The sequence below is a fragment of the Clostridium lundense DSM 17049 genome (assembly GCF_000619945.1).
In the GTDB taxonomy this organism is placed as follows: Bacteria; Bacillota; Clostridia; order Clostridiales; family Clostridiaceae; genus Clostridium_AO; species Clostridium_AO lundense.
This window is the reverse complement of record NZ_JHVC01000001.1, coordinates 230,686-288,356: the sequence shown is the minus strand read 5'-3', so window position 1 is coordinate 288,356 and position 57,671 is coordinate 230,686. Positions and strand designations below refer to the sequence as shown.

Genomic DNA, 57,671 nt, shown 5'->3' with positions numbered 1-57,671 from the left:
TTCAGATACATATGATAAATTTTTTGAGTCTTTTTTTATATTATTAGAATTATCTTTTATATTTTTTACTAGATCCTTAATTTTATTTATTGTTGCATTTAATTCATTCCCTATATCCTTAATTTCATCTGTTGAATTAATTAAACATAAACTTGTTAAATCTCCAGTAGAAAGTATATTTAAACTATATAGAACTTCTTTAATATTAAGCACAAGCTTATTTGTTCTTATATTAGCTAAAAGTATGCATATAAAAAGCAGCACTAAAGATATAAAAATAATTACCATTAAAATATTATTTATACTTTTATCTATAATACTTTTTTCTACACCAATAAAGAGAGCTCCTATTACTCTATTATCCTTATCCTTTATAGGTATATATTTTGTTTCATATTTGCTATTCAATACATTTGCTTGACCTGAAAAAATGTTGCCATTTTTTATTACGCTTTCATATACTTCCTTAGACATCTTTGTTCCAACAGCTCTTTTTCCCTGATCTATTACATTTGTAGCTATTCTTGTATCATTTAAAAATATAGTAGCTGCTACCTCAGTTTCTTTTTTAATTTCATCCACAAATTCCGTATCATTATTAATTAATTTATCACCTTTGTACAGTTTATCCCCATTAACTATCCATTCACCTGGATATGTTTTATTCAAGTATTTAATAATTAAATTTACATTTGAATTAAGCTTAGTTTTTATATTTTCTGTTGCCAACTTTCTTGTTTGAATATTAGTTATAATTAAAATACTACCTACCAATAATGCCAATATTGAAATAATAAAAATCATTAGCTCTGTCTTTAAACTTTTCTTTAAATTAAACTTTTTCATGCTAGTCCTCCTTTTGCTATCCAAAATATTATTTTGATTATCAAAGTAAATTTAGGTATTAAATTCTACATTTTTTTTCAAAATCCTCTTTTAAAACTAAAATAATGATTTCAGTAATTTAATATGTTATACTATTTTAAAACGTAGGCATATTATCAATATTTTTTAAGGAGGATAAGATGAAAATTGTTTGTTTAGGGGATAGTATTACATATGGTTATGGAGTTTATCCTGGGGAAAATTGGTGTGACATTATTAGAAAAAATCTAAATGTAGACATAATAAACAAAGGTTTAAATGGCGACACTAGCTCTGGTATGCTTTTTAGATGCTTTGATGATGTTATAAATTTAAAACCTTCTTCTGTTATAATTATGGGTGGAACCAATGATTTCTTAATGGGTTATAATATAACTAGAGTAATAGACAATATATGTACTATTATCACTGAAATGGAACAAAAAAGTATCTGCCCATATTTAGGTATTCAAATTCCTGTTCACAGTACTTTAGCTAAAAAATTTTGGGATTCAAATATAGATTATTCTCTAGTGAATGCTAATATTGAAGATTATAGAAGCAAAATGCTTAATTTTTGTATCAGGTACAATATAAAGTTTTTTGACTTCTATAAAGCATTTAAATGTAGTACTGAAAATTTTAATTCCTTATTTATTGATGGTATTCATCCTACAAAAAAAGGTCATGAAATAATGGCTAGAACTATCAGTTTCTAGCCATTATTTTTTATTATTTTCTATTTGATTAAATTTGCTATCCATTATTACTATGTCTACTCTTCTATTTCTAATTCTACCTCTTTCATCTTTATTACTATCAACTGGTCTCCATTCACCGTATCCCACAGCTGAAAGTTTTTGAGGAGGAATCCCTGCCTTATCTATTAAAAGCATAGTAACATTTGCAGCCCTTTCACAAGAAAGCTGCCAATTAGACTGAAATCTATCATTTTTAATAGGTATGTTGTCTGTATGACCTTCTATTCTTATATAATTATTTATTTTGTTTAATATGTTTCCTATTTCTATAAGCTTCTTCTGAGAATCGGGCTTAATTTCTGCTTTCCCAATATCAAAAAATAGAGTATTATTCAAACTTATTACTAATCCTCTTTCATCAATATTAGTACTAACAGTACCTTTCATTCCATTATTTTTTAAATATGTATCTACTTGATTTTTAATCTCTTCAATTTTTGATTTTTCAGTAGTTTCTTGATTTATTGTTGGTTTTGTCTCAGAAATACTTGGAGAGTTATCATCCCCAACTATAGTTTTACCTGTACCATTAAAAACCACACTAAAGGAGTCACTTACAGCTTTATATTTAGTAGTATCTATATTACTAGAAGCATACATAATAACAAAAAATATCATTAAAAGTGTTATTAGATCTGAATAAGTAAGAAGCCATCTCTCATGGTTAGGTTCTTTTTCATGACCTTTTTTCTTCATTATCCCGCCACCCTATCTAATTTTTCAAATTCAATTAATTGCTGTTTATCTAAAAATCCTTTTAATTTTTCCGATATAGTATTAGGGTTAACACCTTCTTGTATAGCAAGTACAGCTTCCATAATTAAAACTTTTTCTTTAAATTCTTCATTATCTAAAGCTTTTAATTTAGCAGCAATTGGAAGCCACGCTAAATTAGCAAAACCAACTCCATATAAAGTCGCAATAAAAGCTACCGCTATCTTAGGTCCTAAACTACTTGGATCCTCCAAACTACCTAAAACATGTACAAGTCCCATAACTGTACCTATTATTCCCATAGTAGGAGAGAATCCTCCTGCTGCTTCAAACATGGACGCTGCCTCTTTATGTCTTTCTGACGCTGCTTCTACATCTAATTCAAGCACTCCCTTTACAACCTGTGGATCTGTTCCATCAACAATAAGCTGTAATGCTTTTTTGATAAATGGATCCATGTTATTATCACTTAAGTCATTTTCCAAACTTAAAAGACCATCTTTTCTTGTTTTATAAGCTACTTCCTTAAAATAAATTATAAGTTTTACTAAATTTCCGTCATGTTTTTTAAATAATACTCCAAATATCTTAGGAAGTTTCTTTAATGTACTTGCAGGGAAAGAAACTCCAACAGTTGCAACAGTACCACCAAAAACTATCATAGCTGCTGTAGGTGCTAGAAGTGCTGTTATATGTCCTCCTTCTAATATAAAGGAAATAATCATTATTAAAAAACCAAATACTAAAAAGCCAACTGTTACAATGTCCATATTTTTCTCCTTTCTTGACAATTATAAATTAAGTATTTTTTGTATTTTAATATCATTTTTATCCTTTAAAATTGTATTATTTACGTTACATTATCAACAAAAATCTTTGCAAAATTATAAAATATTATATTCCTATGTATATAAAGAGCGACTCTTTCCTACATAATATTTTCCATATGTGATTATCGTTCGAATATTTTGGAAATTAAGTATATATTAAAAATATTGTTGATAAACTTTTAACAAAAGTATTTGATTTTATGCAAAAACATGATAAAATGTTTTCGTCGGTATTCTTATGAAACTGAACGCTTATAAGTTTAATAAGAAAAATTCGAATTATATCCTAAAAAGGAATAAGAACGGAGGTAACTATTATGGAAAAAAAATTAAAGAGCTCACCAATGTTTAACACAAGACAATTAGCTGTCATCGGAATGCTGTCTGGAATCTCTATCTTACTTGGTATATCTGGATTAGGGTTTATACCAATTCCACCAGTTAAAGCTACAATTATGCATATTCCTGTTATTATAGGTGCCATACTAGAAGGTCCTGTAGTAGGTGGTATGATTGGATTAATTTTTGGTATATTTAGTGTTATACAAGCTATCACAAATCCTACACCATTATTTTTTGTTTTTGTAAATCCAATAGTATCAGTTTTACCTAGAATTCTTATAGGTATAGTGTCATATTATTTTTATAATATGATTAAAACAAATCATAACTCTATAAAGATTGGCATAGGAGCTTTTATTGGTTCTATCACAAATACTTTTGGTGTTTTAGGATTAATGTACTTATTATATGTTGAAAGATATGCAAAAGTTTTTAATATAAGTGTTTCTGCTGCTAAAAAAGGTATAATTGCCATTGGACTAACTAATGGATTACCTGAAGCCGCTATTTCTGTTTTAATTACAATTCCTGTAGTTATGGCAGTGAAAAAATTCAAAAAGTAAATTTCAACTCCTGGCTTTAGGTCAGGAGTTTTTTATAGTACAATATAAAAAAGTATAGCGTATCTTTTTAAAAGGAGAATTAGTTATGAAAGAAATAAATTTTATAGATATAGAAGGAATTAAAGTAGGCCACGCACAAAGTATTGAGGATGGTACAGGTTGTTCAGTAGTAATATGTGAAGGAGGAGCTTCTGCCGGGGTAGATGTAAGAGGTGGGGCTCCTGGCACTAGAGAAACTGATCTTTTAAACCCAGTTAATCTTATTGAAAAAATTCATGCAGTAGTATTAGCTGGAGGAAGTGCTTTTGGTCTTGATGCTGCTAGTGGAGTAATGCAATATTTAGAAGAAAGAAATGTAGGTTTTGATGTAGGAGTTACTAAGGTTCCCATTGTTTCCTCTGCTGTTCTTTTCGATTTAACTGTAGGAAATAGTAAGATACGGCCTGATAAAGATATGGGCTATAAAGCTTGTATACATTCAGAAAATAACATTAAAGATCTACAAGGTAATGTGGGTGCTGGTACTGGTGCTACTGTTGGAAAATTCCTAGGCCCTGAGTATTCAATGAAGGGAGGGCTGGGTAGTTATTGCGTTCAAGTAGGAGATTTACAGGTTGGAGCTTTGATTGCTGTAAACTGCCTAGGTGATGTAATAGAGCCTGAGAATGGTAGAATACTTGCAGGAGCCTTAAAGAAAGATGGAACTTTTCTTAATACAGAAGAAATTATGATAAAGAATTATAATGAAAAAAAGAATTTGTTTGCAGGGAATACTACTATAGGTATAGTAGCCACAAATGCTATACTTACAAAATCACAAGCTAATAAAGTAGCTTCTATGGCTCATAATGGATATGGTAGAACTATGAGACCTGCCCATTCCATGTTTGACGGCGATACCTTATTTACTATGGCTACAGGAAAAGTAGAGTCTGATATAAATGTAATTGGATTGCTAGCCGCTAGAGTTGTAGAAAGAGCTGTAGTTAATGCAATTTTAAATGCTTCAACTATGTATGGACACGTTGCTTATAAAGACTTATTGTAATTATTAAAAAATAAAGGTGGATAAAAAAACTCCACCTTTATTTTTATGCGTTTGTTATTACAGCTAAAATTGTGTCTGGATCTTTTAATAATTTGATAGAAGAATCTAATTTTAAATCTTTTATCTTTATTTCCTCACCAAATTGCATATTATTTACTGCTATTTCAACATTATCAGGAATTTTTGAGGAGTCTCCTTCTACATCTACTTCATTACTATACACCTGAAGGTAAAGATCTCTATTGTTTAATAAATCTTTTTCAGCGAATATAACAGGTACAGTCCATTTAACTGATTCCTTACCTTCAACAGCCTGAACATCTATATGCACTATTTCACCTGTAGCTAAATCTCTTGATACTTCCTTTATTATACCCTGCTTTTTCTTATCATCTAGGTAAAAATTTATTTTTGCTTTCTCACCTTTTTCTTTTAATAAATTTATAAGTTTTGTTTTTTCAAATTTTACGGATGAATTCTCTACATCCTTACCATAAACCACTCCTGGTATAAATCCCTCTCTTCTTGCTATTCTAGCTTTCTCATTTCTTGCAAAAGCTTTAATAATTCCTTCCATTTTAAACCCTCCTTAGTTTGTCGTTAGTCGGTACATAATTGATTATAACATACTATGGAAATATTATGCACTTTTATAATATAATTTACAATAACTTTACATTATCTTTTTCTTGTTAAAGTTTTTAAAAGATTTTTCGAATAAATATATATAATATTGATTTCCATTGTAAAATTTATGATATAATAGTAAAATATACTGAATATCATTCTAAATGTTGAATTTAAGTATAAAATAGAATAAAGAGAATACATTATGTATATAATGATGTAAAAAAGACTTTTTATTGTCTTTGGAAATTACTATAAAAACAAAAGGAGGAATAAAATATTATGAAAAAGAATAATAATACTTTGGGTAAAATTGCTATTATGACTGCTGCAGTAGGATTAGGCACTTATGTATATAAAAAACTTATGGATAAAAATTCAAAAAAAGATGAAAATCTAAATAATCGAGTAGTGGAAATTGAAGATTTAGAGGATTTATCCTGCGATGGTACTAAAACAAATGAACCTGAAACCAATAGTTGTTGTGGGTGTTCTTCTGAAGAAGCAAATTCTAGTTTTGAAATAAAATTAGATAATTTGAACAATGAAGAATCAAATTCCGAAGAAAAAAATAAGGAAGATAATCCTATTGGATAACACAAAGAGGAGGCTTAACCTCCTCTTATTTTATAATATTATTTAATTGTTACTGTTTTTTGGATACCTGTTGAATTTTCATCCAACTTTTTCAAATGATTTATGTTAAGAATAGCTTCAGCTATATTTAAAGAGTGGTCTCCTACTCTTTCAAAATTGCTAATTATATCTAAATATATAGCACTTACTCTTGCCTCACAAGCAGATGAATTTAATCTCTTTATATCATTATCCCTTAATTCTTCCTCTAAATCATCTATTTTTTGTTCAACTTCATATACAGATTTAGCTATATTAACATCATTACGTTCAAAAGAAGTAATAGATTTATCTAAAGCATCTAAAGTATATTTATATATGCCTTTTAATTCTCCCATTGCTTCCTCAGAGAAAATTAGTCTCTTGGAAACCTTCTCCACAGATAAATCCGCAATATTTTTTGCGTGATCTCCTATACGTTCCACATCTTTTACCACACGGAACATAGAAGTTACTATATCTACTTGCTCTTTTGAAATCTCAGTATTGGAAAGCTTAACAAGGAACTTAGTTATTTCTTCTTCTAATAAATCTATTAGATCTTCTTCCTCTCCAACTCTTTTTATAAGAGCTTCATCCCCAGTTTCTAGTGATTCTACAGCAAATTTAAAACTTTCTTTAGCTTTATTAGCCATAGCAACTATTTCCTTTGAGCACTGACCAACTGCAATTACTGGAGTTTCCAATAATCTATCATCTATGTACTGTATTCCAACGTGTTCCTCTTCTGCATCTCCTGGAATAACTTTATTAACAAAAGCTACTAGATACTTGATAAATGGTGCCTGTATTATAACATTTGCTATATTGAAGAATGTATGTGCATTAGCAATCTGTTTTCCAATATTATCAGGAGTTATTGAAACTATTAAAGAAGATACTGGCTTTAATATTATTACAAATATAATTGTTCCAATAACATTAAATGTTAGATGTATAAGAGCAGCTTTTCTAGCATTTTTATTTGTTCCTATGCTAGATAAAAGCGCTGTAGCACAAGTTCCTATATTATCTCCAAACAAAACCGGTAAAGCTACTTGTATAGGAATCAATCCATTAGTTCCTAGTGCTATAAGTATACCAATAGTAGCTGATGAACTTTGTACTGTAGCAGTCAATCCTAATCCTACAAGCACTCCTAATATTGGATTATATGATAATGTAGCTACAATACTTTTAAATCCTTCTGAATGTGAAAGTGGTTCCATAGAAGATGACATAGTCTTCATTCCTATAAAAAGAATACCAAATCCTAATATAATACTTCCAATTTCTTTTATCTTGTTACCTTTTGAAAATAGAACCATTAAGGCTCCTACTCCAACAAATATAGGTGCTGCTGTAGTTAAATTAAGAGCAACCAACTGCCCAGTAACGGTTGTACCAATATTAGCTCCCATTATTACCCCTGCAGCTTGATATAAATTCATAAGTCCTGCATTAACAAATCCTACTACCATTACAGTAGTAGCACTACTACTTTGAATAATTGCTGTAACTATAGTTCCTGTGAATATAGCTTTAATTGGATTAGAAACTATTTTTTCAAAAAATATTTTCAATCTATCCCCTGCTGCATTTTCAAGCCCATCTCCCATAAGCTTCATACCATACAGGAATAGACCTAGTCCTCCGAAAAGACCTATTACCATTGTGAAAATGTCCATTTTCTTACTCCTTCCGTTACATTTGTTATGTTTACAACTTTATATTACATTATTTTTAACAGAAATAAATGATTTTTAACCCAATTTAACATAGATTTAACATAAAAACCAATTAGTCAACAAACTAAAAAGGAGAAGCTTTTTTATAGTCTCTCCTTTTTGTTTCTATATCTTATTTAATTAACCAACATTAAATTTTTGCATAAGTGTTTTTAAATTATCTGCAGTTTTAGAGTTATTATTATTTTCATCTAAAATCATGCCATTTTTCTCATTTACTTCCCCAACATTTTCAGCTATTTCCTCAGAAGATCTCGCTACCTCTGTTACTGAGGTTGCTACATCTTCCATACTTCTAGCTATCTGATCTATAGATGAAGCTATATTTTCTGAAAGCTGTGTGAAATTTTCTATTATATCTTTTACTGTATCTCCATCATTTTTATATTGACAACTTACATTAATAAGTTTTTCATAATCTTTTAATACCTCTTTTTCAAGCACATCTAACACATATTCAGAAGAATTTGCAAGTTCCTTTACAGCTTGGAATACTTGTTTTACATTTTGTTGTATATTAGATACTGCCTGAGAAGACTGTTCTGCTAGCTTTCTTACTTCCTCTGCTACGACTACAAAACCCTTTCCATGCTCTCCTGCACGTGCTGCTTCTATAGCTGCATTTAATGCAAGTAAATTAGTTTGTTCTGCTATACCTAATATGCTATCAGCCATTTGAGATATATTCTCTACCACTATTACATCCTTTATAGCTTTCTCTAATTTATATTTTGATTCTCTATAAATATTTTCTACGTTTTCTTTAGATTTGGAAGTATCACTATTTACGCTATCCGCATTTTGCTGTATATTTAAAGCTAATTGTAATCCTTCCTGAGCTTTTTTCGCTGTGTTTTCCACATCTTCTTTAACAGTAGCTGCCATAGAAGCTACTTCTTCCACAGATGCCGAGCACTCTTCCATACTTGCGGATATTTCTTCTGTAGCAGCAGATACCTGTTCTACTTGTGAATTTACTATAGAAAACATATCTCCACTTTTATTTACACTATCAATTAAGTTATCGCTTTCATTTTTAACTTGAGTTACTAGATTTCTTATAGTAATTACAGCGTTATTTAATGCTTCAATAGTTTCCCCAATCTCATCTTTTGTATAAACCTCTAAATTAAAATTAAAATCTCCTTCTGCCATTTTACCAGCAGCCTTTGATAGCTCTTCCATTTGTTCTGTAATACTTCTTTTTATTAATATTGCAAAAATAAATCCTAATGCTATAACAACAAAAGTTATAATTAATACTAATTTTTTAGACTTTTGAGCTGCAATTTCAGAATTATTTACTTCTTCATCGCAATGCTGATTTTGAAAATCTATTATAGCTTGAATACTATTAATCCATTCCTCTTCTGGTTTACTTAAATCAAGTAACATTTTTTCCATTTCCTTATTTGAAATGTTTGCATTCATCCCTTTTTTCAAGGTTTCCTCAAAAATAGGTTTAGCTGTTACTTCTTTTTCTTTTATTGCTTTAAATAGTTCTCTTCCCTTCTCTGTATTTAAGATCTTCTCCAGTTCCCTCTCATCTTCATTATAACTTTCAACACTTTCATTATAAATTTTTTGTTGTTGAGCCATATAATTAACATCATTACTAACCAATATATTTCTAAGGCTTGTCCTTGCTTTATTTATATCTCCTCTCATTGCATTAGCTAATTCAACTTTTTTATTACTTACATTCCCTATTTCAGCAAAGTTCATATTCAATTCATTTAGTCTCAAAACTGATACCAACGATATAATGATAATAAGCACTATCATTGTTCCAAAACCTAAAATAAGTCTATTTCCTAGTTTGATTTTTTTTAAATTCACTTCCTCCACCTCTCCCTTGTTAATAACTGAAATAACTGGTTTTATTAATAGATTCTACTATATTTATTTAAATTTATCACAATATCTTTACTGTAATTTTTAGTGTTTTTCAAGTGATTTTCATATATTTAATACGTTTTTCATGCATTTACCACATTTTTAATATAAATTTATCTAATTTTATATTAAATGCTTAATTTTAATATAAATATCTCAAAAATTATATAAAATAAAAAATAAGCCCATAGTTTTTATCTATAGACTTATTTTTTATTACTAAATATAATTTTTAATATCAATTCCTCCAAAGGCAGCTATACATTTAATTTTTAAAATAGGCCTTCCTGAAAATAATTCTTGTTCTTCTGGCATTTGTTCCATTCTCGTTTTATTGCTCCATCCTCCAAATATAGGTATACCTGTTACTACTACTTTCCAATGTTCTGGTACTATTAAATCAATACCACCAAATGCAGTAGTTAAATCCACCATTGCTCCTTCTGGTGCAATTTCAGCTCCTCTTAAATCTATAGTTGCACCTCCAAATAAAGTTAGAACATTTCCACCTCTAAAATTTTTTGATAAATTTCTATTTTCTAATGCAGAAAATACACAAAAATAGTCAATTGTATCATCTTGTACTTCTCTCATTCCTTTATCATATAATTTTTTTTTTCCTTTAGAGAAAAGCATATTAACTCCGATGATTATAAACAATATAGGCCAGAAAAATTTGGTTATACTTACATCTAATATATCCAGTTTCCTTAATTGCATTAAAAATCCTACTGCTATCCATACCATAGGCCACGTATAATTTCCCTGACTATCTAATAATTTACTTACACCAATTGCAATAATTATTAATGGCCACCAAGTGGACATAATATTATGCACATCCATAATGTTTAATTGCTGCAACAATATTGCTACTCCAAATAATATAAATATAATTCCAAGAGTATACTTTCCCTTCATTAAATATCACCCCTAAGTAATTAATCTTGTAATTAAATTATATAAATAACTTTGTCATTAAAATAGTAAAAAAAGTCATTAAAGTAGTATGACTAAAGTCATGTTATTTTGCCATAATGTTTATAGCATTTAAAAACTCTTAGTGGGCATGATAAAAATGTACGTAAATTAAAAATTTTATTATCTTAAATTAGTTAGGAGGAGCTTTAAGATGGATGATAGAGAAAAAAAATCTTGTAATGCAATTGAAAAAGAAAATAGGATAGATGAATTAATAAACCTAGTAGAAAAAAATACAAGAACAGAAAGACATCTAGAACAGCATTCAGATATTTCTTCTCCTTCTAGATTAGAAAGTGCAAAAGAATTACTAAATACTAGACAAGAAAATATAGAAACTCTAAAAGATAAAATAATATATGACGATGGCGGCCCTACAGATGAACGAGAAAATTTAGTTAAAAATATGGCATTTACTGAAGGGTATATAGAACACAATTCAGATCATATGAGTAACGAACAACTACAAAATATGAAAGAGAAACAGCAAAATAGAAAAGATAAATTAAATGAATTAAGTTAAAAATAGGAAGCAAAAGCTTCCTATTTTTATTAATTAAACATCAATAGTTATCTATTATTATTGTTATTTTTATCATCATATATAACTTGATCTAAAACAATAACTAAAGCTAATATAAAAGCTGGATTTTCAAAAGATTCTATATCTACTTCATAGCAATCAGCTAAAGATAGCCATGCTTTTTTAATCCTAGCTACCTGATGACCATTTTTAATTATAGAAAAATCATGAGCTAATACATTTCCTTCTATTTCATAATCTCCTATAACACTTTCAATTACAAATTTATGATTGAAAAATGTTAACTTCTTTTTCACCCCTGCTATTAAATTATCCCCCTGAAATATATTATACTGTGGTAAAAACTTTAAAAGTTTTTGTTCTATATAAATATGTTCCCTTCCCTGCATATCTAAAATTCTAAGTTTATCTCCAATAGTCAACACTTTACTTGTTACTTGAAACACATCTTCTCCATTAGAATTTTTAATAGTAAACTTATCCCCTATAGAAAATATTTTCTCCCTTACTATATATATCATATAAATTCCCCCTTTAAAAATTCATTTTTTCCCCTAATATTAATCTTTTAAATAATTATCTATTAGTTTTTCAGCCATCCTTTTATAAATATTTGCTCTATTACTTAATATTAAAACAGTAGTAAGTAACTTTATTGTGTCTTTTTTTTCTTCTTGAAAATTTTTAAATTCATCTTCAATATTCTCAACAATATGATTAAAATCATTTTTTAACTCTTCATTTTCCTTAGTTTTAATATTTAAAAAAGATTTATATATTTCATCTATATGTATGTCTTCCTTTATAGACTCAACTTTTTCATTAAAAATTGGACTTAGAAGAGCATTTATATCGTTTATGGATAGTACTTGTTTTAAATTATATATTAATATTAAAAGTATCATATGTTCTATAGTATACTTTTTCTTTTTAGCAGGCATAAGTATTTTTCCCTTAGTATAGTTATTAATCATTGTTTTAGTAAGTATTTTATCCTCTGAATTTCTTTTACAATCTAAAAGCTTATCCTCAAAAAATGTGGTAACTTGATCCATATATAAATCTATACATGGAATTTCCTCTAAAGATATTTCTTTACTACTAATTATTTCATTAAACAACTTACTTATGTCTTGTTTATTATATTCCATTAAATTCACCTCAAATACATTCTATAGTAAAAAAAACCTTAATTCAATAAAAATGTAATACAGATATTGATTTTTTTATTCAATAAGCGTATTATAATATCATGACATGTAGTTTTCAAAACCACATAAAGTTACATAGATATATTTATAAATTTCTATTATTGTGTAAATACTATAATGGTAAAATAATAATACAAGGGGGCTTTTTGAATTGTTAAAAAAATTTAGAGATCCGATAAGCGGTTTTACTCATCTCATAGGTGCTTTCTTATCTTTCATTGGACTAGTTTTATTATTGAAGTTGTCAATATACAAAGACAGCTCTTGGGCAATAATAGCTTTTTCAATCTTTGGTATTAGTCTTATACTTCTATACTCTGCCAGCTCTACTTATCATATAGCTAGGGTATCCCAAAAGGTAATAAACATATTAAGAAGAATTGATCACTCTATGATATATATATTGATTGCTGGCACATATACTCCTATATGCCTGCTAGCATTAAAAGGAACCTTAGGAATTACTCTTTTCACTATAGTATGGATTTTAGCTTTTACTGGAGTTATGTTTAAAATGTTTTGGTTTAACTGTCCAAGAGTATTATCAACTTTATTTTATATTATTATGGGCTGGCTAGTTGTATTTTTTATTGTTCCAATAATTAAAGCCATATCCATAAAAGGATTTGTATGGCTTTTAATAGGAGGGATCTTTTATACTGTAGGAGGTATAATATATGCACTAAAATGGCCAAAAATTAACTCAAAGCTTTTTGGTTTTCATGAAATTTTTCACATATTTGTAATGTTAGGGAGCTTATGTCACTACTATCTTATGGTGAAATTTGTAATGTTTCTTTAAAAAAAGGTTGCTTTGCAACCTTTTTAATTACTCACAAGCATCCCCAGCATATCCTATTTTCAAAACACTACTTAATTCCTTATCTACACAAACTAAATCTTCTTTAGCTAATTGATCTACACTTGTTTTTCCCATAGCGGAAAGAGCTAGCTTCATTTCCTCCTTACAGGAATTTAAAAAGTTTGATAAAGTTTGAGCACCTTTATCTACATCCAATTCTTTTGTTAGTTTTCCTCCATATAAAACTAACTGTGGGGTACTTTCATAGGTAAGAGTTTTAATAATCTGACTTTGAATGGTAGCTATAACAGCTATAGATCCTATATAAACTGCCTTTGCACCAAGAGCTGCTGCTTTTAAAAATTCTCCTGGTGTCTTTAGCCCTCCTGCTACTATTAAATCATACTTATCCTTTATTTCCTTTCCTTCTAAATAATTAACAGCTCTAGATAAAGCAAATAAAGTCGGCAACCCCATATCATCCTCTAGGGTAGGCGGAGCACTTGCAGTTCCTCCTTCCGCACCATCTATTACAATGAAATCTGCTTCTGTACTTGTTATTACATCTAATTCCTTTTCAATAAAATGAGTAGCTGCAATTTTTATTCCAACAGGTACTCCATATTCACTTTTCAAATTGTTAACTAAATTTATTAGGTCTTCTAAAGAATCGATTCCTTCCATCCTAGATCCTTTTTTTGCATCTTCATTGGAATTTAAATGCCATGTATTTCTTAAATGTTCCCCTATTTCATTAGCTGGTATATTAGTAGGCACAGCACCTCCCCAAGCTCCTTGCCCCATTTGTATTTCTATAGCATCTAGTTTACCTAAATCTTCTTTGCTTCTAAGCCATCCTCCCCTATTATATTGTCCTATTAAAAGTTTCGCTGCTTCTCTTTCTTCTGCACAAACACCAGATTCTCCTGTATTTGTAGCTGTGCCGGCTATAGAAGCTCCCCTCGCTAAAGCAGTCTTTGTCTCTAAACTTAAAGATCCACCATAAGACATTCCCGTTATCATTACAGGCATAGATATTACTAATGGTTTTATACACTTCTTTCCAATAATCACTTCTGTACTTATACTATCTAACTTTTCTACAGGCAAGTTAAATAATTGCCTTCCATTTAAAAATAATTTATTCCACTGAGATTGTACATTGGGACTTCCATAAGTTCTTTGAAGGACTTTCCCACTCTCTCCTCTAATGCAAGCCTCCACAATAGCATTAACACCTATTTTTTCCGCTGCTGTAGCCATTACAAAAAAATTTTCTGGATAATCCTTAGTAAGTATATTAATCATCATTTCATCAGAAAGATTATTTAGAACACTATTCACCATCTTTTCTAACACAAATCTTACCTCCTTTAGATATTTTTATTTATTTTCTGTTAAAGGAGTATTTATTATTCAAAAATAAGAGCCTCACTAAGAAGTGAGGCTCTTATTTTATGATATTAAGTCTTTACTATTTCTTGTAATATATAATCCATATGCCAATGTAAGAAGCGCCATTGCATAAGGGAAAGCTATTAAAAAGCTGTGTGGTATTTTATGTATTATTAATCTATCTTCTAATAACATTTTAAATGCAGTGTGAGCGAGTATTCCTCCTCCTATATAAATAGCTATAGGATATTTATTCATAATTTTTGCAACATATCGACTTCCAAAGAAAATAATAGGAATATTTAAAGCTAATCCAAAAATTATTAAAGGTATGTTCCCTTCGGCAGTACCTGCTATAGCTAATACATTATCTAAACTCATAGTAATATCTGCTATAATAATACTCCATACCGCTCCCCAAAATTTACTTTCTACCTTTACATCTTCTTCTTCGTCTTCTCCTTTTATAAAATCCCAAGTAATCTTTATAAGCAGTAATCCTCCTATTAGTTTTATAGGTAACCACTGTATATTTAAAATCAAAGTAACACAAGATGCAAAAATTATTCTCAAAATTATGGCTGCACTAACCCCAATTACTGCTGCTCTTTTTGCAAATTTCTCTGGAAGATCCTTTGTAGCCAAAGCTATAACCCCTATGTTATCTCCACTTAATACAATATCTAGCAATGTTATTTTTAAAGCTCCAATAACTAAAAATAAAATTCCTTCCATACATTATGCCCCCTAATATTACTAAAAGTAATCATTTTATATTAACTCAATAAATTATATACGTTAATATAACATTTTTCAACTAAATTCTACGTTTTTTTACCTCGTAAATATGTAATTTTGCCTTCATAATATCTTTATAAATTTCAAATATAATCTTCTTAATAAACATAATAAGGAGGTTATTTCATGGAAATAAAAAAGGTTAGACTTAAAGTTTATAATATGACCTGCAATTCTTGTGAAAAAAGAATAGAAAAAGATATAAATACTCTACCAGGAATTATATGGGTTAAAGCAAATTTTAAAGATGGTATAGTGGAAATTCATTATGATGATCGTGTTTGCAATATAAATAAAATAAAATCTGCCATAGAAAAAGCAGGCTATCATTTAACAGAGCCTGGTAATAAAAATATTATAGGAATTTTAATTATAGGTTTTATAATATGGAACTTATCTAAATCTACCAATGGTTTTAATATGGAAACTAGTTTAAATAATGCTTCCTACTTTGCACTATTTGTAATAGGGCTGCTTACATCCATTCATTGTGTTGGTATGTGTGGAGGAATAATGCTTTCTCAAAGTATAGTTAAAGAAAAAAGTACTAAGCTTGAAGCTATAAAACCTGCTATATTATATAATCTAGGAAGGGTACTATCTTATACCGTACTAGGTGGAGCTATAGGTGCTTTAGGTTCTCTTTTTTCTCTTTCACTATTTTCTAAGGCAATTATTCAAATTATTGCAGCAATATTTATGATAATAATGGGATTTAATCTAGCAGGATTTAATTTATTTAAAAAGTTCTATATTAAGCTTCCCTGGAATAGTTGTTCTTTAAAAAGAAAGTTTTCTTCTCCTTTTTTAGTGGGTATATTAAATGGTTTTATGCCTTGTGGACCACTACAAACACTGCAAATTTATGCTCTTAGTACTGGAAGTGCCTTTAAAGGCGCCTTATCCATGTTTATTTTTTCTTTAGGTACAGTACCTCTTATGTTTAGTTTTGGAACTTTATCTGGTTTATTGAGCAAAAAATATACAAAAAATTTGCTAAGATATAGTGGAATTTTGATCATATTTCTAGGTTTAATTATGGGTAATAGAGGACTTGCTCTTATGGGATTTAATAATCCTTTAGAATTGGTATCATCTTCAAAACTACTATCAAATAATAAAGATAAAAATTTAAATATAACTAAGCCAATAATTAAAGATGGTGTACAAATTATAAATATTACTGCTGATTCTAGAGGATATACTCCTAATGTGCTTTATGTTCAAAAAAATACTCCAGTAAAATTGATAATAGACGGAAAGAGCCTAAATTATTGCAATAATGAAATTATATTTTCTTCACTTGATATCCAAAAGAAATTAGAAAGTGGAGAAAATGTTATAGAATTTACTCCTAATAATAAGGACATTAATTTTAGTTGCTGGATGGGTATGATAAGAGGATATATAAAAGTAGTAGATGATATCAATTCTACAGAAAACTTAAAACCTGGGGATATAGTAGTTCCTAATAGTTCTACCCCTAGTTGTTGCAGTCCTACCCCTTAAGCCATTAATAAAAAAATTTAGTCTTAGTTTATTTACAAGTTAAGCTAAGACTAAATTTATAACTTAATTACAATTTAAATTTATTTACACCATCCATCATTTCTTTTGCAGTTTCGCTTAATGTATTAGCCTCTGAAGACACCTTATTTGAAAAGCTACTCATCTGCTCTGTAGAAGAAGTTATTTCTTCTGTAGAAGCACAAACTTCTTCTGAAACTGAAGATATATTTTCTAACTTATTAAGTATACTAGTTTTACTATTATCTATATCTTCTATAGATTCTGTTATTTTTTCTATCTTAGGTAATATATCCTCTATAGCCTGAATTATATCATTAAATGAATTGGTTGATATATTAATAACAGCTTTTTCATTTTCCAGTTCCTTATACATATGATCTTTATTATTATCAATAATGCTGGCATCCTGGAATATATCACCTACAAGTTTATCAATATCTTTTGATGAAATCTTTGTTTGTTCTGCAAGGTCTCTTATTTCATCAGCAACTACAGCAAATCCTTTTCCAGCCTCTCCTGCTCTAGCTGCTTCAATAGCTGCATTTAAAGCTAATAAATTTGTTTGTTCTGCTATATCATTTATTAGATTAGTAATATTGCTTATTTGTTCCATACTAGAAATAAGTTTCTCAAATCCATGAATAAATTCTTTAAAAGATTCATTAGTAATATCTACGGAATTAATTAATGAATTCATATTACTACTACCACTTTTAACTAAACCATCTATACTCTGAGAATTATTGTAAACGTGGGATACATCACCTAAAACATTTTCTATATCTCCACTAAATTCATGTAATATCTGAACTATATCTACTAATTCTTGTGATTGGGAACTCGCTCCTTTTGCAATTTGTGCAATAGCCATTGATATTTCCTTAGAAGAACTTGACATTTCCTCTACAAATTTAGATAACGTGCTAGAGTATTCATCTATATATGTGGACTTGTCTTTTACATTACTAATAATATCCCTAATAGAATGTTGCATGCTTTTTGCCGACTGCATAGCTTTTCCTATTTCATCATTATGCTGTAAATGTCCTTCATCTATTTCCCGAGAAAAATCACCCTGACCTAAAATCTGAACATGATTAGATATATAACTAATAGGTTCAGAGATTTTTCTAGCCATATACATAGATACCATTATACTTAATGCTATAAATATAATCGTTAACACTATGTTTATTATTAATATGCTTTTTGCAAGAACATATATTTCACTTTTATCTATAAAAATTATACAATTCCAGCCTATATCCTCATTTGTAAACCTTTGCACCTTAACTATATAATTTTTCCCATCAGAATGTTTAATTTCAAATGTTTTTCCTATTGATTTATTTATATCTCCGAAATTTTCCGAATTTTCTTCTTTTATATTCTTACTTAATAAAGTCTTATCTTTTGGATGAGCTAATATATTTCCATTTTTATCAGTTATAATCATATATCCATTCTTACCAATCTTCATAGACTTAACCATATCTGAAAGTTTAGTTAAATTCATATCATAACCAATTACACCTTTTATTCTTCCATTATCTTTCATGGCCTTTATAAAGCTTATAACTGTATCCCCGTTGGTCATTTGATACATGTCAGTAACATTTACTTTATCAGAATTACTCTTACCAGTTTTATACCATTCTCTTGTTCTTGGATCATACCCTTTTTTTATGTTTACCCTAGGATACTGTACATACCCTCCATTACTTTCCACACCTATAAATATAGATTGTGTAGAACTATGACTTTTCGTAAAGTTTTCTAAATAATTAAAAACCTCATTCTCATAGTTTTTATTTTTAACTGCATTTTTACTATCTTCTTTTGAATCAAAATACGTTGGTAAACTATTATCAAAATCTTTACTGATAATTACAGGCATTTTACTTAGCATATTTATATTTTCTTCTATAGAACTTATATATGTGTTAATTTCTTCTTCTCCTTGGGAAATACTTAAATCTATGGAATTCATATAAGTATCCTTTATATTATTTACCGTCACTATTGATATTATAATTGTTAAGGTTAGTATACAAACTAATATTAGCGAGGTAAATGCTACTATTAATTTGTTTTTGATGCTGCCGTTGTTACTTTTTTTAACTTTTACTGTTTTTGAATCCATTTATTACACCCCATCCCTTCTAAGTAATATATATATAATATTACAACATTTATTACTATATTTCAACATTTTTCCAAAACAATTTTAATAAAATTATTTTATTCATTAAATATTACATTTTTCTACTAAAGTGTTAAAGTGTTTGTAGATTTTCTGCCACAATTTAGTTTTTGCATATAAAAAAACATGTAGCACCAAATAAATATGTTGGACTACATGCTCTTTTATTATTATAAATTATAACCTATTATTTTCTTATCAGTATTTTGTATTCTTTTTTTATTATTTATATCTTTAATGATATTATTTTTAGCTCCTATAACATACTGGGAATATGGAAAACAATTTAAGAAGCTCATTATTATTGGTGTTGTTATTGATGTTAAAATCCATACTAAAACACCTAATATGAGGTGATTTTTTATTCCAAAATAAAATTGTAAGTTATTAGCAAACCAATTTAAAACTATAATATGTGCCATATAACCTGCAAAAGAATAATCCCCTATAAACTTAAATTTATTATATAGGCTTTTAAAGTTTGCCAAATAAATAGCTATAATATATACAACTAAAATAGTAACTATAGTAAACAATATGTACACGCTTCTTATAAATTTTACAGCCTCAATTTCATTCATATAAGTATACACTAACAAAGGCAAATAAGCTGCTATAACTACCCATTTAAATTTCATAATAATATTTTTAAAAGTTTTATAGTTTAATGCAATATAAATTCCCAATATAAAATATAATATCCAAAATATCGAAGATACATTGACAAACTTTTGCTGCAATTCTGTAGGATTATTAAATATAAATTTTCCTGCATTCTGAGATATAACATATTGATATTTGCTTAACATATAATAAGCTGGAAAAGTGCTTATAAATACTATAATTCTTAAAACCTTATTACTATTATATATTCTCTTTCCTATATATAAAATTATAGGAAAACAAATATATAATCTCAATATCATTCCCATATACCAAAGATGAAATCCTCCGTTCCCAGATAAAACCTGCCATATAAAATCATTAAAGCCATCCCTATTTCCCAACTTATACATATTTATAGCAGACCAAATAATATATGGTATTAATATGTATTTTGCTCTTTTTATATAATACTTTTTGGCATTAAAGTTATCATAATAAACATAAAATAATGATATAGCGCTTATAGTAAGAAATATAGGTACAGCAGGCTTGGCTACTATATAAAACATCTTTAAAATTAAATATTGATCCTTAGGTAATTCCTTAATATAGGAATATCCCCCTAGAATGTGTTGATCAACTACAAATATAAAAGCTATTGCTCTTATTATGTCTAATTCCTTTAATCGCTCTTTTGCCATGAATTTCTCTCCAATCAGTTCAAAAATTACCACATTACATATTTTATCACACCCTAAAAATATTTCAATTTAATTATTGCAAATAATAAAAAAGCTAATCCCTAAGGACTAGCTTTTTATTATTACTCTTCTATATTCATTACTTTGTATCCATAATCTTTAATTACATCTTTTATTTTATTATCAGTTACATTTTCATCAAATTCAGCTACTGCTACTTTTGAACTTAAATTAACATCTATATTCTTTCCTCCTATTTCTTCTAAAGCCTCCTTTACATGCTTTACACAATGCATACAACTCATTCCTTCAATAGATATTTTCTTTTTCATAATTTATTCCTCCAATTTTTATTATTTCTTACTTATTATTTGATCTTTATTATTTATTATTTATTTTTTTAGTTTGGTCTAAAGGTCTTTAACCTTAATGCATTTAAAAGCACTGAAACAGAACTAAAGCTCATAGCTGCTGCTCCAATCATAGGATTTAAAAGCGGTCCTCCAAAAATGTGTAAAAATCCCATAGCTACTGGTATTCCTATAGTATTGTATCCAAAAGCCCAAAATAAATTTTCTTTTATATTCCTTATAGTTTTTTTACTTAACTGTATTGCAGTGCCTACATCCATTAAGTCACTTTTCATTAAAACTATATCTGCAGATTCCATAGCTACATCTGTTCCAGATCCTATAGCAATTCCAACATCTGCTTGAGCAAGAGCTGGTGCATCATTTATACCATCTCCTACCATAGCAACTTTTTTCCCTTCACTTTGAAGTTTTTTAACTTCCTTTGCCTTGTCTTCTGGTAAAACCTCAGCAAGTACTCTATCTATTCCTACTTGTCTTCCTATAGCTTCAGCAGTTCTTTTATTATCTCCAGTAATCATAACTACTTCTATACCCATTTTATGAAGCTTTTCTATGGCATTTTTACTATTTTCTTTTACTGTATCTGCCACAGCTATTATTCCAGCTAATTTATCTTCAAGTGCTACATACATAGGAGTTTTTCCTTCTTCTGCTAATCTATTTGATATTTCACCAAACTCCTTTAAATCTATATTGTTTTCACTCATAAGTTTTTTATTTCCTAATAAAACTTTTTTTTCTTCTATGAAGGCTTTTATACCCTGTCCTGGTATAGCCTCAAACTTTTCTACCATCTTAAATTCTAATTCTTTTTCTTCTCCCTGCTTTACAATAGCCTCCCCTAATGGATGTTCTGAACCCTTTTCTCCACTGGCAGCTATTTGTAATAAATATTCCTCACTAATACCTTCACTAGTTATTATATCCGTAACTTTTGGTTTTCCTTCAGTTATAGTACCAGTTTTATCAAAGACTACTGTTTCTATTCTATGAGCAGTTTCTAATGCTTCACCACTCTTTATAAGAACTCCATATTCTGCTCCTTTTCCTGTACCTACCATTATTGCTGTAGGTGTTGCTAGACCTAAAGCACATGGACAAGCTATTACTAATACAGATATAAATATAGTTAAAGCAAATACATTACTTTCTCCATAAATTTTCCAACCTATAGCTGCTAATAAAGCTAAAGTTATTACTACAGGAACAAAATACCCCGCTATTATATCCGCCATTTTGGCAATAGGTGCTTTACTTCCCTGAGCTTCTTCTACTAATTTAATTATTTGGGCAAGAGCTGTATCTTTCCCTACTCTAGTAGCCTTGTACTTTATAAATCCATTTTTATTTATACTTCCACCAATGACTTTATCTCCTATATTCTTTTCTACAGGGATACTTTCTCCCGTAAGCATAGATTCATCTATAGAAGTAATTCCTTCCATAACAATTCCATCTACAGGAAGCCTTTCTCCTGGCTTTACAATAATTATGTCCTGAACTTCTACTTCATCTATAGGAATTTCTACTTCATTATCTTCTTTTAATATTCTAGCAGTCTTAGGTGCTAAGCCCATTAGCTTTTTTATTGCTTCTGAAGTCTTTCCTTTAGTAACAGTTTCTAAATATTTTCCTAAAGTAATAAGAGTTAAAATAACTCCGGCCGATTCAAAATATAAATTATTAGCATATTGCACTTCTCCTGCAAATATTTTATATATGGCAAACATCCCATATAAAAATGCTGCTAAGGTACCAATAGCTATTAAAGAATCCATATTGGGCTCTTTCCTTAATAGCGCCTTAAATCCTATCTTGTAAAACTTATTTCCGATTATCACAACAGGTAAAACCAATAAAAATTGAATTACAGCAAAATTTTTAGGATGCATTGTTGGGTGAAGTATACTAGGTATTGGGAACCCCAACATATGTCCCATAGATATATAAAGTAGTGGAACAGTAAATATAGCTGAAACCACGAACTTTTTCCACAAGAGTTTTCTCTCTTCTTCCTTCTTTTCTTTGTGTAAATCTACAGTACTTTCTTCCACTAATTTATATCCTGACTTTTCTACTGCATTTTTTATTTCTATTAGTCTAATTTTCGCAGGTTCAAAAGTTATGTTTAATTTTTCAGATGCAAAATTTACGTTAGCCTCAATAACTCCATCTAATCTTTTGCAAACTCTTTCAACAGCCTTAGCACAAGCTGCACAAGTCATTCCTTCTATACTTAAAGTTTTAGTTGTGGATTCTACTAAAGCCTTATAACCAGCTTTTTCTATAGATTTTTGAACATCTTCTAATTTAACTTTTGTCTCATCATAAGTTAAACTTAACTTCTCTGAGGCAAAATTTACATTAGCTTCAATAACTCCATCAACCCTTTTTGAAGTTCTTTCTACTGCCTTAGCACAAGCAGCACAGGTCATTCCCTCTATATTTAAAATTTGATTTTTCATTCTATCCCTCCTTAGTATTATAATACCTTAAGTAGTACTCTATTTTTTTGAGTCTTTGTTCTTTTTGGGATTACTATCCCTATTTAAACTACAACAATCTAATTTTCCGTTTCCAGAAAAAGTTTTACTATTTTCATCCGCTAATTTTTTTATAAATTTCTTAAATATATTCTTCATGCTATATATCTCTCCTATTTATCTATAAGTTTTTGTAATACACTCATTACTTCGTCTACCTTTTCTTCCCCAGAATCATGAAGAAAAGCATCTTTTACGCAATGATTTAAATGCTGTTTAAGTATTAGCATGTTAGATTTCTTTAATAAAGCTTGTGCTGATATTATTTGATTAGATATATCTATACAATACCTTCCGTCTTCTATCATTTTTATTATGCCCTCAATTTGACCTTTAGATGTTTTTAAAAGTTGTAATGCTTTTTTCTTCTCTTCATTCATAAGTTGCCCTCCTATATACCCCCCAGGTGTAGGGGGCTATATTTTTATTATATTCCTATTGATAATAAATTTCAACTAAAATTTAAAACTTTTTTCTATTTTTTATTTTGTACTATAATAATATAGCTATATTAATTTAACTTTTTAAATATAATAATAATTTTGGTTCCTCTTTCCCACTGACTTTCCACATTAATAGATGCTGAGTGCAAAGTTATTATTTTCTTTACTATAGTTAACCCTATACCGCTACCTTCTCTTTCGTGTCTACTTTTATCTCCTCTATAAAGCCTCTCAAATATAAAAGGTAAATCTTCTTTTTTTATTCCTATACCATTATCAATAACCTCTACTATTATATGTTTTTTATTTTCCTTAATATTAACCCAGATACTTCCTCCGTCTTTTGCAAATTTCATAGAATTAGAAATCAAATTTATAAATACTTGTTTTAATTTATTCTCATCACCTAAAATATAATAGTTTTTTCCATTACCTTCATTAAAATATATTTTTAGCCCTTTATCTTCTACAGTAACTGTAAAATCATTAATAACAGAAGCAATTACGCCATTTAGTGAAATCTTTTCCATATTTAAGGCTAATCCTTCTTCTTCAAATCCCTTTAGCACATTTAAATTATCTAATAATTTTCCAAATCTTATAACTTCATCATTGAGAGAATTTAAATTTTCATTGTTTATAGGAAAAATTCCGTCTACCATAGCCTCCAAATTGTTTTGTAGTACATTTAATGGTGTCCTTATTTCATGCGAAATATCTGAAACTAATCTTTTTCTTAAAACTTCTTGTTTTTTTAGTTTTTCTCTTAAATCATTTATACTATCTTCTAAATTTCTTATTTCCACTATATTGCTATGCCCATTATAATTTACATTATAGTTTCCTTTGGACAATTCCACTGATACATCTGAAACCTTTTTTATGGGTCTAGAAAATTCCTTAGATAAATATACACTTATGATAATTGTAATTAAGATGGTAAATATTATGCTAAGTAAAATACTTTTATTAATTTCTGATTTAAATTTTACATCTTCTTCTGATAGAAGCAGCGAAGAATATTGTCCTAGAGATACATAACCTACTATTTTATCTTCATTCTTTATTTCATAAGTCTTTGTAGTGTATATTCCCTTATTGCTTCCCATCATATTCTCCATATGCATTGTTGCTTGAATTTTATATGGATTCATACTCCAAATTACATCTTTGTTTTTATCCATTAAGGTTATACAATAGTTACTCATATAAGCTTCATGCATCAATTCTTCTCCTGAATTGCTTTTCCACTTTCCATCCCTTTTATAAACTTGCTGAAAATATTGCACTATTCTAGTATCTCTTTTTTGTTGAACCCCTTCCATATACCTTTTAAATGTATTATTAATTGTTATATTTACAAATAATGCTGATAGAATCAACGAGGACAGCGCTGAAAAAAGTATAAACATTAATATCTTTTTTCTTATGCTTTGCATTAAATATCACCACCAAATTTATACCCTACTCTAGTTACAGTTAATATATACTTTGGATTTTTACTATCTTCTTCAATCTTTTTTCTAATATTTTTTATATGCACATCAATAGTTCTATCAAAGCCTTCAAAGTCCATATCAAAAGCCCCTTCTATAAGCATTTCTCTAGTAAAAACCTTTCCCTTATTTAAGGCTAAGGTATACAGAATTGCAAATTCATTTGGAGTTAAATATACCTCTTCACCTTTAACTTTTACTATTCTTTCCTCTTTAAATATTTGTAAATTATCATTATCAAAAGATAGCATGGAAGAACTTTCTCCTTTAATCCTCCTAAATAGTGCATTAACACGAACCGTAAGTTCTCTAGGACTAAAAGGTTTTACTAAATATTCATCTGCACCTATTTCTAGTCCTTCAATTCTATTACTTAAATCACCTTTTGCGGTAAACATAAATATATATACATCTGAAATATTTCGAATTCTTTTGCATACTTCTTCGCCATCAATATCAGGTAACATTAAATCTAATATAACTAAATTAAAATCTTCTTTTTTAAAAAGTTCTAATCCTTGTAATCCTTTTGTAGTACACCAAACTTTATATCCTTCCTTTTCTAAATAAGCCTTTAAAACAGCAGCTACTTTTTCTTCATCCTCTATAATCAATATATTTCCCATAATATCACCTCACATAATATAATTATTCCCTATTACATATTATCTAAATATTATAAAGAAAATATGAAGGTTTTACTTAATACAATAAAACTTTTATATTTTAATTTTTATTTTAAAAATTAATTAGACAGGGCAAAAATCCCTGTCTAATTAATAATAACCTTATTTAACTCTTCTAGCAGTTAAATAGTCATCTCTATTTAACTGTGATATTTTTATAACATCTCCTGTATGTGGTGCATGAATGTAAGCTCCATTTCCTATGTACATTCCAACATGATGAGGATTTTCAAATGTTCCAAAGAATACTAAATCTCCTGGTTGTAAAGCATCCCTTGAAACTTGAATACCGTCATTTATCTGATCATAAGTAGTCCTTCCAATTGATATTCCAAAATGAGCATAAACATATTGTGTAAAACCTGAACAATCAAATCCTGGTACTGGGGTTGTTCCTCCCCAAACATAAGGAGTTCCTAAAAAGTTAGAAGCATAAGCTATAATGTTATCATTTGTAACATTTGCCGCTCCTTTATCTGGATCATATTTAGGTGCTTCTTGTTTAATATTGTTAACTTGTTCCATAGCCTTAGCCAATAATTTTTCATTCTCCCCAATTTTTCCTTTTATTGATCTTTCCTTATCTTTCAACTGGGTTATTAGCTTGTCCTGTTCTTTTTTAGTGTCATTTAATTGGCTAAGCTTTTTGTCATTTGCTTCTTTTAATGATAATAAATCTTCTTTTTCCTTTTGAAGAATTTTCTTTTTATTTTTTAAAGCATCCTTTTTAGAATTAAAATCTTCAATTAATTGTTTATCATATTTAATTATAGATTTAACAGCTTCTACTTTATCTATCAACTCTCCTAAACCATCTGCTTCAAAAATTATATCTAAATAACCACCTATTCCACTTATGTACGTAGCTCTCATTCTACCCTTAAATAATTCTTCTTCCTTTTTTATATCCTCTTCACTTTTTTTAATCTCTCCCTCTGTAGCATTTATTTTTTTTTCTGTGTTTACGATTTTGTCCTTATTATTCTTAATCTCTATCATAATACTCTCTATTTGATGATCTAAACCTTCCACTTTTCTTTCACCTTTTTCAATGTCCTGTTGTACGCTCTTTAAAGACTCTTTACTTTGCTGAAGATTACTTTTAATAGTATCAGATGGTGTTGCTAACACTTGAGCATTAGTCGAAAATACTATTAACATGGATGTTACAATACATTTGATTTTTTTATTCACTACTATCTCTCCTATCAAAATAATTTTCCTATGGGATTATAGCAATGTTTTATGAAGAAAATATAAAGAAGGTCAAATTTTCTCAAATTAATGAGACAAAATGACCTTCTTTATATTTAATTAGCTTAAACCTAGTGCTTTTCTCTTTGAATTAATGTGAGCTTCTATATTTTTGGCTACCTCTACTGGATCATCTCCAAGGGCAATTTTACCACCAGTTAATCCTTCAACTTCTTCGGTTAATAACTTAACTAGCTTAGGAGCCCCAGTTATAAATGGTGTAGGTGATAAATGAGTATATGCACCATAAGCAACGGCAAATACTCCATCAATTGTAGCCTTTTGTTCCATCCATTCTGGAGCAGTAACAGCTATTGGTAATTGTGGCACATCTACATCTAAATGATCTGCCAATGCAGTAACCAACATAGATATTCTTCCAGTGTCAGTACAAGTACCAAAACTTAATACTGGAGGAATTTTTAGTGCTCCACAAACTTCTTTTAATCCTTCTCCTGCCATATTTATTGCATCTAAATTACACAGACCAGCAACCTCTAATGCATGGTTTCCACATCCACCACTCACTACTAATATATTTTTCTTAATTAATTCTTTTGTAAGATTTACAGTATTCCAATCCTGAGGCCCATTCCTTAATGTAGAGCAATTAGCAAGTGCTACTACTCCTTTAATTTTTCCAGCAACTATTACATCTACTAATGGATCTAATTTATTACCAAGAGCATTTAGCACTGCCTCTGTTGAGAATCCAGCTATTGCCTTTTGAGTAATTTTAGGAACCATAGGCAATACTCTTCCATGACGCTTTTTAAAATTTTCTATTGCTAAATCGATCAATGTATCTGCCATAGCATCTACTTTTTCAGGATCATATGGAATTTTGTGCTCTAGTCCTGGTATATCAATTATTGTGCTAACACTTACTAATGTAAATTGATATTTTTCTGCATACATATCTATAGCAGGTGGTGAGCAATTTTCCTCCATAGCCATAACATCCACAGTACCTGTAGCCAAAAGTGGCTCTATGGTTAACCAGTTACCCATTAATCCCACAAATATATTATCTACTTCAAATCTTTGAAGCAATTCTTGCCCTGTTTCTATAGAACCTACTATGCGTAGTCCCTTTGCCCCTGCTTTTCTTGCTTTTTCTTGAACTTCCTCCATCTTTGCCTTTTGTATAGTGGCAACTCCTGCCCAAGGCTGGTGACCATTAAATACTATATTAATATAGTCAGGATCCATAATTCCTAAATCCACATTTACTTCATGAGGCATTGGTGTACCAAATAAAATATCTTGAACCATCTCAAGACCTATTTGTGCATTATATATAGTAGCCAATCCTAGCTTTAAAGCTTTTGCTGCTAAAGATGCATAGTTTCCATCCACATTTGTTAAACAACTAGCTACACAGTTTTGCTCCTCATGTACTGCTCCAGCAGGATATATCTTTAAGTCCCTCCATACTTTTTTTCTCTTTTTAGGAGCAAACGCTTCCACCATAAGATTTTTGTCCTCTGAATCAATTTTCATTTGTTCTTCCAATAAGTCCGCTAATTGAATGGCCATTTTGTTTGTGTCCTGATTTGTATTTATGCCTAACTTTTCACACATCCATTTAAGTTTATTTGTATCTTTGATTTTAAAAGGAGTTTTTCCTTCTCCTGTTGCTTTTAATGTTCTAAAAGCCTCATAAGCATGGTGACTATATGTACCTGCTCCCATTATATTTCTAAGTAGTAAATTTCTCATAGCCATGGCATCAGGTCCTATTCCACAAACACCTTTATCCTGTCCAGTAGATTCACTAATTCTACATGGACCTTGTGAACATAATTGGCAGCTCATCCCTTGAAGACAAAATTTACAACGAATTTTCTCCTGAAGAACCCATCTATCAAATACATTAGACATGCCGTCCTCTCGTATTCTTTTTAGCATTTCTTCAACAGAATCATGATAACTTACACGTCCTTCAGTCTTTTCTAAAATAGTTTCATTCACCTATATTCAACCCCTTTTACTAAGCTTTAGTAAAAGTTTTCCCTGAGTATAGTCACATTATTCTCAAAAACAAATAATAAATAATAAATAATAAAAAACAAGTGTGAACCTTCTTACAAACAAAATCCACACTCAATCATTCATTATTACTCTGCAATCTATATTTTGTTATCTATTGCAAACTTCCCACTCTCTATCCAGTATCCCATATAAATATATGTCATATCTTTTTCCATCTCTAAACACAGCTTCCCTATAAATACCTTCCCGTTTAAATCCTAACTTTTCATATAATCTTATTGCTCTTTCATTATAACTTATAGTAATAAGTTGCAATCTGTGTAGATTAAGTTCTCTAAAAGCAAAATCCATAACAAGACTTAATGCTTCTTTTCCATAACCCTTTCCACATTGCTGTAAATCCCCTATACCTATAGCAATACCACCTACTCCATTATTCCAGCTTATTCTTTCAATTTCCACATAACCAATCATTGGCCCATCACTTTCTTCTCTTATAGCAAAAAAATAATTATTAGGATTGTTTATTTCTTCTAAAAGCCATTCTTTTATCTTTCCCTTATATAATGGTGCTGCTGGATTAAAATCGAAAACCCTTAAGAATGTAGTATCTTCATACCATTTGGTTACTGTATCTACATCTTCCTCCTTGAGAGCAGTTATTTTAATTTTATTACTTTTTAACAAATCATTTCTTAACATAGTTTATCACAACCTTTATCCTATTTTCCATTCTCTAGTTAATTATATACTAACTAAAATTAGTATCAAAGGACTAAAAAAATTGTGACCATTTCTTTTAGAGTACATATAAACAAATTAATTAATCTAAAGGCTCATCTCCTTCTCTAGCTTTTTCTAACCTCTCCTTGTGTACAATTCTATAATCTAATCTTTCATCAGTACCAAAGGTGTCTATATTAGCCTTCTTAATTTTACCAATCCATTTTTTAATATATTCCTTCATAAAATTCACCCCATTATTAAATTTCATAATTTTTATACTATTATAAATTTTATTTTTCCCATGATTTAATAATTCATGAATAAATAATTTTTTCTATATTTTTCTACATTTTCTCATTTTTATATACATTTCAAAATATTCATTTTTTCACTTGAAAGTCACACAATTCATTATTTGTTATATAAAAAATATAACGAATAAAAAAAATTGTCTGTTTTTTTCTTAAAATATTGTGTGAAATTCAAATATATGATAAACTATTTACGTAAAAATACAGTATATTTTTGTTCAATATTGTTAAAAAATTGAATAGTTTAATTTAATTATATTTAAAATTCTATTTAATATTTAATATAAAGTGAGGTTGTATAAATGGAGTCAATGAATTTCTTATTAAGTTTAGCTATTATCCTGCTGAGTACAAAAACACTGGGCCTAATAACTAAACGTTTTCAAATTCCACAAGTAGTAGGTGCACTAATTGCAGGTCTTATATTAGGACCAGCTGTCCTAGGTATAATTCACGAATCCGAATTAATATCTGAATTATCAAAATTAGGTGTAATTTTATTAATGTTTGGTGCAGGATTAGAAACAGATTTAGACGAACTGAAAAAATGTGGAAAAGCTTCCTTAATAATCGCTATAATTGGAGTTATAGTACCACTAATTGGTGGATTCGCAGTTGCAAGTTTTTATAATAATTCTGGAAGCCCATTTGGTGGCGATTTAAAAACAATACTACAAAATGTATTTATTGGTGTAGTTCTTACTGCTACTTCTGTTAGTATTACTGTAGAAACTCTTCAAGAGATGGGCAAATTAAAAACTCCTTCTGGAACTGCAATACTTGGAGCAGCTATAATCGATGATATTTTAGGGATAATAATTCTGACTATCGTTTCAAGCATGGCTAACCCTTCTGTTAATTTAACAGTAGTGTTACTAAAAATACTAGGTTTCTTCGTAGCAGCACTAGTAATAGGCTTTGGTTTTCATTATTTCTTCACTAAACTATGTAATAGCGTTGGAGAAAAAAGAAGACTTCCTATAATAGCACTTTCATTCTGTTTAATAATGTCTTTTGGAGCGGAACACTTTTTCGGCGTGGCTGATATAACAGGAGCATATATTGCAGGTTTAGTTATATCCTGTACTAAAGTTCGTCATTATATTACAACAAAGACAGATGTAGTATCTTATATGTTGTTATCCCCTATATTCTTTGCAAATATAGGAATAAATACAACTATAGGACACATGGACATGCCTACTATAATGTTTACTTTAATATTATTAATTGTAGCTATTTTAACTAAAGTAGTTGGATGCAGTCTAGGGGCTAAAGCTTGCGGTTACTCAAAAGATGAGTCTATGCAAATAGGAGTTGGAATGGTTTCAAGGGGAGAGGTAGCTCTTATAGTTGCAAATATGGGCGTTTCTATGCAACTTTTAGAAACTAAATTCTTTGCCCCAATAATACTTGTAGTTATAGTAACAACTATAATAACACCTGTTCTCTTAAAAATAGTATATTCTAAAAATAGTTGTGATAGCACTTTGGAAAGCATAGAAGAAGTTTCATAAAAAAGAAACCTTACCTTTTAGGTAAGGTTTCTTTTTTATGAAATATATTGACTTAATATATAAAATAGGTATATTATATTACCATACTAACATAATAGGAATAGTATGTATTAAAAAGTGAGGTAAATCATATGGCACAACATTTATTTTCAAGAGAAGAATTACTTATTGGAAAGAAATCTTTAGAAAAATTAAAAAATAGTACAGTTGTAATATTTGGTATAGGTGGTGTTGGAAGTTTTGCTACAGAGGCTTTAGCAAGAGCTGGATTAGGTAACTTAATATTAATAGATGACGATACTGTTTGTCTTACAAATATAAACAGACAAATAATTGCAGATCATTCTACCATAGGTAAACCTAAAGTAGAAGTTATGAAGGAACGAATTTTAAAAATTAATCCAAAATGCAATGTAACTATCCATCAAGTTTTTGTTAAAGAAGATAATATAGAAGAAATAATTCCTCTAAATGCTAACTATGTTATAGATGCTATTGATACTGTATCTTCTAAAATCTCTCTTATTCTTTGGTGCAAAAAAAATAACATCCCTATAATTAGTTCTATGGGAACAGGAAATAAATTAGATCCTACTAGATTTAAAATAGCTGATATATATGATACAAAAATATGTCCCCTTGCCAAAGTTATGAGATATGAGTTAAGAAAAAGAGGCGTAGATACTTTAAAAGTGCTCTTTTCTGAAGAAGTACCTTTAAAGCCAATAGTCGATGATATTGTTACTTGTAAAGAAGGATGTGTTTGTACCGATGGCAGTAAAAAATGTACTAGAAAAAGACAAATTCCTGGCAGTATCTCCTTTGTTCCTCCTGTAGCAGGAATGATTATTGGAGGAGAAGTAATTAAAGACTTAATTTAAAAAATTATGTCGTAATTTTTTTCAGATTATAGAGCATAGATGGAAAATAACGTAATTTTTAGTGAATAGTTAAGATTGAAGAGTGGAGAATAATGGAGAAAAATTATCCTTTACTCTTCATTATTCACTCTTCACTATAAAAAGTTGTATCGCAGTCTTTTTATAATATCATTTTATACATTAATTCTGCTGGATCAATAATGGGAACAGATGAATATTTTTTTAACTCATTGTAAAGATAAGGGAAATGAGTACATCCAAGAATAATTGCATCTACCTTTATACAGTTATAAAATTCTATAATATTTCTTAATGCAAATTTTTTTACAATATCTTCAGCAAACGTACCCTTTTCTATTTCCACCACCACTGGGAGCATTCCTATTCCAATAACATTACAGTTTGAATTTACACTTTGAATAACTTTTTCAATACCTGCAGAACTTTGGTTGTTAGCTGTTAATACCCCAATATTCTTATATTTATAAGCAATACTTTTATATACATTAAGAGGAGTAATTATTCTTACATTTTCTTCTTTAGATATCTTGTCCATATCAACTGCTGCACTTAATGAATTACAATATATCATTATTTTATAAATATTCTGCCTCTTTGCCTTTTTAATTATATTTCTAATTTCACTTTCAAGTTTTATTGAAGACAATATTTGAATTTTTGACTGTTCTTCCGGACATGGGGATATTGGATAGCCAATTGAATCAATTTCCTTTGATGCTAAAAAATCTACACCCATTTGAGTGTCTACAGGAGTCCCTGCGATAACCCCTACTTTCATCCCATTCATCTATATCACCTCTTATACCATAATTTCTATAAATTGAACTAATCTATAATTTATATTATTTTACTCATTATACCATAACACCTAACAAATTTCTTTACCAGTAATTGCTTACATAAACTTTTGTACATATTTTTCTCATCATAAATAGTAAAAAATATATACTACACTTAATCAAAAGCCTGTGTCATGTGCTACATAACAAGCAATTTCCTCATCTAAAAACATATCCTGTATTTTCTCTAGTTTTTCTTTTGGTGTTCCTTCTTCTTCGCTATATTTATATTTTTTCCCTAGCTGATTCCATTTAGAATCACCTAATCTATGAAATGGAAGAATATTCATTTCAACTAAACCCAACCTTTTCATAAACCTTATTATTTCCTTTATATTTTCTTCGCCATCATTAAAGCCTCTAATTACTGGCATTCTAAGAACTAATCTCCCTGTCCAATTAGACTTAACTAAAGCCTCTATATTGCTTAATATTAAGTCATTATGTGCACCTGTTTTTTCTTTATGTTTTTCCCTATTCATATGCTTTACATCTATAAATGCAAAATCTATATATTCCATTACTTTTAAAAACGTATCCTTATCCTTATAAGCAGTGGTTTCTATAGCAGTGTGAATATACTTTTTTCTACATCGCTTTAATAATTCTATTAAAAATTCACTTTGCATTAGAGGCTCTCCTCCGCTAAAAGTTACTCCTCCTCTTTCTCCCCAATATTGTCTATCTCTATTTAAAATATTCATAACATCATCAACATAATACCATTTACCACAAAGCTTTAAAGCCTCATAATAGCAAGCTTTTGTACATTGAAACTCATCACATTTCCTGCAGCTTTCCCAGTCTAATTCTATCTTATCATTTTGTATTTTTATAGAATTATTCAGACAAGCATTTATACATCTAATACATCCCTGATTATGTTTGCACTTACTTTCTGCAAACATAAGCTTTTCTGAAAACTGCCAACTTTCGGGATTTGCACACCATTCACAATGTAAAGGGCATCCACTTAAAAAGCATATAGTTCTACAACCTGGTCCATCATGCACAGAATAACTTTGTATATCAAATATTAATCCTTTTTTATTTTCCATAAAAATACTCCCTTCAAAATTTTAATTTTATCTATATGTAACTAAAGTCCCGATGAAGTAAAAATTTCATCGGAACTAAATTACAGTTTTAATTCTATATTATTTAGATTTAGAATTTATGCATAGAGGTAATGATATAGCTGCTATTATAGATATTGCAAAAGATGTAGTTGCAAATATTATAGAATTCAAGTAACTTCCTGATGTATCAAATAAATATCCTCCCATAAAACTTCCAAGGGCTGGTCCTATACCCATAACTATTAGGGTTGCTGTTCCCCAAATCTTTCCTAGTGTTTTACCTCCATATATAGTTCCTGCATAGCCTGCAACTCCACCTGGTTCTATTGCCCAATAAACTGCGAATAATATACAAGCAATAATTCCTATAAACATTGAATGTTTAGTCATTAGCAATAAGAAACAGGCAATTACTCCCATAGTAGGAGCAAATATAAGCATAATTTTTCTTCCTTTTGCTTCATTGCCAACCTTTCCTACTATTCTATCTGCCGCAATTCCCATAAGAGGCATTGTAAATATTCCTGCAATACCAATTGCTACATATAAGTTAGTAGCAGTAGATAAAGATAACTTAACATCATGAGTCCAATAATTAACTATCTGTGTCCAAATTAAAAATTCTCCTACCATACTTGTTAAGAAAGCTATTATAGCACCCCATATTGGTTTTGTTTTGAATGCTTCTTTAACAGTCCAAAGACGTTCTGTACCAGTTGAAGCTTTTTTACCTGGCATTGTACCAAAAGGTTCTATGCCATAATCTTGAGGATTCTTTTTGGCTACCACTGCTGCAATAATAAGTGCTATTAAAACTACCACTGACATTTCCTTCATAGCAAGTCTCCAGTCCATGGTAAGTAAAATCTTTTTTACTCCTAGACTTAATACAACTTGTGCTACTGGTGCACCCATAAATGCCATCCCCCACATAGTAGCATAGGATTTACCTATATACCATTTACGTACTGAAACTGTAGAAGATACCCAAAGCATTCCTGTACCTATTCCTGCAAATAATGCATAAGGAATTAGATATCCCATATAACTTTGAGCATTACTGGTTAAATAAAAACCTAAAGCTGCACAAACTGAACCAATAGCATAGGCAGGTTTTGTTCCCCATTTATCCAAAATCATACCGCTAAAAAATGCAGTTACAGCATAAACGGTCATCATTAAAGAATACCCTAATGATAGCTTAGAAACGCTCCAACCAAGATTCTTAGACATAGGTCCTACTAATACTGAAAATGTAGATCTATATCCAAAAAGACAAAATACAGCAAGCCAAGAAGCCAAAACAACCATATGACCTAAATGTTTTGCCCTTTTTTCGTCCATAATATATACCTCCACTTTAATAGTGACTAAATGAATTAAGAATTAATAATGCATAATTAAGAGTTAATTAGGATTTTCAAACTCATATTAAAAATCTTTAAATTTTGATTTCTTTAGTTACTCTAAATATCCTTTTAACCATTAATTCGTAATTATTAATTCTTAATTATTATTTATTATTTTTTCTTTATGAACTATTCTCCCAATTTCTTGTATCCTTCACAGGTTACTGCATTAAGATCTCCATAAGCCCAAGCTTCCTTTTTTAATCCAGTACAAGTTCCTATGTTGTCCTTGTTTGGATTTTTAAAGTTTGTACAATTTTTACACTTAGGAAGCTCATTAAATTTACCACAAGTTTGTGAATCTATAAATATTATTGAATTAGTTAATCTACATATTCCTTTAGCTACATCAATAGGAGAAAAGTTTAAACAATCATTGTGTTTAAAATTATTTTTATTCATAAATATCACACTCCTTCATATTCAGTTCTTGCAACAACTTCATCTTGAATAGGTTTACCTATTTCACACCAGTACTGAGTAAATCCTGCAACTCTAACCATAAGATCTCTATAATTTTCAGGCTTCTTTTGAGCATCCTTTAATACCTTAGAGTCTACTATATTATATTGGATATGGAATCCGCCTTTTCTCATATATGCTCTTGTAAGCTCTAAAAGTTTTCTTGATCCTTCTACTCCTTTAATTGCACTAGGATGAACTTTTAAGTTCATTTGTGAATTCTGGGACATAGTATGATCCCAAACTGTTGCAGAATTAAATAATGCATATGGACCATTCTTATCTGTTCCAGGATAAGCAGACATAGAACCATCAGCATAAGTTGTACCAGCAAGTCTTCCATCTGCAGTAGCAAGTGTAGCTGCTCCTTGAGCACCATGAGTAGATACAGAAATTTGACACGCATACATTTTCTTTCCATATAAGGATTCATAATTATGGCTCATACAGCAGAACCAATCCTCATATTCTTTTAATATACTGTCTGCATAAGGATCATCATTTCCATACTTAGGTGCAAGTAGACAATCTCCATAGATATCATCATATTTATATCCGTTTTCTTTCTTTTCCTGATCTGCTAAAGAATAGCTTCCAACTTCCTCTGCCTTCTTAAATCCAAAGTTATTAACTACTGCATCTTTTATATCTTCTATAGTATATTTTTTATCTTCATATATAAGCTTTTTAACTGCTGCAAGGGAATTAACCATATTTATAGTGCCGCAGCTTTCTATATTATAAGTAGCATTATATCTATATCCTAAATGACCAATGTGATGACCTTTATCTAGACAATCTGGTTTTAACATTGAGCTAAATATGCTCATATTATTTCTTCTCCAAATATCATGTTGAATATTATTTGTCTTAGCTAAACAGTCACAGGTCATTTCATAGTATTCTTTAAACTGATTCCAAAACTCTTCATAACTTTCTAACTTCTTATTATGAGGTGGATATACCTGTATTCCTGTTCTGTGATCAAATCCATTAGTAATTACAAGCTCTAAGATCTTAGGATTTGCTAGGAAATGAACACCTACACTAGTTGGCTGACCAGCTCCTCCTGGTACATTATATTTCTTACCATTTAAAGTAAGCTCTTTCCAGCAACATGGAGAAGTTTCTAAGCATCCTCCTATAGCAAAAGATCTAGCTTCTTCTACAGTCATTCCTTCTTCTCCATACTGATTCAATATAAACTGAATACCTCCTTGATTATTCATCCATGCAGGATATCCAGTACCAGTTTTATCGCACTCTACACATTTAAGTAAAAATTCCTCTGGTAATTTTTCATCATAAAGTACTGAAAGTGTAGGTTGAGGAGTTGCACAAGTAATTCCTGCTTCTAATATAAGCATTTCTAGCCTATTGGCAGCTGAGTGACCATCCTTTGTAAGTCCACCAATACTTAAATTATTAAATGTATTACCAGATAATACACCTCCAACTACTCCTGTAGATGCAAAACAATCAATACAAGTAAATTTAACTCTATGAAGTTCTAAAAGCTCTAACACTTCTTTTTCTGTTATTCTTCCAGTTTTAATATCTTGTTCAAACCAAGGATATAAAACTTGACCCACTCTTCCTGGGGATAATCCAGAAATAGCATCTTCATTAATACAACCTAAATGAATAATATATGTTAACTGTAATGCTTCCCTAAATGTTCTTGGCTGTTTGTGAGCTATCCAGGAAAGACACTCAGAAATTTCTTCATATTCTCCTTTTTGAACTTCATCTTCTGTAACACTTGCTAATCTTTTAGCTTCTTTTACATAGTTTAAAATCCAGTTTTGAATTCCTTCTAATACAATTTTCACTGCTTCATAAAAATACAGTCTATCCATACCTATCAGTCCGTCACCATCAGCCATTCCAGCAACTTTTTCTTTACACTCTTCTGCCATTTTAATAAGTTCATCAAAACCATATTGTAATGGATAATAATAATTTACAACTTCACGACCCTGGGGTAGCGTAAAACCTGAATCAAACATGCATATAAGCGTTTTCATTATATTTTCTTTCATTTCATAAGTTGGAACCATCTGCTCATATTTATGTCCTAAATCATCAACAGATCTTCCTACCCATTCCTTTGCCAACTTAACTAGCACAGGTATTTCCTCTTGTCTCATACCAAACTTACCTGCAATAGATACTACATTTCCAAAACTCTTAGTTACATTTCCTCCACCAGTACCAAATTTGCTTAGCTCACCAGCACTAGCACTTCCTCTATCTAAAGCCTCCTTGTAAAGCTCGTCTTCTTTAGCTACAAAGAAACCTTCAGAAAGCCAAGGCATCGGGAAAGAACCTCTATAGTAATTAGTTTTTTGCATAACTAATTTTTCCCCTGGTATTATATTAGGAGTTAAATGTGAATAAGCACATCTCAAAGCCTCTGCTCTTCTTACAATAGTTACTTCTCCTTCAAGCTCATTCCATCTTCTGTTATACCAATATGGAAATTCTGTGTTTGCAGAGGATAAAGTATCATAGTAAATATCCCTAAGCCTTTTTGCTCTAGGGGTTGGCTCTTTTTTTATCTCCCTATCTACCATTTCCTCTGGTGCTTTACCTCCTGCTTGAAAATTTATGGGTAGTCCTTTGGCTGCCAGTATTTCTGCTAATTTAGTTTCTCTTCCCATTTTCTATCCTCCTTATTCATTTACAAATTTCTTCATGTTACATATAATATCTATGAGTATCTATAAAATTTTATTCCTTAAATTTTATTTTTATATAATTTTAGAGAATATTCTGTTTATTTAAAAAAGAACCGTGCTAATTTGACGAATTATCAAATCAACAAAGTTCTTTTTAAAATACAAATGGAAATTTTCTCCCCGCTATAAATACGTCAGTGAAAAAATTCTTATTAACTCTCAACTATTCCAAATATCCCTGTAGTTTTCTCATTCTATTTGGATGTCTTAGTTTTTTTATGGCATTAGCTTCTATTTGCCTTATTCTTTCCCTAGTTAAATTAAATTCCCTTCCTATTTCTTCTAAGGTCCTAGATTTACCATCATCTAATAATCCATATCTTAATCTTACAATCCTCTCCTCTCTAGGGGATAATGTACCTAATAAATTAGTCAAAATATCTCCTAACATTGATATAGCAACTTTATCCTCTGGAACATACGTATCATCTGCTATAAAATTCTCTAAATATGTATCTTCATTTTCTCCTATAGGAGTTTCTAAAGAAACTGGCTCCTGACATACATTATATATTTTTTTCACCTTCTCTAAAGGAATTTGAAGTTCCTCAGCTATTTCTTGTTCCGAAGGCTCCCTATCTAATCTCTGTTCTAATTCCTTCTTAATCTTAAGTACCTTGCTTATCACTTCATTCATATGTACAGGTATTCTTATAGTTCTTGATTGATCTGAAATTGCCCTAGTTACGGCTTGTCTAATCCACCAAGTGGCATATGTACTAAATTTATAACCTTTTCTATAATCAAATTTTTCTACAGCTTTCATAAGACCTATATTTCCTTCTTGAACTAAATCCAAAAAATTTAGTCCTCTTCCTGCATATTTCTTTGATATACTTACTACTAATCTTAAATTAGCCTCAATAAGTTTCTGCTTAGCCTGTTCATCACCCATTTCAATTCTTTTAGCTAACTCTACTTCTTCTTTCCTAGATAATAAATCTACCTTTCCTATATCTTTAAGGTACATATTTATATAATCTTCAATATTATTCAATTCAGAACTACTCAAAAAAATCACCCTCACATAATTTATTCTACAAATCTCCATCTTAATATAGTTCAATACATTACAACTTTATCCTTCTATATAAAATAAAGTTTAAAGAATTGTTACAAATTATTTAATTTTTATACAAATTAATATCACTTTTATTATTAATAAATATTTAAAACTTTCCAAAAGTGTTGACTTATAAACAGCAAAAGCATATTATATGAACATACAATATTGTTAAAATATTCTATAAATTAATATTTAAGGGGTGAATTCCTTTGCTTATAAATAAGGAAACTTTTAAGCAGGACTTTAGAAAAAAACTTATAAATATGTATGCTGAAGATATCGAGGAATCCTCTAACTCCCATAAATACTTTGCTCTAGCCTCCTTAATTAGAGACTATGCATCTGAAAATTGGTTGAAAACTAATAAAAAATACACCAATAATAAAGAAAAACAAATATATTATTTTTCTATGGAATTTTTAATTGGAAGGCTTCTTCACAGCAATCTCCTTAATTTAGGTATAATGGATATTTGTAATGAAGCTTTAACTGAATTAAATATAGATTTAGATGAAATAGAAGAAGTAGAAAATGATGCAGGCTTAGGCAACGGTGGACTTGGAAGACTAGCTGCTTGTTTTCTCGACTCCATGGCATCTTTAGGTATTGCAGGTCACGGAAATGGTATAAGATATACCTATGGACTCTTTGAACAACAAATAATAGATGGCTACCAAGTTGAAGTATCAGATAACTGGCTAAAAAAAGGTAACATGTGGGAAGTTAGAAAAGAAAATAAGGCAGTTCAAATTCACTTTGGTGGCAATGTTACAACTACCATGGAAAATGGTAGACTAAAATTCTTAGAGCATGATTGTGAAACCATATTAGCTGTACCTTATGATACACCTATCATAGGATATGATAATTCCACAGTAAACACTTTAAGGCTCTGGAGTGCAGAACCTTTAAACAAAGATTTTGACTTTGCCTCATTTTCTCGTGGAGAATATTCCAAAGCTACAGAATATAAAGCTTTAATAGAATCCATTTCCCAAGTACTATATCCTGATGATTCCAGACAAGAAGGAAAAATCTTAAGACTAAAGCAACAATACTTTTTCGTAAGCGCTGGATTACAAAGTATACTCAGAAGATATAAAAAGCTTAAAGAACCTATAAATAACTTTCACAAATATATAGCCATACACATAAACGATACCCATCCTTCCTTAGCTGTAGCTGAACTTATGAGGCTACTTATAGATGAGGAAAATCTTACTTGGGAAGATGCCTGGTATATTACAACTAATACCATAGCTTATACAAATCATACTATTATGTCAGAAGCCCTAGAAAAATGGCCTATAGATATGTTTAAAAGACTTCTTCCTAGAATTTATATGATAGTAGAGGAAATAAATAGAAGGCTTGTAAATGAAGTAAGAGAAAAGTTTAAGGATGAAAACAAGGTAACCGCTATGTCTATTATAGGAAATGGCCAAATTAGAATGGCTCACTTAGCTATAGTAGGCAGTCATTCTGTAAATGGAGTTGCAAAACTTCATACTGAACTTTTAAAATATCAAGAGTTAAAAAATTTTAATGACTTTTATCCTAATAAATTTAATAATAAGACTAATGGTATCACCCATAGAAGATGGCTTCTACAAGCTAATCCTAAGCTGTCTAACTTGATTACTGAATCAATTGGAGATCACTGGATAAAGGAACCTGATAAGCTTATAGAATTAAAACCTTTTTCTCTAGATACTTCTTTTAGAGAAAAATTTGATAAAATAAAATTAGAAAATAAAATAGCTTTTTCAAATTATGCAAAAGCCACTTATGGAATGGATATTGACCCAAATTCTATATTCGATGTTCAGGTAAAAAGACTTCATGCGTATAAAAGACAACTGCTTAATCTATTTAATATAATGGACTTATATAGAAGACTTAAAGAAAATCCCAATTTAGATATAATACCAAGAACCTTTTTCTTTGGAGCTAAAGCTGCACCATCCTATTATCTTGCTAAAAAGAATATAAAGCTTATAAATACAGTAGCCTATAAAATTAACAACGATCCTCAGATAAATGGAAAAATAAAAGTATTCTTTTTACCAAATTACTCTGTATCTTTAGCAGAAAAAATAATTCCTTGTGCTCAAGTTAGTGAGCAAATTTCCACTGCTACTAAGGAAGCCTCAGGTACTGGAAATATGAAACTTATGATGAATGGTGCATTAACCTTGGCTACTTTAGATGGTGCTAATATTGAAATAAGGGACGCCGTTGGAGATGGAAATATAGTTATCTTTGGAATAACAAAAGAACAAGTTTTGGACTATACAAAAAATCATAGTTATAATTCCTATGAATATTATAATAATGATTTTAGAATCAAGTTAATTTTAGATTCTCTATTAAATAGTTCTCTTGGTGTATCTCCTAATGAATTTAGCGATATACACAACTCTTTACTAAAAAATAATGATGAATATTTTGTACTAAGAGACTTTGCTTCTTATGTAGAAGCCCAAAATAAAATTGATTCTCTTTATAGAAATAGAGATAATTGGAGTAAATCCTGTATTATTAATGTAGCTAATTCTGGAATATTCTCTTCAGATAATACTATAAAACAATATTATGAAGAAATTTGGAAATAACTTTTATAATAAATATCGCATTCTCTATTCTTATATATTAATTATCACTAAATAAATGAACCACCTAGATTTAATTATATAAATCTGGGTGGTCCTTATTTGGGACTTTTCTGTAGTGACAACAAAAGGAACTCTTCCTTAACTGTCAATTGTTCTCTGTCAACTAAAAAAGTGTCCTACACTTTTTTAAAGTCCTCTAAAAATTTCACTTTTATATCTATAACCTTCATTCAAAATTTGGTCAATAGTATTAATTATCCTTTCCTTATCAAAAGGTAATGTTCCTTTTAATGATACATAATTTGAGGCATGGTTACTTCTAAATATACAATTAGTTACATTTGTGTTCTGAAGTAAAATTTTTGTTTCTAACATTACTTCCTGTGGTGTTAACAAATTAAATTCTCCACTATTCACCTTGCTTGTTATTTCTGTTCCCTGTTCTAACATCAAAGTTAAAAGTCCTACAAAATCAGGATTAATCTGAGAAATAACCTTTCCTGTTTCTATTCCATGTCTCTCTAAATTTTCTCTTCCTCCAATACCTGATATAACTGTTAAAGATAAAGGTATTCCACTTTTCTTCACCTTTTTACCAGCCTGAATCATTTCCTCTTGGGTAACACCTTTGTTTATATCTTTTAAAATTTCCTCGCTACCACTTTCCAGACCCATGTATATTATACCTAATCCTAAATTTCCTAACTCTTTTAAATCTTCTAAAGATTTTCTTAAAATATCTTTAGGTGTAGAATAAACACCTACCCTATTACACTGCGGAAATAGTTCCTTTATTTTTAATAATATCTTTTTTAGATGTTCTGTAGGAAGACATAAAGCATCTCCATCAGCTAAAAATATTTTATCTACTCTGCTATAATATGTTTTTCCTTCTTCTAAATCTGCAAATATTTCTTCTAAATTTCTTATTCTAAATTTCTTATTCTTATACATACTGCAAAAACTGCATTTATTATGAGCACAGCCAACAGTCACTTGTACTATAAAACTATATGCCTCACTTGGAGGCCTGTATACTATTCCTTCATATCTCATAGTTAATCTCCTATTCTAAAAAAGTTTAACGCAGTCTTTTTTATTTCACTTCTCTAAATTCTACATCAATTATTTCCCCTTGAGGAAAATCGCCCTGAATTTCATCTACAATTTCAACATCTGCTTTACTCTTTCCCCATTTGATATTGCTTTTCCATAGCTTTATTTTCTTAATTAAATAGCTTACCAACCATATACTTATTCCTGCAATAATTATAACAGGAACTAATGTTATAAATAAGTAGCATAATACAAAGAATATAGCTATTGGTATTAAAGTTCTAAAAAAATTTGAAAAGTTTTTATTTACAAAATCCATATCTATCGCCTCTTTTTATTTATTTACTTCAATTATTAATATGCTAATATACAATGTAATATCATTGACTAGATTATAACATATAATATTAGGTCAAAGAATTAATTATAGCTTAATAAATTATTAATAATTCATGAAGCTGTGGTATAATTTATTTTAGTTAATATTATTTTACTGGAGATGATGAATATGTTAAAAAGCGATTTTATAAAAAAATTAGTTGAAAACTTTAAAAAATCCTTGGAGGAAATCTTATCTTTTATAGAAGAAAAAAATTATCCAAAAGCTCTAGAAGGCATTGATGATACTTTTAGCAATCTATTTAGATTAAACTCTATGTTTTTTAACTCCATGACTGAAGAAAATCTAATAGAAATATTAAAAGCTGGAGGAGAATTAGAAAAAGATAAAGCTATAATAGTATCAAAACTATTACAAGAAAAAGCTCATATACTAGAACTACAAGGGGACTTGACAGAAAGCTTTTACATTTATCTAAAAGCTTTAAATTTATACATAGAGGCCTTTTTATGTGATAGAGAAGCAGAACTTACTTATCTTTTAGATGAAATACCGACAGTTATTGATAAGCTCTCTAATTATGAGCTTCCAGCAAACAGTAAAAAAAGACTTGTAGATTATTATAAGGAAATTGGAGACTTTGCATCAGGAGAAGATATGCTTTACGAATTACTTGACGAAAACTCAGATGATTTATCTTATATAAATTTGGGAATAAATTATTATAATGACTTGTTGAGAATGAACGATGAAACTTTAGAAAAAGGCAATCTTCCTAGAGAAGAAATAACAGATGCACTAAATGCCTTAAAGAAAAAGCTAAATTAATAAATAGTTATTAATTAAAACAATCTTTTATAGTGAAGAGTGAATAATTAAAATATTATTCACTCTTCACTCTGCTATCTGTCCTCTAATTTATTTATATCCTTCAACCTTAAGAAGTTTATCTAATGTTACAATTTGGTAACCTTTTTCTTTAATTCCACTTATAATATCTGGCAATGCTTTTAGAGTTTCAGATTTATCTTCATTGCTATGCATTAATATTATTTCTCCAGGTCTTAAATTATCAATTATATTCTTTGTAATATTTTTTCTTTCTCTTTGAGACCAATCTAAAGTGTCTATAGACCAAAGAACTATCTTGTCTCCGCTATTTTTAACTGCTTCTATAACTTTTGTATCAATAGTTCCATAAGGGGGTCTTATCAATTTAGGTCTTTTTCCTATGACTTTAAATATTTCTTCTTCACCTTTTGAAATTTCATTTTTTATTTCATCTGCACTTAGTTTATCTAATTGTACATGATTATTGCTATGAGATGCTACTAAATTTCCTTCATTATAGGCTTTTTCTACTACAAAAGGATATTTACGTACTTGTTCACCTATAAAAAAGAAATTTCCTTTCACATTGTATTGTGTTAAAGTCTTTACTATTTTAGAAGTTATATTATTATCAGGTCCATCATCAAAAGTGAGTGCTACCATTTTTTCTGTGGAATATCCATTTATATATACCACATCTTTATTTTCCTTAGATAAATTAACTACTTTATTTCTCCAATCCTCCATGGCCTTCCATTGATTAGGAGTTAATTTATTAGATCTTCCTAATATATTATATATAGGTCTTTCTTCTTTACTAGTTAAATCCTTATCTACTTCTTGTAAATTATCCTTTTCCATATTTTTCTTCAACTCTTTTTCTACTACTTTATTATTTTTTATTTTAGTATTTATATTGTAACCCCAAGCTCCTAAAACTATTATTAGTAATATAATTAATATAATTAATATATATATATATCCTTTTTTCATATTTATCCTCTTCTCAACTTTTTTTGTTAATATTATTTTCATTGCAATTTTACCCTGTAACAGCCACGCTGCTGAATAAGTTCTTGATTCTAACAAAAACTCTCTTAATGAGATTCATTATATAAAGTATTTCTCTTAAGAAGCCTCCATCCAAACTCAAAAACCTCTTAATACAATCAATTATACTATAGTAACTGAAAAATATGAAATTTACTTTTTAATTGATATATTTTCCATATGATGATATATTATAATAAAAAATTAAGTCTTATGTAGTATATACATAGGATATTTAAAGGAGTTGGATTCTTTGTATAGAAAAGGATTAAAGGTTATTATTATACTTATAACCTTATCTATATTATTTTCCGTTATAAATTACCTTTCCAAATATAGTTCATCTATAAAATCAGGAAAACAGATTACTAGTTTCTTGCCTAAATTTTTAACTAAAGAAAAAGAAAATATACCTATTTTATGGGAATCAGTTATCCTAACATTGAAGATGGAAAAACAGGATTAAAAAATGGTTCAATTGATAACAATATATATAATCAAATAAAGAAGGCCATAGAAAAAAAGTCACTACCACCTTGGAACACTCCTTTAGGTGGTGCTGTTGGTATTCACGGCGGTGGAGCTAAATATGATTGGACCTATGGATGAATAGCAGTATCAAATGATGATATAAAAACACTTTGGAAATACTGCAATATTAATACCTCTGTGGAGATATTTAAATAAAAGTTAATTTTTTCATATTATATTTTTAATTATCTATTCATAATTACATCTTATAATGTACATAAACTAATAAACAATTAATTTATTAAAGTATGAGGAATGTTTATGAAAAATATTATGAATTCTATAAGTACCATAGTAATTATAGGAATAAGAGTATTATTATTATTGAATATTATACGCAACTTTTACATTAACAATTATTATTTTGTCTTAATTGGAGTAGCTGCGTTAACATTAACCTTTTTAACTACAATTTATTGTAAACTATTTAAAAACAAAGGTAATAATCTACTAAATTTTTCCATAACTTTTTTTGTTTTTCTTTCATTATACCTTGGAACATTAAATGGTTTTTACAAATTTCCTTGGTGGGATACCATGCTTCATTTTGTTTCAGGAATATTAATAGGATTACTAGCTATAATACTTATGAATGCTTTAAATGGAAATAAAGATCTAAAATCCTATCTCAGTCCTAAGTTCATTTTTTTGTATATAATATCCTTTGTAGCCCTAAGTGGAGTGTTATGGGAAATATACGAATTTACTATAGACACCCTTTTCGGTTTAGATATGCAAGGAGTCTCATTTACAGGTGTTACAGATACCATGGAAGATTTTATTGCAGCTCTTATAGGTGGTATAATTCCGGCTTTTTATGGTTATATTACCTTTAAAGATAAATTTAATTCTTAAATTAATACTTCTACCTTCTCATTAAAAATTTATCCGATCTTTAGAATTCCCAAAGATCGGATAAAAAATTTTCATAAAAAATACTACCATTCTTAAATAACTTTTTATATTTATTCTTCTTTGTTAATATTTAACGTTCACTAAATTTTAAATTCATATATATTTAACTTCTTCTTAGGTAAGCATATTTTTACTGTAAGCAATGGATTAACCACTTGACTTATTCTTATGTCACAGGTGGCACTTACCAGTCTATAAGCATCTTCAAATTTTAGATTTAATTCGTTACTTAAAAAATCTACCATATCCTCTGCGGCTATCTTTATAGCTTCTTTATAATCTTTACCGCTAGATACAATAATTAAATAATCTTTACTATCTATCCTTGGTCTTTTTATAGTTTTACCTTTAATTATTGAAACTTTTATTCTCACTTTTCCCCCAATTTCAATACCGGTTCCACTAAGTTCGCCATCTCCCATAGAAGCATGTAAATCTCCTAATGCTAACTTTGCTCCTTCAACAAAAACAGGTAGATATACTTTTGATCCTATAGTTATCTCTTTTGTGTCCATGTTAGATCCATGATCTCCTGGAGTAACACAACGAATACTATCTTCCTTTGGCGCTACTCCAATTACTCCAATCATTGGATTTACAGAAATTTTAATATCTTCATTAAAGTATGCAAATCCATCTTTAACAGGAATTATTTTTGAATTTGGTTCCTTTATTTTATCTCCTAATACTCCTAATCCAATATTAGTTGTCATGACACCTTTATTATTTAATATAATATCATTTATTTCAACACATAAAATATCCCCTTCACAAGCGCCTTTAACCCATATTGGACCTACAGCACCATTTATCTTTGAGCCATCTATGTTAGGTCTTATATCTTTTTCAGTTCTTATTTGACCTCCAAATCAATCTTCTGTCTCTACCCAAAATACCTCACCATCCTCCACAAAATAATTAGCTTCATTTTTAGGGCTAAATTCATATATAGCCTTGTCTTTTTTTAACTCTTTCATTTATTTACCACCCCATCAGAAATATTTTAAATAAATCTGCTACATTATACATACTGCAATACAAATAAAGTTATACATTTTAAGATATATTCCTTACTGATAACATATATTATAAAAATTAAAATATATATAAAAAAACACCTGCAATTTTTGCAGATGTTTTTTATATATGTTTATCTAAAACTTATATTTTCTTCTTCTTGTAAAAATATTTTTGTGTCTCTAGGACTTGTTTTAGAAATTACTTCCCCATTTCTTATGGAATATAATACTGGAGATTGAAGTCTTACTACTTCAAACTCATTTTCTCCATCAAGTATTATTAAGTTTCCTGATTTACCTTCTTCTATACCATACTTGTTATCTATATTTAATGTTTTGGCACTATTTTTTGTAATAAGGTCTATAGAATTTTTAATTTCTTCATAGCCCATAAGCTGACATACATGTATGCCCATTTGAAGTACTTGTAGCATATTTCCTGTACCCATTGGATACCAAGGATCCATAATATCATCATGTCCAAAACATACATTTATGTTTTCTTGTATAAATTCCTTTACTCTAGTTATTCCTCTTCTCTTTGGATAAGAATCAAATCTTCCCTGAAGGTGAGTATTAACTAATGGATTAGCTATAAAATTAATTCCTGACATTTCTAATAATCTAAATAACTTATATGCATAAGCATTATTATAAGAATGCATTGCTGTGGTATGACTAGCGGTAACCTTATTTCCAATACCATACTCATAAGCCTTTGTGGCTACTACTTCAACAAATCTAGATTGCTCATCATCTATTTCATCACAATGAACATCTATTAATGTATCGTACTTTTTAGCTAACTTAAATATTTCTTCTATAGATTGTACACCATATTCTCTTGTGAATTCAAAATGAGGAATAGCACCTATTACATCTGCCCCCATTTTTAAAGCTTCCTCTAAAAGTTCTAATCCTTTAGGATAGGATAATATTCCTTCCTGTGGAAAAGCTACAATTTGCAAATCCACCCATTCTTTCATTTCTTCCTTTACTTGAAGCAAAGCTTTAAGTGCTGTTAACTTTGGATCCGTTACATCTACATGAGTTCTTACAAATTGAATTCCATTGGCTATTTGCCATTTTAAAGCCTTTTTTGCCCTATTTTTTACATCTTCTACTGTAAGATATTCTTTTCTTTCAGACCAACATTGAATTCCTTCAAATAAAGTACCACTAATATTCCATCTTGGCTCCCCTGCAGTTAAAGTTCCATCTAAATGTACATGTGGTTCTATGAAAGGAGGAAGTGCTAATCCTCCCCTTCCATCAATAATTTCTTCTTCTTCATTTACATCTATATGCTTGTCTACTTTTTCTATATTCCCATTTCTTATAAGAACTTGATATAACCCTTCTTTTCCTCTTAATCCTATATTCTTTATTAGCATACTATCACCCTTCCTTAAGTTTAAGCTGCTGCCTCATGCCTTTCTTTTATTTCTTTAGATTTCATCGCTTTTCCAATGATTATATAAGAAATTGCTCCTCCTAAAACTCCATATAGAGGGGTTATTCCAGGTATAACTTCTGCTGCCACAGTTCCTATTGTCCAGGAAACTATAGCATTCCAATTTACATTTTTAAACTTTGTTTCTTCAAACTTTCCATACATTTTTCTATTTACTATAAAGAAATCTGCAAGAATTACTCCTCCAATTGGTGGTATAGCTGAGCTTAAGAATGTAAGCCAACCCACAAAGTTATTGTAAAGCCACATTGCTGCTAAAGTTCCCACTATTCCATTTACAATAACCAATTTATTTTTAGGAATTTTAGTTATATTTGAAAACCCTAAACCTGAGGAATATATAGCATTATCATTAGTAGTCCATATATTTAAACCTAGTATTAATATAGCTGGTAATATAAGACCTTGAAGAAACATAACTTCTGATATATCAGATTTACCTGTAGCTGCTGCTCCTACTGCTCCAAAGATAAACATTAATGAATTTCCTAAAAAGAAAGCTATTACTGTAGTTAATACCCCAACTTTTTTAGTTTTCGCAAATCTTGTAAAGTCTGGAGTTAATGTTCCTCCACTTATAAATGATCCTACACACATAGTAAGTGCTGTAGCAAAAGCTAAAGTTTCTTTAGGCTGATAGTTCATAAGAACTGAAAATCCTCCTATGGAGTTAACAGCATTAATAGCTGAATAGCTTCCAAGTACCGCTATAGATGGTACTGCTAATATACTTATTATAGTTAAAGTTTTCATTCCAAAATACGCACTGGATGTCATAAGAAGACCTGCAATTAATACAAGTATATATGGATTTATTCCTGTTACCTTTTGAACTGGTAGTGCAAACATGGCAACTCCTACACCAAACCATCCTATTTGAGTGCCACCTAATAGAAATGATACTAGATAAGAACCTTTTTCTCCAAAAGAATATCTTGAAAGAAGATGAGTGGAAAGTCCAGTTTCACAGGATATATAGGCTAATGCACCTGTATACGCTCCTAGTATAAGATTTCCTGAAAGTACCGCCAAGGCAAAAGTTTTCATATCAAGACCGGTTCCTAGCTTTCCTCCTGTCCACATACTTGCTGAAAAGAAGGTAAATCCAAGCATTACTACCAACATAGATAAAAAGCCTTTCTTTTCTCCTTCTGGTACTACTGTTAGTGAAAAATCATGATCATAATTTGTATTTTGTGTACTCATTATTATTCCCCCATTCTATTAATGTGGAACAACTAGTACAATAAATAAAGGCTTTTGTCAAAATATCTGACAAAAGCCTAAAGTTACGCAAAACTCTAGAAGTATACACTACTTCTCTTATTACCTTTGCCAGCCTCGCAGGACTGCATTAAAAGTACTAGTTATTCATTTCTTGGAAAATTATCTCACAATATTTTTTCTTTGTCAATACTATATATCCAAATTTTCCATAGTATAGTAAGCAAGTCCAACAGCACCTGGACCTACATGAGTTCCTATTACAGGACCAATAGGACAAATATTTATATCTTTTCCTATAAAACTTTTTATTGTATCTGCTATTTCTTTTGCCTCTCCTTCACAATTTATATGATGTACAACAATATTGCCAAATTTATATTTTTTAATGTCCTGTAAGAAAACATTTATCATTTCATTAACAGCTTTCTTTTTCGTTCTAACCTTATCAAATATAGTTGTTTCTCCATCAACTACAGTTAATATAGGTATTATTTTTAATACTCTTCCTATAAGAGCTTTTGCCTCTCCTATTCTTCCTCCCTTTTTCAAATACTCTAGTGTATCTGGTATAAACAAAAATCTGCTCCTATTCATATTATCCTTGGCAGCTTTTGTTACCACTTCAATTGAAGATCCATTTTTTGCCTCCTTAGCTGCTTCAATTACACTAAAACCTAGTTGCATACAATTACTTCTTGAATCTATAATTTGTATTTTAGCATTTGGATATTCTTTTAATACCATATCTTTAGCTAAAAGTGCCGATGAATAAGTTCCACTCATTTCTGAAGAAATAAATATACCCACTACATCATTATTTTCCTTAATTAAGTTTAAAAAAGTCTCATACATTTCTCCTAAAGAAGGTTGAGATGACTTTGGAATTTCTTCTTTTTCATCTATCCTTTTATAAAAAGTAGTATTATCCACTTCAACCTCTTTAAAACTAATATCCTTGAATGCAATATTTAAAGATATTACCGAAATATCATAATCTTTTATTATTCTCTCATCAATATATGAAGTACTATCTGTTATTATTTTTACGCTCATGGTGAATTACTCCTTTGTTATTAATTATTTGTAATTTATATGAAACTTAGTTCATATAAATTATATCATTTTTTCTCGAAAAATAAACAATAATGGAATTAATTTAAAATATTGTTCAAATATAATGATATAATTATATTAATATTACTTAGGAGTGATTTTAGTGAAAGAAGAAATATTAAATTTACTTAAAAAAAATAGTAATTCCTTTATATCTGGGCAATATATCAGCGAAAAATTGGGAGTTACTAGAACTTCCATTTGGAAATATATGAATACCCTAAAAGAAGAAGGTTATGAGATTGAATCTGTATCTAAAAAAGGATATAAATTGATAGCTTCACCTGATATACTTACCTTTCATGAGATAAAAGAATATTTAAATACAAAATATATAGGTAAAAAACTTGTATATTTTAACTCAATAGATTCTACTAATACCAAAGCTAAAGAACTAGCATCCTTAGGAGAAGAAAATGGTACTGTAATTATTAGTGAAGAGCAAACTGGTGCCCGGGGCAGACTAGGCAGAAACTGGTGCTCTCCTAAAGGGAAAGGTATTTGGCTTTCTATTATTTTAAAACCAGATATAGATCCTATGAATGTAGCAAAAGTAACTCAAGTGGCTGGAGCTGCTGTTTGCAAATCCATTTTAGACATGGGAATAACTACTTATATAAAATGGCCTAATGACATAGTAATAAATAGTAAAAAGGTTTGTGGTATCTTAACAGAAATGAGTGGAGAACTAAATATGGTAAACTATGTGGTTTTAGGTATAGGCATAAATGTTAATATTGATCCACAAGAAATTCCTAAAGATTTAAAAGAGGTAGCTACATCTTTAAAAATTGAGGAAGGAAAAAGCATAAATAGAAAAGAGTTAACAGGAAAACTTCTAAACAATTTTGAGCTTCTTTATGATGACTTTTTAAGTAGCTCGTCATTAAATTCTTCAATAGAAATTTGTAAAAAATATTCTATATTGCTAGGAAGAAAAATTAAAATTATAAACAGAAATACCTCTACCCTAGGTAAAGCTATAGATATAGATAGTGATGGTAGACTTATAGTACAATATGAAAATGGAAAAACAGAAGCTGTAATCTCTGGTGAAGTGTCTATTAGAGGATTGTACGGCTATGTATAAAAAGTTAGAGAACTGATTTATTCGGTTCTCTATTTTTTTCACATATTAATATCAAGTGATTCTTACTTTAGATAGAATTTTTTTAAATGGAAGTATTAAGAATAATATTCATGGGCTAAATTCTGCAATATTTTCTCAAAATATTATACAATATTACATTAAAACCAACATTTTTACATTTATATATTGAAATTATTCGTATCATATGTTATAAATATTGTATGGTTAACCATAAATGTTCGTAATCATATATTTCTGGTAATACGGTCCAGTTGTATCTACGGGATTTCCGTAAAAAATCCCACTATGAAAGGAGACATATAAAAATGGAAATTTATTTAAAAGATTTATTAGCAATCATAAGTGTACTATTAAACGGCCTTCCTCAAGGTCTTCTAGCACTTTCATTTGGGTTTGCTTCTGTTCCTACAGCACTAGCTTTTCTTGTAGGAGCTATTGGAAATACCATGGTAGGCTCTGTAGCCCCTATTTCTTTCCAGGCAGAAACCATAACTTTAGCAGGAACAATAGGTGATAATTTAAAAGAAAGACTTTCCATGATTTTTTATGGTGGTTTAATTATGACCATTATTGGTATCTTCGGTCTACTTGAAAAGATAGTAACTTTTATTGGACCTGTTATTACATCTGGAATGATGGCTGGTGTTGGTATAATGCTAGCAAAAGTTTCTATAGAAATGACTAAGAAAAATAAAATTATAGGTTCTATTTCTACCATATCTGGAGTTATAACTTATTTTTTAACTAAGGATCTAGTATATACTATAACCGCTTCTGTTGTTCTATCTAGTATATTCGTTAACATTTCCAATAAAAATTTTCACAATCATTCTGTTGAGAAAGAAAAAATAACATTTCAAAAACCTATTATCTCCCCAAAAATACTACGTGGAGCATTAGGAATGGTTTGTCTTAATATCGGGGCTAATATTGCCTTTGGAAAAATAACGGGAGAAATAGCTAATTCTAATGTGAATATAGACAAGCTTTCTATAATAAGCAGTGTAGCAGATATGGCATCTTCTGCCTTTGGAGGAGGCCCTGTAGAATCCATTATATCTGCCACAGGTAGTGCACCACACCCTGTTATGTCTGGAGTAGTTATGATGCTTATAATGGCTTTAATTTTAGTAACAGGACTACTACCAAGGATAGGTAAATACATTCCTGCAGAATCCATATCTGGTTTCTTATTTGTACTAGGTGCTATAGTAACAGTACCTGGCAATGCAGCTTCAGCTCTTACTTCCACATTGCCAAACGGACAACTTATAGGCGGAGTTACTATGGCTGTTACTGCTATTTCAGATCCATTCTTTGGTATGTTAGCAGGAATTGCAATAAAAATTTTATTACCAAGCGTATAGATTTACAGAGTAGTTTAATATAAAATAGGAGGACTTTAAAATGAGTAACACATATACATTAAATATTGCAGGGGTAAAAAGAGAATTACCCTTAATTAAAATAAATGAAAATCTTACTATAGCTAGCTTTGTTATATTAGGAGATACTGAACTTATAGCTAAAACTGCCCCTCTTCTCGCTAAAAAATTGCCAAAAGTTGATGTACTAGTTACTGCAGAGGCAAAAGGAATTCCTTTAGTCTACGAAATATCAAAGATTTTAGAAATGAAAGAATATATAGTAGCAAGAAAAAGTATAAAACCATATATGGATGCTCCAATTGTAGATGAAGTTGTTTCTATAACCTCTCAAAAGAAACAAATACTTTGTTTAGATGGATTAGATGAAAAAAAAATAAAAGGAAAGAAGGTTGCTATAATAGATGATGTTATAAGTACTGGAGAATCTCTACTTGCTGTAGAAAGATTAGTAGAAAAAGCAGGAGGGATAATAGTAGCAAAAGCTGCCATTCTTGCTGAAGGCGATGCACATAAAAGAGGAGATATAATATTTTTAGAAAAACTTCCTCTGTTTCCAGGGAACTATTTAGGATCAAGTGATTTCTAAATTCCTATAAAAAAGAACATACTAAGTGGTTTTATCACTTAGTATGTTCTTTTTTATAACCATATATATTGTATCCGCTTAAAGCTAATAATAATTGAGATGGTGCATAAAAAAACCATATTAAAAATCCAGTTACATTCTTAAGAAAATAATCCTTGGGAAATCCACTCATAAACCTCAAAACATTGTATACACCAACATTTATATCACATAAAAAAAATAATATCATTCCAATAAAAATAAAATATTTAGATGCATCTGAATAATAATCACTCTTTGAAACAGAAAATGCTCTTATTAAACTAGTTAAAAGTAATGAAAAATATACGGCTGCTATGAATAATAGCTTCCTATCTGTTTCTTTTAAATACAAAAGCGAAACATTATTTACATTAAAAGTTATAAAAAAGTTTGTTAATAAAAATAAGCTTATCAAAATAATATTATTTCTTTTGTCTTTAGGCTTTTTACTATGCCTTTTTATATAACTTAACTGCACTATACAAAAAAATAGCACTCCTAAAGTATAGTTTCCTATAAAAGTCAATGTAAAATCTGCTAACGCAGTAAAGAACAGTGCGGTTATTAAATATATTTTGTCATATTTACTATAATCATAATCACCAATAAATAAAGCTATAAGAAAATTTAGTAATATGCACATATATTTTATAAGATAACTAGGATTATTTACCGCGTTGCCATATTTTAAATCCATGAATAAAAAAGAGATGTATAGTATTAGATAAATCACTACAATAACTCTAACTCCTAAAAGACTTTGTCTTCTAAACAACTCTTTCATTCACTAACTCCTTTTTCATTGCTCTGATGCCAAATTCTCCTAATGCTGCCTTACCATATCACTTTCTTTTTTATAATTCTGTATTATAAATCTATATTTTCTTCTTGCACTTAATTCACTTATATTTAGTATTTCCCCAATATCATTAAAAGATAATTGTACTTTTAATTTTTTCAATAGTAAAATGCATTTGTCCTCCATATTTAATAAGTTTAAATAATTGTTCTTAACTTCAATATTTTTATTTTCTCTTATATATAATTTATATTCTTCTACTGCTATATTTAATACCCAATTAAGTAACTTATAATTTATATTATACTTATATAAATTATTATATACTTTAATAAATACCCTTTTACATATTTCCTTAGAGCAACTCTCCTCCCCAACTAAAGCATATATAAATATATATACTATTTTTTCATATTTATATATTAATTTATCAAAGTAATCGTATTTACCATTTAGTATTTCCCTAACCATGGTAATATCCTCATACATATATTATCCTCCTACATAAAAACTCTATATCTTAATTATATAATAACCCACTTGTATACTGTTTAGGTAACAAAATGGTAACAATAGAGGATGATTTTTTCTACAAAATCATCCTCTATAATTAAACTTCTATATAGTTTTTAGGACAAGTTATTGCACACTTTCCACACTTTATGCAATCTACATTATTTATTATTCCCTCATCTTTATATTGGTATGGAGCAATATTCATAGGACATTTTTTTTCACAAATCTTACAGCTTATACAACTATTATTTATCTTTATATAGCTGTTATTTTTCTTTAAACGTGTTATTAATGCAGCTAAACTTCCCATGGGACAAAAATTACACCAAATTCTACTGTTATAAAAAAACGAAAGAGATATGCCTACTAAAGTAGTTACTACTATCATTCTATAAAATACCATGCCTATACCATAAAGATTTCCCCAATTACTATATACCCCTGCGCCAAACATATA

At 29.3% G+C, this 57,671-nt stretch carries 54 protein-coding genes, 1 pseudogene and 1 riboswitch (2 of these 56 only partly in view); of the genes and pseudogenes, 16 read left to right on the top strand and 39 right to left on the bottom strand.

Annotated elements, in window-relative coordinates:
* Positions 1 to 846, bottom strand: the 5' portion of a protein-coding gene (locus T514_RS0101335) for a methyl-accepting chemotaxis protein (RefSeq protein WP_027623121.1). The gene continues 855 nt to the left of window position 1, outside the view; the window shows 846 of its 1,701 coding nt (coding positions 1-846); its start codon is at positions 844 to 846; its stop codon lies beyond the left edge, outside the window.
* Between the two features lie 179 nt (positions 847 to 1,025).
* Here T514_RS0101335 and T514_RS0101330 point away from each other — a divergent pair, with 179 nt between their 5' ends.
* Entirely contained in the window at positions 1,026 to 1,583 is a 558-nt protein-coding gene (locus T514_RS0101330) for a GDSL-type esterase/lipase family protein (RefSeq protein ID WP_027623120.1), read from the top strand.
* Positions 1,584 to 1,586: 3 nt separating this feature from the next.
* Here the strand turns inward: T514_RS0101330 and T514_RS0101325 are convergent, their stop codons facing one another.
* Positions 1,587 to 2,321 carry a flagellar motor protein MotB gene (locus T514_RS0101325; protein ID WP_027623119.1) on the bottom strand — a complete coding sequence of 245 codons (735 nt, stop codon included), beginning with the start codon at positions 2,319 to 2,321 and terminating at the stop codon, positions 1,587 to 1,589.
* The gene (locus T514_RS0101320) at positions 2,321 to 3,109 is read right to left on the bottom strand and encodes a flagellar motor protein (RefSeq protein WP_027623118.1); all 789 of its coding nucleotides are present in this window, start codon (positions 3,107 to 3,109) and stop codon (positions 2,321 to 2,323) included. The genes T514_RS0101325 and T514_RS0101320 overlap by 1 nt, the downstream gene beginning before the upstream one ends.
* A 377-nt stretch (positions 3,110 to 3,486) precedes the next feature.
* Between T514_RS0101320 and T514_RS0101315 the strand changes: the two genes are divergently transcribed.
* Together T514_RS0101315 and T514_RS0101310 are read left to right on the top strand one after the other, a co-directional pair.
* Complete coding sequence (locus T514_RS0101315) at positions 3,487 to 4,074, top strand: ECF transporter S component (protein ID WP_027623117.1); 588 nt, start codon at positions 3,487 to 3,489, stop codon at positions 4,072 to 4,074.
* 85 nt (positions 4,075 to 4,159) lie between these two features.
* Entirely contained in the window at positions 4,160 to 5,122 is a 963-nt protein-coding gene (locus tag T514_RS0101310) for a P1 family peptidase (protein ID WP_027623116.1), read from the top strand.
* A gap of 43 nt (positions 5,123 to 5,165) precedes the next feature.
* Here T514_RS0101310 and T514_RS0101305 read toward each other — a convergent pair whose 3' ends face one another.
* On the bottom strand, positions 5,166 to 5,699 hold the full coding sequence (locus T514_RS0101305; RefSeq protein WP_027623115.1) for a 50S ribosomal protein L25: 534 nt from the start codon (positions 5,697 to 5,699) through the stop codon (positions 5,166 to 5,168).
* 332 nt (positions 5,700 to 6,031) lie between these two features.
* Between T514_RS0101305 and T514_RS0101300 the strand changes: the two genes are divergently transcribed.
* The gene (locus tag T514_RS0101300; RefSeq protein WP_027623114.1) at positions 6,032 to 6,346 is read left to right on the top strand and encodes a hypothetical protein; all 315 of its coding nucleotides are present in this window, start codon (positions 6,032 to 6,034) and stop codon (positions 6,344 to 6,346) included.
* Between the two features lie 38 nt (positions 6,347 to 6,384).
* Here T514_RS0101300 and T514_RS0101295 read toward each other — a convergent pair whose 3' ends face one another.
* The 3 genes from T514_RS0101295 to T514_RS0101285 form a co-directional block, all read right to left on the bottom strand.
* Positions 6,385 to 8,052 (bottom strand): Na/Pi cotransporter family protein, encoded by a 1,668-nt coding sequence (locus T514_RS0101295; protein WP_027623113.1) that lies wholly within the window; start codon positions 8,050 to 8,052, stop codon positions 6,385 to 6,387.
* 180 nt (positions 8,053 to 8,232) lie between these two features.
* Positions 8,233 to 9,951, bottom strand: coding sequence for a methyl-accepting chemotaxis protein (locus tag T514_RS0101290; RefSeq protein ID WP_027623112.1), 1,719 nt, complete (start codon positions 9,949 to 9,951; stop codon positions 8,233 to 8,235).
* Positions 9,952 to 10,227: 276 nt separating this feature from the next.
* Positions 10,228 to 10,929: a LiaI-LiaF-like domain-containing protein gene (locus T514_RS0101285; protein ID WP_027623111.1), complete on the bottom strand. Its 702-nt coding sequence runs from the start codon at positions 10,927 to 10,929 to the stop codon at positions 10,228 to 10,230.
* Positions 10,930 to 11,140: 211 nt separating this feature from the next.
* On the opposite strand from T514_RS0101285, the gene T514_RS0101280 reads away from it, so the two are divergent.
* Entirely contained in the window at positions 11,141 to 11,512 is a 372-nt protein-coding gene (locus T514_RS0101280) for a hypothetical protein (protein WP_027623110.1), read from the top strand.
* A gap of 47 nt (positions 11,513 to 11,559) precedes the next feature.
* Here T514_RS0101280 and T514_RS0101275 read toward each other — a convergent pair whose 3' ends face one another.
* Positions 11,560 to 12,054 carry an LURP-one-related/scramblase family protein gene (locus T514_RS0101275; RefSeq protein WP_027623109.1) on the bottom strand — a complete coding sequence of 165 codons (495 nt, stop codon included), beginning with the start codon at positions 12,052 to 12,054 and terminating at the stop codon, positions 11,560 to 11,562.
* A 39-nt stretch (positions 12,055 to 12,093) separates the two neighbouring features.
* The gene (locus T514_RS0101270; protein ID WP_027623108.1) at positions 12,094 to 12,684 is read right to left on the bottom strand and encodes a DUF1836 domain-containing protein; all 591 of its coding nucleotides are present in this window, start codon (positions 12,682 to 12,684) and stop codon (positions 12,094 to 12,096) included.
* A gap of 211 nt (positions 12,685 to 12,895) precedes the next feature.
* On the opposite strand from T514_RS0101270, the gene trhA reads away from it, so the two are divergent.
* Complete coding sequence (trhA, locus tag T514_RS0101265) at positions 12,896 to 13,546, top strand: PAQR family membrane homeostasis protein TrhA (protein WP_027623107.1); 651 nt, start codon at positions 12,896 to 12,898, stop codon at positions 13,544 to 13,546.
* Between the two features lie 27 nt (positions 13,547 to 13,573).
* Here trhA and T514_RS0101260 read toward each other — a convergent pair whose 3' ends face one another.
* Both T514_RS0101260 and T514_RS0101255 read right to left on the bottom strand, forming a co-directional pair.
* Positions 13,574 to 14,905 (bottom strand): FMN-binding glutamate synthase family protein, encoded by a 1,332-nt coding sequence (locus T514_RS0101260; RefSeq protein ID WP_027623106.1) that lies wholly within the window; start codon positions 14,903 to 14,905, stop codon positions 13,574 to 13,576.
* A gap of 96 nt (positions 14,906 to 15,001) precedes the next feature.
* The gene (locus T514_RS0101255; RefSeq protein ID WP_027623105.1) at positions 15,002 to 15,676 is read right to left on the bottom strand and encodes a TerC family protein; all 675 of its coding nucleotides are present in this window, start codon (positions 15,674 to 15,676) and stop codon (positions 15,002 to 15,004) included.
* Positions 15,677 to 15,865: 189 nt separating this feature from the next.
* Here T514_RS0101255 and T514_RS23640 point away from each other — a divergent pair.
* A pseudogene (locus T514_RS23640) lies at positions 15,866 to 17,230 on the top strand (urease accessory protein UreH domain-containing protein); the annotation flags it as partial.
* An 85-nt stretch (positions 17,231 to 17,315) separates the two neighbouring features.
* On the opposite strand, the gene T514_RS0101245 reads toward T514_RS23640, so the two are convergent.
* From T514_RS0101245 to T514_RS26415, 12 genes are all read right to left on the bottom strand, one after another.
* Positions 17,316 to 19,412 (bottom strand): methyl-accepting chemotaxis protein, encoded by a 2,097-nt coding sequence (locus tag T514_RS0101245; RefSeq protein ID WP_027623104.1) that lies wholly within the window; start codon positions 19,410 to 19,412, stop codon positions 17,316 to 17,318.
* Between the two features lie 230 nt (positions 19,413 to 19,642).
* A complete protein-coding gene (locus tag T514_RS23635) occupies positions 19,643 to 20,779 on the bottom strand; it encodes an acyltransferase (RefSeq protein WP_051541689.1) in 1,137 nt (378 codons plus the stop codon).
* Between the two features lie 122 nt (positions 20,780 to 20,901).
* Positions 20,902 to 21,111, bottom strand: coding sequence for a heavy-metal-associated domain-containing protein (locus T514_RS0101235; protein WP_027623103.1), 210 nt, complete (start codon positions 21,109 to 21,111; stop codon positions 20,902 to 20,904).
* A 68-nt stretch (positions 21,112 to 21,179) separates the two neighbouring features.
* On the bottom strand, positions 21,180 to 23,618 hold the full coding sequence (locus tag T514_RS0101230) for a heavy metal translocating P-type ATPase (RefSeq protein ID WP_027623102.1): 2,439 nt from the start codon (positions 23,616 to 23,618) through the stop codon (positions 21,180 to 21,182).
* 39 nt (positions 23,619 to 23,657) lie between these two features.
* Positions 23,658 to 23,795 carry an LDCC motif putative metal-binding protein gene (locus T514_RS26880; protein ID WP_169735790.1) on the bottom strand — a complete coding sequence of 46 codons (138 nt, stop codon included), beginning with the start codon at positions 23,793 to 23,795 and terminating at the stop codon, positions 23,658 to 23,660.
* 14 nt (positions 23,796 to 23,809) lie between these two features.
* Positions 23,810 to 24,076 carry a metal-sensing transcriptional repressor gene (locus tag T514_RS0101220; protein WP_027623101.1) on the bottom strand — a complete coding sequence of 89 codons (267 nt, stop codon included), beginning with the start codon at positions 24,074 to 24,076 and terminating at the stop codon, positions 23,810 to 23,812.
* Between the two features lie 131 nt (positions 24,077 to 24,207).
* Complete coding sequence (locus tag T514_RS0101215; RefSeq protein WP_027623100.1) at positions 24,208 to 25,578, bottom strand: HAMP domain-containing sensor histidine kinase; 1,371 nt, start codon at positions 25,576 to 25,578, stop codon at positions 24,208 to 24,210.
* Positions 25,578 to 26,261 (bottom strand): response regulator transcription factor, encoded by a 684-nt coding sequence (locus T514_RS0101210; RefSeq protein WP_027623099.1) that lies wholly within the window; start codon positions 26,259 to 26,261, stop codon positions 25,578 to 25,580. The genes T514_RS0101215 and T514_RS0101210 overlap by 1 nt, the downstream gene beginning before the upstream one ends.
* Before the next feature lie 162 nt (positions 26,262 to 26,423).
* Positions 26,424 to 27,515 (bottom strand): C40 family peptidase, encoded by a 1,092-nt coding sequence (locus T514_RS0101205; RefSeq protein ID WP_027623098.1) that lies wholly within the window; start codon positions 27,513 to 27,515, stop codon positions 26,424 to 26,426.
* A 120-nt stretch (positions 27,516 to 27,635) separates the two neighbouring features.
* On the bottom strand, positions 27,636 to 29,549 hold the full coding sequence (cooS, locus tag T514_RS0101200) for an anaerobic carbon-monoxide dehydrogenase catalytic subunit (protein WP_027623097.1): 1,914 nt from the start codon (positions 29,547 to 29,549) through the stop codon (positions 27,636 to 27,638).
* A 168-nt stretch (positions 29,550 to 29,717) separates the two neighbouring features.
* Entirely contained in the window at positions 29,718 to 30,272 is a 555-nt protein-coding gene (locus T514_RS0101195) for a GNAT family N-acetyltransferase (protein WP_027623096.1), read from the bottom strand.
* Between the two features lie 121 nt (positions 30,273 to 30,393).
* Positions 30,394 to 30,537, bottom strand: a complete 144-nt coding sequence (locus T514_RS26415) for a hypothetical protein (protein WP_156939769.1) — start codon at positions 30,535 to 30,537, stop codon at positions 30,394 to 30,396.
* Between the two features lie 372 nt (positions 30,538 to 30,909).
* On the opposite strand from T514_RS26415, the gene T514_RS23630 reads away from it, so the two are divergent.
* Complete coding sequence (locus T514_RS23630; protein WP_051541687.1) at positions 30,910 to 32,124, top strand: cation:proton antiporter; 1,215 nt, start codon at positions 30,910 to 30,912, stop codon at positions 32,122 to 32,124.
* A gap of 131 nt (positions 32,125 to 32,255) precedes the next feature.
* Positions 32,256 to 33,005 (top strand): tRNA threonylcarbamoyladenosine dehydratase, encoded by a 750-nt coding sequence (locus T514_RS0101180; RefSeq protein WP_027623095.1) that lies wholly within the window; start codon positions 32,256 to 32,258, stop codon positions 33,003 to 33,005.
* Between the two features lie 160 nt (positions 33,006 to 33,165).
* Here T514_RS0101180 and T514_RS0101175 read toward each other — a convergent pair whose 3' ends face one another.
* The 6 genes from T514_RS0101175 to rpoD form a co-directional block, all read right to left on the bottom strand.
* On the bottom strand, positions 33,166 to 33,813 hold the full coding sequence (locus tag T514_RS0101175) for an aspartate/glutamate racemase family protein (RefSeq protein WP_242850542.1): 648 nt from the start codon (positions 33,811 to 33,813) through the stop codon (positions 33,166 to 33,168).
* Between the two features lie 171 nt (positions 33,814 to 33,984).
* Positions 33,985 to 34,923, bottom strand: coding sequence for a 4-hydroxyphenylacetate decarboxylase activase (gene hpdA, locus T514_RS0101170; RefSeq protein ID WP_027623093.1), 939 nt, complete (start codon positions 34,921 to 34,923; stop codon positions 33,985 to 33,987).
* A gap of 99 nt (positions 34,924 to 35,022) precedes the next feature.
* Positions 35,023 to 36,288, bottom strand: coding sequence for an MFS transporter (locus tag T514_RS0101165; protein WP_027623092.1), 1,266 nt, complete (start codon positions 36,286 to 36,288; stop codon positions 35,023 to 35,025).
* Positions 36,289 to 36,482: 194 nt separating this feature from the next.
* Positions 36,483 to 36,755: a 4-hydroxyphenylacetate decarboxylase small subunit gene (hpdC, locus tag T514_RS0101160; protein ID WP_027623091.1), complete on the bottom strand. Its 273-nt coding sequence runs from the start codon at positions 36,753 to 36,755 to the stop codon at positions 36,483 to 36,485.
* 5 nt (positions 36,756 to 36,760) lie between these two features.
* The gene (gene hpdB, locus T514_RS0101155) at positions 36,761 to 39,478 is read right to left on the bottom strand and encodes a 4-hydroxyphenylacetate decarboxylase large subunit (protein WP_027623090.1); all 2,718 of its coding nucleotides are present in this window, start codon (positions 39,476 to 39,478) and stop codon (positions 36,761 to 36,763) included.
* A 241-nt stretch (positions 39,479 to 39,719) separates the two neighbouring features.
* Positions 39,720 to 40,607: an RNA polymerase sigma factor RpoD gene (gene rpoD, locus T514_RS23625; protein WP_084284217.1), complete on the bottom strand. Its 888-nt coding sequence runs from the start codon at positions 40,605 to 40,607 to the stop codon at positions 39,720 to 39,722.
* A 224-nt stretch (positions 40,608 to 40,831) separates the two neighbouring features.
* Between rpoD and T514_RS0101145 the strand changes: the two genes are divergently transcribed.
* Positions 40,832 to 43,237, top strand: a complete 2,406-nt coding sequence (locus T514_RS0101145) for a glycogen/starch/alpha-glucan phosphorylase (protein WP_027623089.1) — start codon at positions 40,832 to 40,834, stop codon at positions 43,235 to 43,237.
* 186 nt (positions 43,238 to 43,423) lie between these two features.
* On the opposite strand, the gene T514_RS0101140 is transcribed toward T514_RS0101145, so the two are convergent.
* Positions 43,424 to 44,293, bottom strand: coding sequence for a radical SAM protein (locus T514_RS0101140; protein WP_027623088.1), 870 nt, complete (start codon positions 44,291 to 44,293; stop codon positions 43,424 to 43,426).
* A 40-nt stretch (positions 44,294 to 44,333) separates the two neighbouring features.
* Positions 44,334 to 44,612 carry a hypothetical protein gene (locus tag T514_RS23620; RefSeq protein ID WP_034867823.1) on the bottom strand — a complete coding sequence of 93 codons (279 nt, stop codon included), beginning with the start codon at positions 44,610 to 44,612 and terminating at the stop codon, positions 44,334 to 44,336.
* Positions 44,613 to 44,801: 189 nt separating this feature from the next.
* On the opposite strand from T514_RS23620, the gene T514_RS0101130 reads away from it, so the two are divergent.
* The gene (locus T514_RS0101130; RefSeq protein ID WP_027623087.1) at positions 44,802 to 45,461 is read left to right on the top strand and encodes a DUF6483 family protein; all 660 of its coding nucleotides are present in this window, start codon (positions 44,802 to 44,804) and stop codon (positions 45,459 to 45,461) included.
* A gap of 90 nt (positions 45,462 to 45,551) precedes the next feature.
* Here the strand turns inward: T514_RS0101130 and T514_RS23615 are convergent, their stop codons facing one another.
* The gene (locus T514_RS23615) at positions 45,552 to 46,457 is read right to left on the bottom strand and encodes a polysaccharide deacetylase family protein (protein WP_169735789.1); all 906 of its coding nucleotides are present in this window, start codon (positions 46,455 to 46,457) and stop codon (positions 45,552 to 45,554) included.
* A gap of 477 nt (positions 46,458 to 46,934) precedes the next feature.
* Here T514_RS23615 and T514_RS25495 point away from each other — a divergent pair, with 477 nt between their 5' ends.
* Both T514_RS25495 and T514_RS0101115 read left to right on the top strand, forming a co-directional pair.
* Entirely contained in the window at positions 46,935 to 47,123 is a 189-nt protein-coding gene (locus T514_RS25495) for a hypothetical protein (protein ID WP_027623086.1), read from the top strand.
* 183 nt (positions 47,124 to 47,306) lie between these two features.
* Positions 47,307 to 47,900, top strand: a complete 594-nt coding sequence (locus T514_RS0101115; RefSeq protein WP_242850541.1) for a DUF2238 domain-containing protein — start codon at positions 47,307 to 47,309, stop codon at positions 47,898 to 47,900.
* Positions 47,901 to 48,040: 140 nt separating this feature from the next.
* On the opposite strand, the gene T514_RS23605 is transcribed toward T514_RS0101115, so the two are convergent.
* The 4 genes from T514_RS23605 to T514_RS0101095 all read right to left on the bottom strand — a co-directional run bounded on the left by T514_RS23605 (position 48,041) and on the right by T514_RS0101095 (position 52,733).
* Positions 48,041 to 48,787, bottom strand: a complete 747-nt coding sequence (locus T514_RS23605) for an acetamidase/formamidase family protein (RefSeq protein ID WP_341350163.1) — start codon at positions 48,785 to 48,787, stop codon at positions 48,041 to 48,043.
* 323 nt (positions 48,788 to 49,110) lie between these two features.
* Positions 49,111 to 50,373: a cytosine deaminase gene (locus tag T514_RS0101105; RefSeq protein ID WP_027623084.1), complete on the bottom strand. Its 1,263-nt coding sequence runs from the start codon at positions 50,371 to 50,373 to the stop codon at positions 49,111 to 49,113.
* Positions 50,374 to 50,393: 20 nt separating this feature from the next.
* Entirely contained in the window at positions 50,394 to 51,659 is a 1,266-nt protein-coding gene (gene codB / locus T514_RS0101100; protein WP_027623083.1) for a cytosine permease, read from the bottom strand.
* 210 nt (positions 51,660 to 51,869) lie between these two features.
* The gene (locus T514_RS0101095) at positions 51,870 to 52,733 is read right to left on the bottom strand and encodes a DegV family protein (RefSeq protein ID WP_027623082.1); all 864 of its coding nucleotides are present in this window, start codon (positions 52,731 to 52,733) and stop codon (positions 51,870 to 51,872) included.
* Positions 52,734 to 52,896: 163 nt separating this feature from the next.
* Between T514_RS0101095 and T514_RS0101090 the strand changes: the two genes are divergently transcribed.
* The 3 genes from T514_RS0101090 to T514_RS0101080 all read left to right on the top strand — a co-directional run bounded on the left by T514_RS0101090 (position 52,897) and on the right by T514_RS0101080 (position 55,878).
* Positions 52,897 to 53,883: a biotin--[acetyl-CoA-carboxylase] ligase gene (locus tag T514_RS0101090; protein WP_027623081.1), complete on the top strand. Its 987-nt coding sequence runs from the start codon at positions 52,897 to 52,899 to the stop codon at positions 53,881 to 53,883.
* Between the two features lie 225 nt (positions 53,884 to 54,108).
* A riboswitch (purine riboswitch) is annotated at positions 54,109 to 54,210 on the top strand.
* Complete coding sequence (locus T514_RS0101085; RefSeq protein ID WP_027623080.1) at positions 54,210 to 55,271, top strand: solute carrier family 23 protein; 1,062 nt, start codon at positions 54,210 to 54,212, stop codon at positions 55,269 to 55,271. Its footprint overlaps the riboswitch before it by 1 nt.
* 40 nt (positions 55,272 to 55,311) lie before the next feature.
* A complete protein-coding gene (locus T514_RS0101080; RefSeq protein ID WP_027623079.1) occupies positions 55,312 to 55,878 on the top strand; it encodes a phosphoribosyltransferase family protein in 567 nt (188 codons plus the stop codon).
* A 34-nt stretch (positions 55,879 to 55,912) separates the two neighbouring features.
* Here the strand turns inward: T514_RS0101080 and T514_RS0101075 are convergent, their stop codons facing one another.
* The 3 genes from T514_RS0101075 to T514_RS0101065 form a co-directional block, all read right to left on the bottom strand.
* On the bottom strand, positions 55,913 to 56,683 hold the full coding sequence (locus T514_RS0101075) for a lysoplasmalogenase (protein ID WP_027623078.1): 771 nt from the start codon (positions 56,681 to 56,683) through the stop codon (positions 55,913 to 55,915).
* Positions 56,684 to 56,722: 39 nt separating this feature from the next.
* Entirely contained in the window at positions 56,723 to 57,187 is a 465-nt protein-coding gene (locus tag T514_RS0101070) for an RNA polymerase sigma factor (protein WP_027623077.1), read from the bottom strand.
* Between the two features lie 121 nt (positions 57,188 to 57,308).
* On the bottom strand, positions 57,309 to 57,671 hold the 3' portion of the coding sequence (locus T514_RS0101065; RefSeq protein ID WP_027623076.1) for a 4Fe-4S binding protein. The gene runs 282 nt beyond the window's last position; only the last 363 of its 645 coding nucleotides appear in the window; the start codon falls outside the window, past its right edge; its stop codon occupies positions 57,309 to 57,311.

What these genes read in the sequence shown, in the direction of transcription:
- T514_RS0101330 (WP_027623120.1), top strand. Translation starts at nt 1,026, where the DNA reads ATGAAAATTGTTTGTTTAGGGGATAGTATTACATATGGTTATGGAGTT.
- T514_RS0101325 (WP_027623119.1), bottom strand. Translation starts at nt 2,321, where the DNA reads ATGAAGAAAAAAGGTCATGAAAAAGAACCTAACCATGAGAGATGGCTT.
- T514_RS0101320 (WP_027623118.1), bottom strand. Translation starts at nt 3,109, where the DNA reads ATGGACATTGTAACAGTTGGCTTTTTAGTATTTGGTTTTTTAATAATG.
- T514_RS0101315 (WP_027623117.1), top strand. Translation starts at nt 3,487, where the DNA reads ATGGAAAAAAAATTAAAGAGCTCACCAATGTTTAACACAAGACAATTA.
- T514_RS0101310 (WP_027623116.1), top strand. Translation starts at nt 4,160, where the DNA reads ATGAAAGAAATAAATTTTATAGATATAGAAGGAATTAAAGTAGGCCAC.
- T514_RS0101305 (WP_027623115.1), bottom strand. Translation starts at nt 5,699, where the DNA reads ATGGAAGGAATTATTAAAGCTTTTGCAAGAAATGAGAAAGCTAGAATA.
- T514_RS0101300 (WP_027623114.1), top strand. Translation starts at nt 6,032, where the DNA reads ATGAAAAAGAATAATAATACTTTGGGTAAAATTGCTATTATGACTGCT.
- T514_RS0101295 (WP_027623113.1), bottom strand. Translation starts at nt 8,052, where the DNA reads ATGGACATTTTCACAATGGTAATAGGTCTTTTCGGAGGACTAGGTCTA.
- T514_RS0101285 (WP_027623111.1), bottom strand. Translation starts at nt 10,929, where the DNA reads ATGAAGGGAAAGTATACTCTTGGAATTATATTTATATTATTTGGAGTA.
- T514_RS0101280 (WP_027623110.1), top strand. Translation starts at nt 11,141, where the DNA reads ATGGATGATAGAGAAAAAAAATCTTGTAATGCAATTGAAAAAGAAAAT.
- T514_RS0101275 (WP_027623109.1), bottom strand. Translation starts at nt 12,054, where the DNA reads ATGATATATATAGTAAGGGAGAAAATATTTTCTATAGGGGATAAGTTT.
- T514_RS0101270 (WP_027623108.1), bottom strand. Translation starts at nt 12,684, where the DNA reads ATGGAATATAATAAACAAGACATAAGTAAGTTGTTTAATGAAATAATT.
- T514_RS0101255 (WP_027623105.1), bottom strand. Translation starts at nt 15,676, where the DNA reads ATGGAAGGAATTTTATTTTTAGTTATTGGAGCTTTAAAAATAACATTG.
- T514_RS0101245 (WP_027623104.1), bottom strand. Translation starts at nt 19,412, where the DNA reads ATGGATTCAAAAACAGTAAAAGTTAAAAAAAGTAACAACGGCAGCATC.
- T514_RS23635 (WP_051541689.1), bottom strand. Translation starts at nt 20,779, where the DNA reads ATGGCAAAAGAGCGATTAAAGGAATTAGACATAATAAGAGCAATAGCT.
- T514_RS0101235 (WP_027623103.1), bottom strand. Translation starts at nt 21,111, where the DNA reads ATGAAAAAGAAAATATCTATTGAAGGAATGAGTTGTATGCATTGTGTA.
- T514_RS0101230 (WP_027623102.1), bottom strand. Translation starts at nt 23,618, where the DNA reads ATGAAAAATCAAATTTTAAATATAGAGGGAATGACCTGTGCTGCTTGT.
- T514_RS26880 (WP_169735790.1), bottom strand. Translation starts at nt 23,795, where the DNA reads ATGAAGAATATATTTAAGAAATTTATAAAAAAATTAGCGGATGAAAAT.
- T514_RS0101220 (WP_027623101.1), bottom strand. Translation starts at nt 24,076, where the DNA reads ATGAATGAAGAGAAGAAAAAAGCATTACAACTTTTAAAAACATCTAAA.
- T514_RS0101215 (WP_027623100.1), bottom strand. Translation starts at nt 25,578, where the DNA reads ATGCAAAGCATAAGAAAAAAGATATTAATGTTTATACTTTTTTCAGCG.
- T514_RS0101210 (WP_027623099.1), bottom strand. Translation starts at nt 26,261, where the DNA reads ATGGGAAATATATTGATTATAGAGGATGAAGAAAAAGTAGCTGCTGTT.
- T514_RS0101195 (WP_027623096.1), bottom strand. Translation starts at nt 30,272, where the DNA reads ATGTTAAGAAATGATTTGTTAAAAAGTAATAAAATTAAAATAACTGCT.
- T514_RS26415 (WP_156939769.1), bottom strand. Translation starts at nt 30,537, where the DNA reads ATGAAGGAATATATTAAAAAATGGATTGGTAAAATTAAGAAGGCTAAT.
- T514_RS23630 (WP_051541687.1), top strand. Translation starts at nt 30,910, where the DNA reads ATGGAGTCAATGAATTTCTTATTAAGTTTAGCTATTATCCTGCTGAGT.
- T514_RS0101180 (WP_027623095.1), top strand. Translation starts at nt 32,256, where the DNA reads ATGGCACAACATTTATTTTCAAGAGAAGAATTACTTATTGGAAAGAAA.
- T514_RS0101175 (WP_242850542.1), bottom strand. Translation starts at nt 33,813, where the DNA reads ATGAATGGGATGAAAGTAGGGGTTATCGCAGGGACTCCTGTAGACACT.
- hpdA (WP_027623093.1), bottom strand. Translation starts at nt 34,923, where the DNA reads ATGGAAAATAAAAAAGGATTAATATTTGATATACAAAGTTATTCTGTG.
- T514_RS0101165 (WP_027623092.1), bottom strand. Translation starts at nt 36,288, where the DNA reads ATGGACGAAAAAAGGGCAAAACATTTAGGTCATATGGTTGTTTTGGCT.
- hpdC (WP_027623091.1), bottom strand. Translation starts at nt 36,755, where the DNA reads ATGAATAAAAATAATTTTAAACACAATGATTGTTTAAACTTTTCTCCT.
- hpdB (WP_027623090.1), bottom strand. Translation starts at nt 39,478, where the DNA reads ATGGGAAGAGAAACTAAATTAGCAGAAATACTGGCAGCCAAAGGACTA.
- rpoD (WP_084284217.1), bottom strand. Translation starts at nt 40,607, where the DNA reads ATGGAGATTTGTAGAATAAATTATGTGAGGGTGATTTTTTTGAGTAGT.
- T514_RS0101140 (WP_027623088.1), bottom strand. Translation starts at nt 44,293, where the DNA reads ATGAGATATGAAGGAATAGTATACAGGCCTCCAAGTGAGGCATATAGT.
- T514_RS23620 (WP_034867823.1), bottom strand. Translation starts at nt 44,612, where the DNA reads ATGGATTTTGTAAATAAAAACTTTTCAAATTTTTTTAGAACTTTAATA.
- T514_RS0101130 (WP_027623087.1), top strand. Translation starts at nt 44,802, where the DNA reads ATGTTAAAAAGCGATTTTATAAAAAAATTAGTTGAAAACTTTAAAAAA.
- T514_RS23615 (WP_169735789.1), bottom strand. Translation starts at nt 46,457, where the DNA reads ATGAAAAAAGGATATATATATATATTAATTATATTAATTATATTACTA.
- T514_RS25495 (WP_027623086.1), top strand. Translation starts at nt 46,935, where the DNA reads ATGGGAATCAGTTATCCTAACATTGAAGATGGAAAAACAGGATTAAAA.
- T514_RS0101115 (WP_242850541.1), top strand. Translation starts at nt 47,307, where the DNA reads ATGAAAAATATTATGAATTCTATAAGTACCATAGTAATTATAGGAATA.
- T514_RS0101105 (WP_027623084.1), bottom strand. Translation starts at nt 50,373, where the DNA reads ATGCTAATAAAGAATATAGGATTAAGAGGAAAAGAAGGGTTATATCAA.
- codB (WP_027623083.1), bottom strand. Translation starts at nt 51,659, where the DNA reads ATGAGTACACAAAATACAAATTATGATCATGATTTTTCACTAACAGTA.
- T514_RS0101095 (WP_027623082.1), bottom strand. Translation starts at nt 52,733, where the DNA reads ATGAGCGTAAAAATAATAACAGATAGTACTTCATATATTGATGAGAGA.
- T514_RS0101085 (WP_027623080.1), top strand. Translation starts at nt 54,210, where the DNA reads ATGGAAATTTATTTAAAAGATTTATTAGCAATCATAAGTGTACTATTA.
- T514_RS0101080 (WP_027623079.1), top strand. Translation starts at nt 55,312, where the DNA reads ATGAGTAACACATATACATTAAATATTGCAGGGGTAAAAAGAGAATTA.
- T514_RS0101075 (WP_027623078.1), bottom strand. Translation starts at nt 56,683, where the DNA reads ATGAAAGAGTTGTTTAGAAGACAAAGTCTTTTAGGAGTTAGAGTTATT.
- T514_RS0101070 (WP_027623077.1), bottom strand. Translation starts at nt 57,187, where the DNA reads ATGTATGAGGATATTACCATGGTTAGGGAAATACTAAATGGTAAATAC.